59 protein-coding genes and 1 other annotated feature (2 of these 60 cut by a window edge) are annotated in these 56,255 nt (G+C 53.5%); of the genes, 27 read left to right on the top strand and 32 right to left on the bottom strand.

Translation table 11 applies throughout. From position 1 onward, the window contains the following. Window positions 1-147, bottom strand: partial view of a bifunctional acetaldehyde-CoA/alcohol dehydrogenase gene (gene adhE / locus ACMWKA_RS10710; RefSeq protein ID WP_013096268.1) — the start only. The gene continues 2,532 nt to the left of window position 1, outside the view; 147 of the gene's 2,679 nt are visible here — the first part of the coding sequence; it begins with the start codon at window positions 145-147; the stop codon falls past the left edge of the window. Between the two features lie 297 nt (window positions 148-444). Further along, window positions 445-720 (bottom strand): hypothetical protein, encoded by a 276-nt coding sequence (locus ACMWKA_RS10715; protein ID WP_162185062.1) that lies wholly within the window; start codon window positions 718-720, stop codon window positions 445-447. On the opposite strand from ACMWKA_RS10715, the gene ACMWKA_RS10720 reads away from it, so the two are divergent. From ACMWKA_RS10720 to ACMWKA_RS10750, 7 genes are all read left to right on the top strand, one after another. Further along, window positions 626-1,273: a YchE family NAAT transporter gene (locus ACMWKA_RS10720; protein ID WP_020690921.1), complete on the top strand. Its 648-nt coding sequence runs from the start codon at window positions 626-628 to the stop codon at window positions 1,271-1,273. The genes ACMWKA_RS10715 and ACMWKA_RS10720 overlap by 95 nt on opposite strands. 770 nt (window positions 1,274-2,043) lie before the next feature. Then, window positions 2,044-3,675 carry an oligopeptide ABC transporter substrate-binding protein OppA gene (oppA, locus tag ACMWKA_RS10725; RefSeq protein ID WP_020690922.1) on the top strand — a complete coding sequence of 544 codons (1,632 nt, stop codon included), beginning with the start codon at window positions 2,044-2,046 and terminating at the stop codon, window positions 3,673-3,675. Between the two features lie 83 nt (window positions 3,676-3,758). After that, window positions 3,759-4,679, top strand: coding sequence for an oligopeptide ABC transporter permease OppB (gene oppB / locus ACMWKA_RS10730; RefSeq protein ID WP_013096271.1), 921 nt, complete (start codon window positions 3,759-3,761; stop codon window positions 4,677-4,679). Window positions 4,680-4,691: 12 nt separating this feature from the next. Further along, window positions 4,692-5,600 (top strand): oligopeptide ABC transporter permease OppC, encoded by a 909-nt coding sequence (gene oppC, locus ACMWKA_RS10735; protein ID WP_013096272.1) that lies wholly within the window; start codon window positions 4,692-4,694, stop codon window positions 5,598-5,600. Window positions 5,601-5,611: 11 nt separating this feature from the next. Continuing rightward, the gene (locus ACMWKA_RS10740) at window positions 5,612-6,625 is read left to right on the top strand and encodes an ABC transporter ATP-binding protein (RefSeq protein WP_414760194.1); all 1,014 of its coding nucleotides are present in this window, start codon (window positions 5,612-5,614) and stop codon (window positions 6,623-6,625) included. Continuing rightward, window positions 6,622-7,626, top strand: a complete 1,005-nt coding sequence (gene oppF, locus ACMWKA_RS10745; protein ID WP_020690924.1) for a murein tripeptide/oligopeptide ABC transporter ATP-binding protein OppF — start codon at window positions 6,622-6,624, stop codon at window positions 7,624-7,626. The genes ACMWKA_RS10740 and oppF overlap by 4 nt, the downstream gene beginning before the upstream one ends. Before the next feature lie 14 nt (window positions 7,627-7,640). Continuing rightward, entirely contained in the window at window positions 7,641-8,510 is an 870-nt protein-coding gene (locus ACMWKA_RS10750; protein ID WP_013096275.1) for an ion transporter, read from the top strand. 29 nt (window positions 8,511-8,539) lie between these two features. Here the strand turns inward: ACMWKA_RS10750 and ACMWKA_RS10755 are convergent, their stop codons facing one another. Further along, window positions 8,540-8,869, bottom strand: a complete 330-nt coding sequence (locus ACMWKA_RS10755) for an HI1450 family dsDNA-mimic protein (protein ID WP_013096276.1) — start codon at window positions 8,867-8,869, stop codon at window positions 8,540-8,542. 33 nt (window positions 8,870-8,902) lie between these two features. Further along, window positions 8,903-10,363: a cardiolipin synthase gene (gene cls, locus ACMWKA_RS10760; RefSeq protein WP_020690926.1), complete on the bottom strand. Its 1,461-nt coding sequence runs from the start codon at window positions 10,361-10,363 to the stop codon at window positions 8,903-8,905. Window positions 10,364-10,507: 144 nt separating this feature from the next. Here cls and ACMWKA_RS10765 point away from each other — a divergent pair, with 144 nt between their 5' ends. Further along, window positions 10,508-10,681 carry a YciY family protein gene (locus ACMWKA_RS10765; protein ID WP_086528096.1) on the top strand — a complete coding sequence of 58 codons (174 nt, stop codon included), beginning with the start codon at window positions 10,508-10,510 and terminating at the stop codon, window positions 10,679-10,681. 107 nt (window positions 10,682-10,788) lie between these two features. Continuing rightward, window positions 10,789-11,424: a leucine efflux protein LeuE gene (gene leuE / locus ACMWKA_RS10770; protein ID WP_013096278.1), complete on the top strand. Its 636-nt coding sequence runs from the start codon at window positions 10,789-10,791 to the stop codon at window positions 11,422-11,424. Between the two features lie 35 nt (window positions 11,425-11,459). Here leuE and ACMWKA_RS10775 read toward each other — a convergent pair whose 3' ends face one another. After that, window positions 11,460-11,756, bottom strand: a complete 297-nt coding sequence (locus ACMWKA_RS10775) for a YciI family protein (protein ID WP_013096279.1) — start codon at window positions 11,754-11,756, stop codon at window positions 11,460-11,462. 220 nt (window positions 11,757-11,976) lie between these two features. On the opposite strand from ACMWKA_RS10775, the gene tonB reads away from it, so the two are divergent. Beyond that, a complete protein-coding gene (gene tonB / locus ACMWKA_RS10780; RefSeq protein WP_013096280.1) occupies window positions 11,977-12,702 on the top strand; it encodes a TonB system transport protein TonB in 726 nt (241 codons plus the stop codon). A 38-nt stretch (window positions 12,703-12,740) separates the two neighbouring features. On the opposite strand, the gene yciA is transcribed toward tonB, so the two are convergent. The 4 genes from yciA to ACMWKA_RS10800 form a co-directional block, all read right to left on the bottom strand. After that, window positions 12,741-13,136 (bottom strand): acyl-CoA thioester hydrolase YciA, encoded by a 396-nt coding sequence (yciA, locus tag ACMWKA_RS10785; protein ID WP_013096281.1) that lies wholly within the window; start codon window positions 13,134-13,136, stop codon window positions 12,741-12,743. 105 nt (window positions 13,137-13,241) lie between these two features. Further along, complete coding sequence (locus ACMWKA_RS10790) at window positions 13,242-13,781, bottom strand: septation protein A (RefSeq protein ID WP_013096282.1); 540 nt, start codon at window positions 13,779-13,781, stop codon at window positions 13,242-13,244. A gap of 56 nt (window positions 13,782-13,837) precedes the next feature. After that, entirely contained in the window at window positions 13,838-14,581 is a 744-nt protein-coding gene (locus tag ACMWKA_RS10795; protein WP_013096283.1) for a YciC family protein, read from the bottom strand. A gap of 25 nt (window positions 14,582-14,606) precedes the next feature. Then, on the bottom strand, window positions 14,607-15,011 hold the full coding sequence (locus tag ACMWKA_RS10800; RefSeq protein ID WP_414760195.1) for a YkgJ family cysteine cluster protein: 405 nt from the start codon (window positions 15,009-15,011) through the stop codon (window positions 14,607-14,609). 281 nt (window positions 15,012-15,292) lie between these two features. Between ACMWKA_RS10800 and ompW the strand changes: the two genes are divergently transcribed. Further along, the gene (ompW, locus tag ACMWKA_RS10805) at window positions 15,293-15,925 is read left to right on the top strand and encodes an outer membrane protein OmpW (RefSeq protein WP_013096285.1); all 633 of its coding nucleotides are present in this window, start codon (window positions 15,293-15,295) and stop codon (window positions 15,923-15,925) included. 53 nt (window positions 15,926-15,978) lie between these two features. On the opposite strand, the gene ACMWKA_RS10810 is transcribed toward ompW, so the two are convergent. The 10 genes from ACMWKA_RS10810 to trpL form a co-directional block, all read right to left on the bottom strand. Next, window positions 15,979-16,383: a cell envelope integrity TolA C-terminal domain-containing protein gene (locus ACMWKA_RS10810; protein WP_023620264.1), complete on the bottom strand. Its 405-nt coding sequence runs from the start codon at window positions 16,381-16,383 to the stop codon at window positions 15,979-15,981. 88 nt (window positions 16,384-16,471) lie between these two features. Next, window positions 16,472-16,906 carry a universal stress protein UspF gene (uspF, locus tag ACMWKA_RS10815; protein ID WP_013096287.1) on the bottom strand — a complete coding sequence of 145 codons (435 nt, stop codon included), beginning with the start codon at window positions 16,904-16,906 and terminating at the stop codon, window positions 16,472-16,474. 132 nt (window positions 16,907-17,038) lie between these two features. Next, the gene (yedF, locus tag ACMWKA_RS10820) at window positions 17,039-17,272 is read right to left on the bottom strand and encodes a sulfurtransferase-like selenium metabolism protein YedF (protein WP_013096288.1); all 234 of its coding nucleotides are present in this window, start codon (window positions 17,270-17,272) and stop codon (window positions 17,039-17,041) included. Then, window positions 17,269-18,480 (bottom strand): selenium metabolism membrane protein YedE/FdhT, encoded by a 1,212-nt coding sequence (gene yedE, locus ACMWKA_RS10825; RefSeq protein WP_029883576.1) that lies wholly within the window; start codon window positions 18,478-18,480, stop codon window positions 17,269-17,271. The genes yedF and yedE overlap by 4 nt, the downstream gene beginning before the upstream one ends. A 182-nt stretch (window positions 18,481-18,662) precedes the next feature. After that, window positions 18,663-19,472 (bottom strand): tryptophan synthase subunit alpha, encoded by an 810-nt coding sequence (gene trpA, locus ACMWKA_RS10830; RefSeq protein WP_335262405.1) that lies wholly within the window; start codon window positions 19,470-19,472, stop codon window positions 18,663-18,665. Further along, window positions 19,472-20,665, bottom strand: a complete 1,194-nt coding sequence (gene trpB, locus ACMWKA_RS10835) for a tryptophan synthase subunit beta (RefSeq protein WP_013096356.1) — start codon at window positions 20,663-20,665, stop codon at window positions 19,472-19,474. Before trpB ends, trpA begins: the two co-directional genes overlap by 1 nt. A 10-nt stretch (window positions 20,666-20,675) precedes the next feature. Beyond that, window positions 20,676-22,034, bottom strand: a complete 1,359-nt coding sequence (trpCF, locus tag ACMWKA_RS10840; protein ID WP_335262406.1) for a bifunctional indole-3-glycerol-phosphate synthase TrpC/phosphoribosylanthranilate isomerase TrpF — start codon at window positions 22,032-22,034, stop codon at window positions 20,676-20,678. A 3-nt stretch (window positions 22,035-22,037) separates the two neighbouring features. After that, window positions 22,038-23,633 carry a bifunctional anthranilate synthase glutamate amidotransferase component TrpG/anthranilate phosphoribosyltransferase TrpD gene (trpD, locus tag ACMWKA_RS10845; RefSeq protein ID WP_020690934.1) on the bottom strand — a complete coding sequence of 532 codons (1,596 nt, stop codon included), beginning with the start codon at window positions 23,631-23,633 and terminating at the stop codon, window positions 22,038-22,040. Next, window positions 23,633-25,195, bottom strand: a complete 1,563-nt coding sequence (locus ACMWKA_RS10850; protein WP_029883574.1) for an anthranilate synthase component 1 — start codon at window positions 25,193-25,195, stop codon at window positions 23,633-23,635. The genes trpD and ACMWKA_RS10850 overlap by 1 nt, the downstream gene beginning before the upstream one ends. Window positions 25,196-25,220: 25 nt before the next feature. Further along, window positions 25,221-25,314: a sequence feature (Trp leader region), on the bottom strand. After that, window positions 25,291-25,335: a trp operon leader peptide gene (gene trpL, locus ACMWKA_RS10855; RefSeq protein ID WP_106993556.1), complete on the bottom strand. Its 45-nt coding sequence runs from the start codon at window positions 25,333-25,335 to the stop codon at window positions 25,291-25,293. (Overlaps the previous feature by 24 nt.) A 139-nt stretch (window positions 25,336-25,474) precedes the next feature. Here trpL and rnm point away from each other — a divergent pair, with 139 nt between their 5' ends. The 3 genes from rnm (at window position 25,475) to rluB (ending at window position 27,945) form a co-directional block, all read left to right on the top strand. Further along, window positions 25,475-26,356 (top strand): RNase RNM, encoded by an 882-nt coding sequence (gene rnm, locus ACMWKA_RS10860; RefSeq protein ID WP_013096361.1) that lies wholly within the window; start codon window positions 25,475-25,477, stop codon window positions 26,354-26,356. Then, a complete protein-coding gene (locus ACMWKA_RS10865) occupies window positions 26,353-26,973 on the top strand; it encodes an L-threonylcarbamoyladenylate synthase (protein WP_013096362.1) in 621 nt (206 codons plus the stop codon). The genes rnm and ACMWKA_RS10865 overlap by 4 nt, the downstream gene beginning before the upstream one ends. A 96-nt stretch (window positions 26,974-27,069) precedes the next feature. Continuing rightward, complete coding sequence (gene rluB, locus ACMWKA_RS10870; RefSeq protein WP_414760196.1) at window positions 27,070-27,945, top strand: 23S rRNA pseudouridine(2605) synthase RluB; 876 nt, start codon at window positions 27,070-27,072, stop codon at window positions 27,943-27,945. Window positions 27,946-27,981: 36 nt separating this feature from the next. Here rluB and cobO read toward each other — a convergent pair whose 3' ends face one another. Both cobO and ACMWKA_RS10880 read right to left on the bottom strand, forming a co-directional pair. Then, entirely contained in the window at window positions 27,982-28,572 is a 591-nt protein-coding gene (cobO, locus tag ACMWKA_RS10875) for a cob(I)yrinic acid a,c-diamide adenosyltransferase (RefSeq protein WP_013096364.1), read from the bottom strand. After that, window positions 28,569-29,330: a YciK family oxidoreductase gene (locus tag ACMWKA_RS10880; RefSeq protein WP_023620279.1), complete on the bottom strand. Its 762-nt coding sequence runs from the start codon at window positions 29,328-29,330 to the stop codon at window positions 28,569-28,571. Before ACMWKA_RS10880 ends, cobO begins: the two co-directional genes overlap by 4 nt. A gap of 251 nt (window positions 29,331-29,581) precedes the next feature. Here ACMWKA_RS10880 and sohB point away from each other — a divergent pair, with 251 nt between their 5' ends. Beyond that, a complete protein-coding gene (gene sohB, locus ACMWKA_RS10885) occupies window positions 29,582-30,628 on the top strand; it encodes a protease SohB (protein WP_414760197.1) in 1,047 nt (348 codons plus the stop codon). Between the two features lie 34 nt (window positions 30,629-30,662). Here the strand turns inward: sohB and ACMWKA_RS10890 are convergent, their stop codons facing one another. Next, window positions 30,663-30,914 carry a YciN family protein gene (locus ACMWKA_RS10890; protein ID WP_003856804.1) on the bottom strand — a complete coding sequence of 84 codons (252 nt, stop codon included), beginning with the start codon at window positions 30,912-30,914 and terminating at the stop codon, window positions 30,663-30,665. A 399-nt stretch (window positions 30,915-31,313) separates the two neighbouring features. Here ACMWKA_RS10890 and topA point away from each other — a divergent pair, with 399 nt between their 5' ends. The 6 genes from topA to acnA all read left to right on the top strand — a co-directional run bounded on the left by topA (window position 31,314) and on the right by acnA (window position 38,802). Next, a complete protein-coding gene (gene topA / locus ACMWKA_RS10895) occupies window positions 31,314-33,911 on the top strand; it encodes a type I DNA topoisomerase (RefSeq protein ID WP_038419681.1) in 2,598 nt (865 codons plus the stop codon). A gap of 187 nt (window positions 33,912-34,098) precedes the next feature. Beyond that, window positions 34,099-35,073, top strand: coding sequence for an HTH-type transcriptional regulator CysB (gene cysB / locus ACMWKA_RS10900; RefSeq protein ID WP_006175683.1), 975 nt, complete (start codon window positions 34,099-34,101; stop codon window positions 35,071-35,073). A gap of 337 nt (window positions 35,074-35,410) precedes the next feature. After that, window positions 35,411-35,551, top strand: coding sequence for a YmiA family putative membrane protein (locus ACMWKA_RS10905; RefSeq protein WP_213382645.1), 141 nt, complete (start codon window positions 35,411-35,413; stop codon window positions 35,549-35,551). Window positions 35,552-35,553: 2 nt separating this feature from the next. Next, on the top strand, window positions 35,554-35,724 hold the full coding sequence (locus ACMWKA_RS10910) for a hypothetical protein (protein ID WP_023620287.1): 171 nt from the start codon (window positions 35,554-35,556) through the stop codon (window positions 35,722-35,724). A 138-nt stretch (window positions 35,725-35,862) separates the two neighbouring features. Then, window positions 35,863-35,961 carry a small membrane protein YmiC gene (gene ymiC, locus ACMWKA_RS10915; protein ID WP_044159376.1) on the top strand — a complete coding sequence of 33 codons (99 nt, stop codon included), beginning with the start codon at window positions 35,863-35,865 and terminating at the stop codon, window positions 35,959-35,961. A 165-nt stretch (window positions 35,962-36,126) separates the two neighbouring features. Next, window positions 36,127-38,802: an aconitate hydratase AcnA gene (acnA, locus tag ACMWKA_RS10920; protein ID WP_414760198.1), complete on the top strand. Its 2,676-nt coding sequence runs from the start codon at window positions 36,127-36,129 to the stop codon at window positions 38,800-38,802. A gap of 44 nt (window positions 38,803-38,846) precedes the next feature. Here acnA and ribA read toward each other — a convergent pair whose 3' ends face one another. After that, window positions 38,847-39,437, bottom strand: coding sequence for a GTP cyclohydrolase II (gene ribA / locus ACMWKA_RS10925; protein ID WP_013096372.1), 591 nt, complete (start codon window positions 39,435-39,437; stop codon window positions 38,847-38,849). 198 nt (window positions 39,438-39,635) lie between these two features. On the opposite strand from ribA, the gene pgpB reads away from it, so the two are divergent. From pgpB to yciH, 5 genes are all read left to right on the top strand, one after another. After that, a complete protein-coding gene (gene pgpB / locus ACMWKA_RS10930) occupies window positions 39,636-40,403 on the top strand; it encodes a phosphatidylglycerophosphatase B (RefSeq protein ID WP_028027956.1) in 768 nt (255 codons plus the stop codon). A gap of 148 nt (window positions 40,404-40,551) precedes the next feature. After that, a complete protein-coding gene (locus ACMWKA_RS10935) occupies window positions 40,552-40,860 on the top strand; it encodes a LapA family protein (protein ID WP_013096374.1) in 309 nt (102 codons plus the stop codon). Window positions 40,861-40,866: 6 nt separating this feature from the next. After that, window positions 40,867-42,036 (top strand): lipopolysaccharide assembly protein LapB, encoded by a 1,170-nt coding sequence (gene lapB / locus ACMWKA_RS10940; RefSeq protein WP_013096375.1) that lies wholly within the window; start codon window positions 40,867-40,869, stop codon window positions 42,034-42,036. Window positions 42,037-42,222: 186 nt separating this feature from the next. Further along, on the top strand, window positions 42,223-42,960 hold the full coding sequence (gene pyrF, locus ACMWKA_RS10945) for an orotidine-5'-phosphate decarboxylase (protein WP_414760199.1): 738 nt from the start codon (window positions 42,223-42,225) through the stop codon (window positions 42,958-42,960). Further along, complete coding sequence (yciH, locus tag ACMWKA_RS10950; protein WP_013096377.1) at window positions 42,960-43,286, top strand: stress response translation initiation inhibitor YciH; 327 nt, start codon at window positions 42,960-42,962, stop codon at window positions 43,284-43,286. The genes pyrF and yciH overlap by 1 nt, the downstream gene beginning before the upstream one ends. 102 nt (window positions 43,287-43,388) lie before the next feature. Here the strand turns inward: yciH and osmB are convergent, their stop codons facing one another. The 3 genes from osmB to ACMWKA_RS10965 all read right to left on the bottom strand — a co-directional run bounded on the left by osmB (window position 43,389) and on the right by ACMWKA_RS10965 (window position 44,847). Further along, window positions 43,389-43,607, bottom strand: coding sequence for an osmotically-inducible lipoprotein OsmB (gene osmB / locus ACMWKA_RS10955; protein WP_008501216.1), 219 nt, complete (start codon window positions 43,605-43,607; stop codon window positions 43,389-43,391). 261 nt (window positions 43,608-43,868) lie between these two features. Then, entirely contained in the window at window positions 43,869-44,621 is a 753-nt protein-coding gene (locus ACMWKA_RS10960) for a DNA-binding transcriptional regulator YciT (RefSeq protein WP_058660359.1), read from the bottom strand. Between the two features lie 43 nt (window positions 44,622-44,664). Next, complete coding sequence (locus ACMWKA_RS10965; RefSeq protein WP_013096379.1) at window positions 44,665-44,847, bottom strand: hypothetical protein; 183 nt, start codon at window positions 44,845-44,847, stop codon at window positions 44,665-44,667. Between the two features lie 193 nt (window positions 44,848-45,040). On the opposite strand from ACMWKA_RS10965, the gene ACMWKA_RS10970 reads away from it, so the two are divergent. Next, window positions 45,041-45,910 (top strand): crotonase/enoyl-CoA hydratase family protein, encoded by an 870-nt coding sequence (locus tag ACMWKA_RS10970; protein ID WP_414760200.1) that lies wholly within the window; start codon window positions 45,041-45,043, stop codon window positions 45,908-45,910. On the opposite strand, the gene pdeR is transcribed toward ACMWKA_RS10970, so the two are convergent. From pdeR to ACMWKA_RS11000, 6 genes are all read right to left on the bottom strand, one after another. Further along, window positions 45,907-47,898: a cyclic di-GMP phosphodiesterase gene (gene pdeR / locus ACMWKA_RS10975; RefSeq protein WP_045294290.1), complete on the bottom strand. Its 1,992-nt coding sequence runs from the start codon at window positions 47,896-47,898 to the stop codon at window positions 45,907-45,909. The two genes, ACMWKA_RS10970 and pdeR, sit on opposite strands and share 4 nt — an antisense overlap. A gap of 325 nt (window positions 47,899-48,223) precedes the next feature. After that, a complete protein-coding gene (locus ACMWKA_RS10980) occupies window positions 48,224-50,158 on the bottom strand; it encodes an exoribonuclease II (protein WP_414760201.1) in 1,935 nt (644 codons plus the stop codon). An 88-nt stretch (window positions 50,159-50,246) separates the two neighbouring features. Continuing rightward, window positions 50,247-51,233, bottom strand: coding sequence for a CMD domain-containing protein (locus ACMWKA_RS10985; RefSeq protein WP_038419675.1), 987 nt, complete (start codon window positions 51,231-51,233; stop codon window positions 50,247-50,249). A 154-nt stretch (window positions 51,234-51,387) separates the two neighbouring features. Next, window positions 51,388-52,176, bottom strand: a complete 789-nt coding sequence (gene fabI / locus ACMWKA_RS10990; RefSeq protein ID WP_013096384.1) for an enoyl-ACP reductase FabI — start codon at window positions 52,174-52,176, stop codon at window positions 51,388-51,390. 271 nt (window positions 52,177-52,447) lie between these two features. Beyond that, window positions 52,448-55,543: a multidrug efflux RND transporter permease subunit gene (locus tag ACMWKA_RS10995; protein ID WP_414760202.1), complete on the bottom strand. Its 3,096-nt coding sequence runs from the start codon at window positions 55,541-55,543 to the stop codon at window positions 52,448-52,450. A 35-nt stretch (window positions 55,544-55,578) separates the two neighbouring features. After that, window positions 55,579-56,255, bottom strand: partial view of an ABC transporter six-transmembrane domain-containing protein gene (locus ACMWKA_RS11000; RefSeq protein ID WP_040022219.1) — the 3' portion only. The gene runs 226 nt beyond the window's last position; 677 of the gene's 903 nt are visible here — the last part of the coding sequence; its start codon lies off the right edge, out of view — the gene reads right to left on this strand; its stop codon occupies window positions 55,579-55,581.

The raw sequence follows: 56,255 nt of genomic DNA on the forward strand, positions 1-56,255 counted from the left end.
GAGAGGGATTCGAGCATCTGCAGCAGCCAGAGCGGCCGCGCGGAAGATTTTATCAACCTGTTCTTGGGTGAAATTGGCATATTCACGCTGGGCTTTTTTAACGCGCTCGACGAGGGCGTTCAGTTCAGCGATATTAGTAACAGCCATAATGCTCTCCTGATAATGTTTAAACTCTTTTAGTAAACCAGCGCTCGATACGTCAGACAGTATAGACAGAGCCAATACGACTTGCGTAACACACAGTAAAACAATGGGTTACTTCCTGCACCAGCACACTAATTTACTAAAAGAGCCTTACCTTAGCATCATCCTTTTTTGGCAGGTCATCTCCCTGGGGGCGTAATCAAGATTACTCACTTCTGAGTACGAAAATCATGATCTGCGTCAATTTTCCCCCAAGCTGATACCTTTCAGCAGGGTTATTTCTTTGAGATTATTCCAGTGTTAAATAATTAAGTAACTATTGGAAGTGGCGCTATCATTGCTTATACAAATATTTAACATCATGAATTGATAACGTTTTGGCACAGATTTCTGGTGAAGTATGCTGATAAAAAGCGTATCTTCAGCGCGATTTTCACTGACAGTTGTCAGCCCCGGGGCATACGCATAAGCGGAGCAAAATGTGATCTTATCGCTCTTTGATTTTCCTACATATTTTAAGTTTTTTATTGGTTTGTTTGCATTGGTCAACCCGGTGGGGATCATTCCTGTCTTCATTAGTATGACCAGTTACCAGACGGCGGCGGCCAGAAACAAAACCAATCTTACCGCTAACCTGTCAGTGGCGATTATTCTCCTGACCTCCCTTTACCTTGGGGATGCCATTCTTCAGGTGTTCGGTATCTCGATTGATTCTTTCCGTATTGCGGGTGGGATCCTGGTGGTCACCATCGCTATGTCGATGATCAGCGGTAAGCTGGGGGAAGACAAACAGAACAAGCAGGAAAAATCAGAAACCGCCATTCGCGAGAGCATTGGCGTAGTGCCGCTGGCGTTACCGCTGATGGCCGGTCCCGGCGCTATCAGCTCGACGATTGTCTGGGGTACGCGCTACCACAACTGGATGCATCTGATTGGCTTTTCTGTCGCCATTGCCATTTTTGCGCTTTGTTGTTGGGGCGTTTTCCGCATGGCACCCTGGCTGGTGCGTCTGCTTGGGCAGACAGGCATCAACGTCATTACCCGTATTATGGGGTTGCTATTGATGGCCCTGGGCATCGAATTCATTGTGACCGGCATCAAAAGCATTTTCCCTGGCTTATTGCACTGACATTTCATACGAAAGAACGGAGCCAACGGCTCCGTTTTTTTACGTGAATATCAGCAAATCATATAAATAAAGTTGAAATGCTTACCTGCCATAATAAATTCTACTAATAATGTTCAATTCTTATATTTCAACAAGTTATTAATCCCACCGTTTCCTGCCTGCACAGAAAACCTGCGATCATTCTGTTATTTTACTCACACGATACTCTGGGGCTTGCTGAGTGATAACCGAAATGATATTAGTAAATTCAACGTTCCCTTAGAGGAATGTGCTAAATAATAATCAGTTGTTAAATTTTTGTACAAAATGACGTGATGGTAGCGCAGCGACGCGCGCAGAGAGACTGATTTTTTTATCTCTTTGAATGAAAAGATTTTTCTTGTCCTTTCATGTCAGGCAGGGCTGCCCTCAACGATTTAGTACACTTCGTAAAAGAGAATTGCTTAACAAATTTGCAAAATGTATTGGCGTGCGTTTACGCCTTTTGATACTTTCCGGCCTAATATTTTGCAGCATAAAACAAGAAGATGAGAATTATTTTCATATAGTCATCTTCGCGAATATCCAACACATGTCTCAGACAGGGGAGACGTGTAAAGAATCGACGCAAGACGGCCATACGAGCGGTCAGTAATAAAGAAGTCGGTGATAGCAAGAAGTAAAAAAAGAACCTGACAGCAGCAAAAAAAACTCCTGCGCTGTACAGGCCCCAACAGGGGATTACACAGCTGGCGAAGGCCAGTAATTATAATGAGTGGAGTACCAACACAATGTCCATCATCACAAAAAAAAATCTGGTAGCGGCGGGGATTTTAACTGCGCTAATCGCGGGCAACGCTGCAATGGCTGCGGACGTGCCGGCAGGGGTACAGCTGGCTGAGAAGCAGACGCTGGTACGTAACAACGGGGCGGAAGTACAGTCTCTCGATCCGCATAAAATTGAGGGCGTGCCAGAGTCAAACGTCAACCGCGACCTGTTTGAAGGGCTGCTGGTCACTGACGTAGAAGGCCACCCGGCGCCGGGTGTCGCCGAAAAGTGGGAAAACAAAGATTTTAAAGTCTGGACCTTCCATCTGCGCAAAGATGCTAAATGGTCCGACGGTACACCGGTTACCGCCGAAGATTTCGTTTACAGCTGGCAGCGCCTGGCGAATCCAAACACCGCCTCTCCGTATGCGAGCTATCTGCAATATGGCCATATCGCCAATATCGATGACATCATCGCCGGTAAAAAACCGGTCACCGATCTGGGTGTAAAAGCGATTGATGCCAACACGTTTGAAGTGACGTTGAGCGAACCTGTTCCGTACTTCTATAAGCTGCTGGTTCACCCGTCTGTCTCCCCGGTACCGAAATCCGCAGTGGAAAAATTCGGTGAAAAATGGACCCAGCCTGCCAATATTGTGACCAACGGTGCTTATAAACTGAAAGACTGGGTGGTCAATGAACGTATGGTTCTGGAGCGTAACCCGCAATACTGGGATAACGCCAAAACCGTGATTAACCAGGTGACCTACCTGCCAATCTCTTCTGAAGTGACTGACGTGAACCGCTACCGCAGCGGTGAAATCGACATGACCTATAACAACATGCCGATTGAACTGTTCCAGAAACTGAAGAAAGAAATCCCGAAAGAAGTTCATGTCGATCCATACCTGTGTACTTATTACTACGAAATTAACAACCAGAAAGCACCGTTCACCGACGTACGTGTCCGTACGGCGCTGAAGCTGGCACTGGATCGCGATATCATCGTGAACAAAGTGAAAAACCAGGGCGATCTGCCAGCCTACAGCTACACTCCACCGTACACCGATGGCATGAAACTGGTTGAACCTGAGTGGTTCAAGTGGTCACAGGAAAAACGTAACGAAGAAGCGAAAAAACTGTTGGCCGAAGCAGGATACACCGCAGATAAACCGCTGACGTTTAATCTGCTGTACAACACGTCCGATCTGCATAAAAAACTGGCGATTGCCGTTGCCTCTATCTGGAAGAAAAACCTGGGCGCGAACGTTAAGCTGGAAAACCAGGAGTGGAAAACCTTCCTGGATACCCGTCATCAGGGCACCTTTGACGTGGCGCGTGCAGGCTGGTGTGCGGACTATAATGAACCGACATCTTTCCTGAATACCATGCTCAGCGACAGCTCGAACAACACGGCGCACTATAAGAGCCCGGCATTCGATAAGCTTATCGCTGAAACGCTGCAGGTTACTGACGATGCAAAACGCGCAGACCTGTACGCCAAAGCAGAACAACAACTCGATAAAGACTCGGCAATTGTACCGGTTTACTACTACGTGAACGCCCGCCTGGTGAAACCATGGGTTGGCGGCTATACCGGTAAAGACCCGTTGGATAATATTTCCGTTAAGAATCTTTATATTATCAAGCATTAATGGCAATACGTGGGGCGGGCCTGGCTTGCCCCACTGTGTCTACTTTGTAACATTCATCAGGCACACGCCAGAAGGTACGGGCAATGTTGAAATTTATCCTGCGTCGCTGTTTAGAAGCGATACCAACGTTATTTATTCTAATTACAATTTCCTTCTTTATGATGCGTCTCGCGCCGGGAAGTCCATTCACGGGTGAACGTACGCTGCCACCTGAAGTGATGGCGAACATCGAAGCGAAATATCATTTAAACGATCCTATCTCCACGCAATACTTCAACTATCTGAAGCAACTGGCGCATGGCGATTTCGGGCCGTCATTCAAATATAAAGACTATTCCGTTAACGACCTGGTGGCGTCCAGCTTCCCGGTATCGGCAAAACTGGGTGCTGCGGCATTCTTGTTGGCCGTGGTTCTCGGGGTCACCGCAGGCGTTATCGCCGCGCTTAAACAAAATACCAAATGGGATTATACGGTAATGGGGGTCGCAATGACCGGGGTGGTTATCCCCAGCTTCGTTGTCGCGCCGTTACTGGTGATGATATTTGCCATCACGCTGAAATGGCTGCCCGGCGGCGGCTGGAACGGCGGGGCACTGAAATTCATGATCTTACCGATGGTGGCGCTTTCTCTGGCTTACATCGCCAGTATCGCGCGTATCACCCGTGGTTCGATGATTGAAGTGTTACATTCAAACTTCATCCGTACCGCGCGCGCGAAAGGGTTGCCGATGCGCCGGATTATCTTCCGCCATGCGCTCAAGCCAGCTCTGTTACCTGTGCTCTCGTACATGGGACCGGCGTTCGTCGGTATTATTACCGGTTCAATGGTTATTGAAACCATCTACGGTCTGCCAGGTATTGGCCAGCTGTTTGTTAACGGTGCCCTCAACCGCGACTATTCTCTGGTGCTGAGCCTGACGATCCTTGTGGGTGCGTTGACCATTCTCTTTAACGCTGTTGTCGATGTGCTGTATGCCGTTATCGACCCGAAAATCCGTTACTAACTGGAGCACGCCATGATGTTGAGTAAGAAAAACAGCGAGGCGCTGGAAAACTTCAGTGAAAAACTGGAAGTCGAAGGTCGTAGCCTCTGGCAGGACGCCCGCCGTCGCTTTATGCATAACCGCGCAGCGGTCGCCAGTCTGGTTGTTCTGGTGCTGATCGCGCTGTTTGTGACCCTGGCGCCGATGCTGTCGCAATTCACCTATTTCGATACGGACTGGGGCATGATGTCCAGCGCGCCGGATATGGAGTCCGGCCACTACTTTGGTACGGACTCGTCCGGCCGTGACCTGCTGGTCCGCGTCGCCATTGGGGGCCGTATTTCATTGATGGTGGGGATTGCAGCAGCGCTGGTGGCCGTGATCGTCGGCACGCTCTATGGCTCGCTCTCCGGCTATCTCGGCGGGAAAGTGGACTCGGTTATGATGCGTCTGCTGGAGATTTTAAACTCCTTCCCGTTCATGTTCTTCGTGATCCTGCTGGTGACCTTCTTCGGCCAGAACATCCTGTTGATCTTCGTGGCCATCGGCATGGTTTCCTGGCTGGATATGGCGCGTATCGTACGTGGCCAGACGCTGAGCCTTAAACGCAAAGAGTTTATCGAAGCGGCGCAGGTGGGGGGGGTATCGACAGGGAATATCGTTGTCCGCCACATTGTTCCTAACGTGCTGGGCGTGGTGGTGGTGTATGCCTCACTGCTGGTACCAAGCATGATCCTGTTTGAATCCTTCCTGAGCTTCCTGGGGCTGGGCACGCAAGAGCCGCTGAGCAGCTGGGGCGCGCTGTTGAGCGACGGCGCAAACTCAATGGAAGTTTCACCGTGGCTGCTGTTATACCCGGCGGGTTTCCTGGTCGTGACCCTGTTCTGTTTCAACTTTATCGGCGATGGCCTGCGTGATGCCCTCGACCCGAAAGACCGTTAAGGAGCGCCGTCATGACAATTATTGAAACGGCAACTGCGCCACAGGCGCAACAGCGGAGTGACCTTCTGCTGGATGTAAACGATCTCCGCGTCACCTTTAAGACGCCGGACGGGGATGTCACCGCCGTAAACGATCTCAACTTCAACCTGCGCGCGGGTGAAACGCTGGGTATCGTGGGCGAATCCGGCTCCGGGAAATCTCAGACGGCGTTCGCGCTGATGGGGCTGCTGGCCGCAAACGGTGTGATTGGCGGATCCGCCAAATTCAACGGACGTGAGATCCTCAACCTGCCTGAACACGAGCTGAACAAGCTGCGTGCTGAGCAGATTTCGATGATTTTCCAGGATCCGATGACCTCGTTGAACCCGTACATGCGCGTCGGTGAGCAACTGATGGAAGTCCTGATGCTGCACAAAGGGTTGAGCAAAGCTGAAGCCTTTGAAGAGTCCGTTAAAATGCTCGATGCGGTAAAAATGCCGGAGGCGCGTAAGCGCATGCGCATGTTCCCGCATGAGTTCTCTGGCGGTATGCGTCAGCGTGTGATGATTGCCATGGCGCTGCTGTGTCGTCCAAAACTGCTGATTGCCGATGAACCGACCACCGCGCTGGATGTGACCGTCCAGGCGCAAATCATGACCCTGCTGAACGAGCTTAAGCGTGAGTTCAACACGGCGATTATCATGATCACCCACGATTTGGGCGTGGTTGCCGGTATCTGTGACAAAGTGCTGGTGATGTATGCTGGTCGTACGATGGAATATGGCAAAGCGCGCGATGTTTTCTATCAGCCTGCGCATCCGTACTCGATCGGCCTGTTGAATGCGGTGCCACGTCTTGATGCGGAAGGGGAATCCCTGTTGACCATTCCGGGCAACCCGCCAAACCTGCTGCGCCTGCCGAAAGGCTGCCCGTTCCAGCCGCGCTGCCCGCACGCGATGGAGATTTGTAACAGCGCTCCGCCGCTGAAAGAGTTTGCACCAGGCCGTCTGCGCGCCTGCTTTAAGCCGCAGGAGGAGCTGGTATGAACGCATTAGATGAAAAAAGAAATGTGCTGCTCGAAATTGCCGATCTTAAAGTGCATTTCGACATCAAAGACGGTAAACAGTGGTTCTGGCAGCCGCCCAAGACCCTGAAAGCTGTGGATGGCGTAACGCTTCGTCTGTATGAAGGGGAAACGCTGGGCGTGGTGGGTGAGTCCGGATGCGGTAAATCGACCTTTGCGCGTGCCATTATCGGGCTGGTGAAAGCGACCGGCGGTAAAGTGGCATGGCTGGGTAAAGATCTGCTGGGGATGAAGCCCGAAGAGTGGCGCGACGTACGCAGCGATATTCAGATGATATTCCAGGATCCGCTGGCGTCCTTAAACCCGCGTATGACCATTGGTGAAATCATTGCCGAGCCGCTGCGGACCTATCATCCGAAGATGCCACGTCAGGAAGTACGCGATCGTGTTAAGGCGATGATGATGAAAGTGGGGCTGCTGCCAAACCTCATCAACCGCTATCCGCACGAATTCTCCGGCGGCCAGTGTCAGCGTATCGGTATTGCCCGCGCGTTAATCCTTGAGCCGAAGCTGATCATCTGCGATGAGCCTGTCTCCGCGCTGGATGTGTCGATTCAGGCGCAGGTGGTTAACCTGCTGCAGAAGCTGCAGCGTGAGATGGGGCTATCGCTGATTTTCATTGCGCACGACCTGGCGGTGGTGAAGCACATTTCTGACCGCGTACTGGTCATGTACCTGGGCCATGCCGTGGAGCTGGGCACCTATGATGAGGTGTACCACAATCCACTGCACCCCTACACCAAAGCGCTGATGTCCGCGGTGCCAATTCCCGATCCCGATCTGGAAAAAAATAAAACCATCCAGCTGCTGGAAGGCGAATTGCCGTCGCCGATTAATCCGCCATCAGGCTGCGTGTTCCGTACGCGATGCCCTCTGGCCGGGCCGGAGTGTGCGAAAACACGACCGGTTCTGGAAGGCAGTTTCCGACATGCGGTTTCCTGCCTGAAAGTAGACCCGTTATAATCGCAAGGGCTGACATGATGTCAGCCCTTATTTTTTGCGAGGTTACCGTGTCGAGTCTATTCACCTCAGCCCGTCGGCGGCTTTATCATTTTTTATTCGATCCTAAAACGATATCCGGACGCCGCTTCGAAGGGATCTGCGGGCTGTTTGCACTCATCAGCGTGGTGGTTATTTTCTTTGAATCGGGAGCCGGGACGCAGTATCACCTGACCTATGATGAATGGCATATATTTGTCTGGATCGAACTGATTATTACCCTGGTCTTTACTGCCGAATATCTGCTGCGGGTCGTCTGCTGGCCCAACCCGGCGAGATATGTTTTCAGTTTCTGGGGATTTATCGATTTAGCCACCGTCCTGCCGCTCTACGTCATGTGGTTGTGGCCGGAGATTAGCCTGAGCTATGTCTTTGCATGGCGGGCGATGCGCGTTATTCGTGTATTACGTATTCTGAAATTGCTGCGTTTTATGCCGTCTCTGCGGGTCTTCTGGAGCGCAATAGTCAGTGCCCGGCATCAACTCATTCTGTTTTACTCGTTTATCGCGATCGTCATGATTGTTTTCGGTGCGTTGATGTACCTGATAGAAGGGCCAAAATATGGCTTCACAACGCTGAATGCCTCTGTGTATTGGGCCATTGTCACCGTCACGACCGTTGGCTACGGGGATATCACGCCGCATACGCCTCTTGGACGTATCGTCGCATCGGTGCTGATTCTGATTGGGTATTCGGTGATTGCCATTCCGACAGGTCTTATCACAACCCATATGAGCAGCGCATTTCAGAGCCGCAAACAGCAGCGAAAATGTCCGGGTTGTCACCAGGCTGAACATGAGCTTAACGCCCGCTTCTGTAACCGTTGCGGGAGTGCGCTACCGGATTAAACAAAAAAGGCTGCATCCGCAGCCTTTTACTATTCGCGCCAGATGATATGGCACAGCTTATGGTCTTTCTCGCGGCAGAGCAGCACGCGGGCGAAGATGTCATTAATTTCGCCACCATCTTCATCTGCCAGCCCAATCACCACTTCGGCAAAGAAGTCAGGATTGAGATCGTAATCCACGTGCTCAGCCCAGTCTTCTGCAGGGTCGAATAACTCCGCGCCGCCGCGCTCTTCGAACTGCAGATTAAAGAGGATCACATCTGCGGGATCGAGGTTATCAACCGCCAGTTCGAGAAAAATGTCATAGGCCTGCTCGAGCGTTTCGTCTTCGGTCAGGCGATTGTTCAGATCCATTTCCATGATGACTACCTGTTAAACATCGTTGGGCACGTTTTACAGCAACGGACTAAAGAAGTAAAACAGTCGTTCAGCAATTCTCTGCCACAGCGGACGTTTTACCCACAGCCGGGCATCCAGCAGACGCGAACGGGAGATATAATCGTCCTGTACCGCCGCCAGATCACCCCCGAATCCGGCATCATCAATGACCAGCGTGATTTCAAAGTTTAACCACAGGCTGCGCATATCCAGGTTTACCGTGCCCACCAGACTTAACTCACCGTCCACGAGGACGCTTTTGGTATGCAGGAGCCCGCCTTCAAACTGGTAGATTTTTACCCCGGCGGCAAGCAGTTCGCTAAAGAACGCGCGGCTGGCCCAGCCCACCAGAAGCGAGTCATTTTTGCGTGGCAGAATGATGCTGACATCGACACCGCGCTGTGCTGCGGTGCAGATTGCGTGCAGCAGGTCATCGCTCGGAACGAAGTAGGGCGTGGTCATGATCAGATATTCACGCGCCGCGTAAGTGGCGGTCAGTAGCGCCTGATGGATTAAATCCTCCGGGAAACCCGGCCCGGAGGCAATGGTATGGATGGTATGTCCGCTGGCCTCTTCAAAGGGCATGATATTGCCATCCGGTGGCGGCGGGAGAATACGTTTGCCGGTTTCTATCTCCCAGTCACAGGAGTAGACAATCCCCATGGAGGTGGCGATAGGTCCTTCCATCCTTGCCATCAGGTCAATCCACTGGCCGACCCCCGAGTCCTGCTTGAAGAAGCGGGGGTCAACCATGTTCATGCTGCCGGTATAGGCAATATAGTTGTCGATCATGATCATCTTGCGATGCTGGCGAAGATCCATCCGGCGCAGAAAAACGCGCAGTAAATTGACCTTTAACGCCTCCACCACTTCGATGCCGGCATTACGCATCATCCCTGCCCAGGGGCTACGGAAAAAGGCGACGCTACCTGCGGAGTCGAGCATCAAACGGCAGTGAATGCCACGACGTGCGGCAGCCATCAGCGATTCCGCCACCTGGTCTGCCATCCCGCCGGGCTGCCAGATATAGAACACCATCTCGATATTGTGACGAGCCAGTTGAATATCGCGGATCAAGGCCTGCATGACGTCATCAGAAGAGGTCAGCAACTGGAGCTGATTGCCTTTTACCCCACCAATACCTTGTCTGAGTTCGCACAGTTTAAATAATGAGGAGGCAACGCTGCTGTTTTCTTCTGCGAAGATGTGTTTACAGGCTTTGAGATCGCTCAGCCATTTGGCGGTGGAAGGCCACATGGCCCGGGCACGCTCGGCACGACGCTTGCCCAGATGAAGTTCACCGAAAGAGAGATAGGCGATAATTCCTACCAGCGGCAGGATATAAATTATAAGAAGCCAGGCCATGGCAGAGGGTACGGCTCTGCGCTTCATCAGGATGCGCAATGTCACACCCGCGATTAACAGCCAGTATCCCAGAATGACCAGCCAACTCACCACGGTGTAGAAGGTTGTCATAGGTAAAAAAATCCTTTTGAAAGCGTATTGTTATGAGTGTACGCATCAGGAATCATCTGGCAAATAAAAACGCCAGGTAAAAGCGCTGGTTTGCTGCAGGGTTGGGTTTATAATGGCCTCTCTTTTAAAGAAAGAGTTGTAGACATGAAGCGCAGTAGAACTGAAGTAGGGCGCTGGCGCATGTTGCGACAGGTGAACCGTCGTAAGGCTCGTTGGCTGGAAGCACAATCCCGCCGCAATATGCGTATACACGCCATCAGGAAATGTGGAATGACCCGGCACCGCAACGCGTTGCTGTTCGCAGTCCAGGATTTCTGAGAACCATCAGGGCACCGCAAGGTGCCCAATGATTTTATGGCGTCTGGTTGTTGGGAATAGCGTCTTTGCAGCGCTATTCCTGTTGTGTTGAGCAAAAGGAGGGAGAAGTGTTTGCGGAGTTTGGCGTACTGAATTTCTGGACATACGTTGTCGGCGCATTTTTTATCGTGCTGGTGCCAGGGCCGAATACTTTATTTGTGCTGAAAACCGGGATTGGTCACGGCGTTAAAAAAGGGTATCTCGCCGCCACCGGCGTGTTTATCGGCGATGCCGTACTGATGTTCCTGGCCTGGGCGGGCGTTGCCGCGTTAATTCAGACCACACCGGTACTGTTTAATATCGTACGTTATTTAGGTGCTTTTTATCTGCTGTGGCTGGGCGGTAAAATGCTCTGGTCGGTTATTACCCGTCAGAATAATACACATGAAAGCGGTACCGAGCCTGCCAGCATGATCATGAAACGCTCGCTGGTATTGAGCCTGACGAACCCGAAAGCGATTCTGTTCTACGTCTCGTTCTTTGTTCAGTTTATCGATGTGAATGCGAAGAATACCGGTACCTCTTTCCTGATCCTCGCGACCACGCTTGAGCTAATAAGCTTTATGTATATGAGCTTCCTGATCTTCTCAGGCGCTTTTGTCACACGTTATCTGAAAACGAAAAAGAAACTGGCAAAGCTGGGGAACGGCCTGATAGGACTGTTGTTTGTCGGGTTTGCGGCGCGGTTAGCATCGCTGCATTGATTGCAAGAAAGGCTCCTGAGGGAGCCTTTTTGGTATCAGAACACTTTTTTGTACGGTCGAACCGTCACTTTCGCATACACACCCGCAGCAACGTACGGATCGGCATCGGCCCAGGCCTGAGCGGCCTCCAGGGATTCAAACTCGGCAATCACCGTGGAGCCAGAAAAACCGGCAGCACCCGGATCGTTGCTGTCGACGGCTGGCATAGGGCCCGCAGTCAGTAAACGCCCTTCATCCTGTAGCAACTGTAAGCGTGCGAGGTGAGCAGGGCGTACAGACTGGCGTTTTTCCAGGGAATCAGCGACATCTTCAGAGTAAATCACGTAAAACACGGTGAAGCTCCTTAACCATTAAAAGTGTCAGTTACGTTATGTGAAAGGACAACTGACTGCAATGTAAAATAAAAACAATGTTAATACCCTGATCTGAATGCCTCTTTTTTGGCCTCTCCCGCGCCTAAATTGCGCCAGAACAAAGTGTCTTATTGAATATGATTGCTATTTGCATTTAAAATCAGGATTCGGTTTTTTAACGTTGATGATTATGACTTCGATGACCCTTGATTTACCTCGCCGCTTTCCCTGGCCGACGCTGCTTTCTGTCGTGATTCACGGTGCTGTCGTGGCGGGTTTGCTCTATACCTCGGTTCATCAGGTTATTGAAATGCCAGCGCCTTCGCAGCCCATTTCAGTGACGATGGTCTCGCCTGCGGATCTTGAGCCGCCGCAGGTTGCACCACCGCCGCAGCCGGTTGCTGAGCCAGAACCAGAACCAGAACCTGAGCCGGTTCCGGAGCCACCAAAGGAAGCGCCGGTGGTGATCCATAAGCCAGAACCCAAACCGAAGCCTAAGCCGAAACCAAAACCGGTGAAAAAGGTGGAGGAGCGCCCTAAACGGGAAGAACGTCCGGTTGAACCACGCGCTACGCAGAGGGTCGAAAACACAGCGCCTTCGCGTCCGTTGATGAATAACACGCCCGCGACCGCAAAACCGACGCCAACCGCGCCCGCTGGCCCGCGCGCCGTGAGCCGCAACCAGCCGCAATATCCTCCTCGTGCTCAGGCGTTGCGCATTGAAGGTCGCGTGCGGGTCAAATTTGACGTCACCCCGGACGGGCGTGTTGATAACGTGGAAATCTTGTCTGCTCAGCCTTCAAATATGTTTGAGCGTGAAGTGAAATCGGCGATGCGCAGATGGCGTTACGAGCCAGGCAAACCAGGTAGTGGGTTGATCGTTAATATTGTTTTCCGCCTGAACGGCGGGGCGCAGATGGAATAAGAAAAGCCTCCGCAAGGAGGCTTTTTTATGCCTGAAGATCAGGCCTGAGGCAACTGGCGGGGTTTGCCCTCGCTATCGACTGCCACATAAATAAACAGCGCTTCTGTTGCTTTATAACGCTGTCCAATCGGTTCAGATGAGACCTTCTTCACCCAGACTTCAATGTTAATGGAAATGGAAGTATTACCGCGCTTGACGCAGCGTGCATAGCAGCAGACCACATCACCCACCGCGACCGGGCGCAGGAAGGTCATCCCGTCCACCCGGACGGTCACAACGCGACCATGCGCGATCTCTTTTGCCAGAATTGCGCCGCCCATATCCATTTGCGACATCAGCCAGCCGCCAAAAATATCGCCATTGGCATTCGTGTCCGCAGGCATTGCCAGTGTGCGTAAAACCAGTTCGCCCTGAGGGGCGTCATTTGTTGTCATTGTTTTAAACTCGTAACTGAAGACTTCAGGCGGGATGCTACTATGATTTTTGGCAGGAGAGAATAGACCAGAACGCCTGTTGTGCACGTTCTGGTCGGGGATTCATCAGTGTTTATCATCCTGCGGCATGTGCCGGTAGATATAGACACCGCTTAACAGAGTGAAGATGAGCGTCAACGCCGTCAGGCCAAAGACCTTGAAGTTGACCCAGATATTCTGCGGCAGCCAGAAGGCGATGTAGATATTCGCCAGGCCGCAAAGAATAAAGAACAGCGCCCAGGCGATATTCAGACGGGACCATACTTCCTGTGGCAGCGTCAGCTCTTTACCCAGCATGCGCTGGATCAGTGGCTTTTTCATTACCCACTGGCTGATCAGCAACGCACCGGCAAACAGCGCGTAAATCACGGTGACTTTCCATTTAATGAATTCATCGTTGTGGAAGAACAGCGTCAGCCCACCGAACACGGCCACCAGTGCGAACGTAATCAGAGCCATTTTTTCGACTTTACGATAGCGAACCCAGCTGTAGATCAGCACGATAGCGGTAGCAACGATCAGTGCCATCGTGGCTGCATAAATGTCATACAGCTTATAAAACGCGAAAAACACGACCAGCGGTAAAAAATCAAGAAACTGCTTCATTCTGTGATTCCATCTTCTGTGTGGGGCCGGGTTTTGCGATGCACCCGGCCACAGGATTACTGACGAATTAACATATACAGGCGGAACAGATAAACCAGCAGTATCGCTGAAATCAGGTTACTCAGCGTGTTGGCTACCACCGCACCGACGTTCGGCGTTAAGACTGCAAAGTTTGGGGCAAACAGCAGCAGGAGCGTTTTGGCCAGCAGCCAGCTAATTACGGCCGGTGCCACCAGGCGCATATTGGCCCATGCCAGTTTGATGCTGCTGCGCATGGCGGTAAAGATCCCCATTTTGTCCTGCACCACCATCACCGGCGCGAACGCGAGGACGATAGCCAGCAGCACGCCTGGAACCACAACGAGCATGATCCCCATCTGCACCAGCAGGGTGGTTAAAAAGATGAGGATAAACAGCTTAGGCAATACCGGCGCGCTGGCACCGATCGCCCGTAAGGCGCTGACGCGGTGGCCTGCAGAAACCAGCTGGATCATCAGCAGAACACCGCCCGCGAGAATGGCATTGCCGATCAGTCCAGAGAAGGTCGATGCCGCAGAGGCCCGCAGCAGGATTTGCTGCTGCTCTGGCGTCATGTTTTGCACCAGCTCAAACAACCCCACGCTACCTGCAAGATGGTCGCCCTGGCTCAGGCTGGCGATCTGTTCGTCGCTCGGAGAGAACGCGTGACCCAGCACCACCGTAATAAAGGCGCATAACAACGCGATCAGTAAAAAGGTTACGAACTGATTGCGGAAAAAGTTTCCCGTGTCACGGTAGACAGACTTCGCCGTGATAGACATGCACTCTCCTTGAGTATTGCAGGTGTTAATTAGCCGGCAATTGTACACCGGATAACGCGGTCGTGGCAGCATCAAGGCTTGTATGGAAAAGCATATCTTTGTAAAGCGGCGGTAATCCGAAGCGCGCGCGGGCGCGATTACAGGCTTCGTTGACCTGACCCTCTTCGCCAGACATCGTAAAGTCCCGACACGGGCTGGGGCGATCCTCATAGATGGAGCAGCGGGTCGACACGCCTGGCTCGCCTTGTAACGCCATACAGCGGGCCTGCTTTTGATTCGTACCGCTCATGCAGCGCAGAAAACGGGATAACGGTTCAGTGAGATGAACCGGAACGGTGCCGCCGCCATCGCTGGCTTCGGCCCAGTAGAAAGAGACTCGAAAATACGCACAACAGGCTCCGCACGTCATGCACGGGTTCATATCACTCATGGCACACCTGCAAAAAAGAACGCATCAAATCACATTGTGAGAGCGCTAAATTATCCAGCCGCCATTCGAAGAGCAAGAGGGGGGAAACAGAAAATTTTGTAACCGGGAAATGCCAAAAATTGACGTAAGAACAACTTTTGGCCTTACGGTGTGTCACCAAAAATTAACCCAGATCAATGAATGTTAAGTTACTGGTTTTAATGTGATCTGTGACAGATCACTTATTACTCATTTGTGAGTATATTCTCATCCGCAGCTAAAACCACAACGATGGAGCGGATATGAAAAAATTAGCGGTGGCAGCCCTTATCTTAAGCAGTCTCTCTGGCGGCGCGTATGCGCATGAAGCAGGTGAATTCTTTATTCGTGCCGGTTCGGCAACGGTACGTCCAACTGAAGGTTCTGATAACGTGCTGGGAATGGGCGGCTTTAACGTCAGCAACAACACCCAGTTAGGTTTAACATTCACGTATATGGCGACGGATAACATTGGCGTTGAGCTTCTGGCAGCAACGCCATTCCGTCATCGCGTAGGTTTAGGCCCAACCGGTGATATCGCCACGGTGCACCATCTGCCGCCAACGTTGATGGCGCAGTGGTACTTTGGTGACTCAAGCAGCAAACTGCGCCCCTATATCGGCGCGGGCGTGAACTACACCACCTTCTTCGATGAGAAATTCAACGATACCGGTAAAGAGGCCGGACTGACCGATCTCAGTCTGAAAGATTCATGGGGCGTGGCAGGACAGGTGGGGATGGACTATCTCATTAACCGCGACTGGTTAATTAACGCCTCAGTCTGGTATATGGATATCGATACCGATGTCCGCTTCAAGGCAGGCGGACAGCAACAAAGCATCAGTACCCGTCTGGATCCATGGGTATTTATGTTCTCTGCAGGTTATCGTTTCTGATTCTACTTTCCGGGACTGGCCAGAACATGGCCAGTCTTTCTAGCGGCTTACCTCTACGGTTGCCCCTCCATGTTCCAGCGGGCAGAACCCATATCCTGAAATACACGCTCGTCTGTGAAGGGCGGGAAGGTGGCCCGTGTTGCCGCGTCGGCTAAAGCCTGGCAATACGCTTTGTCTCCGCCTTTTATCTCCAGGTTCTGCAATAGCCCGTCGATGGTAAAGTCGAGATGCATGTTGCATCGCTTACCATTCCAGGCGTGCGGATCGGCCAGCGCCGAGTCCAGCGCTTTCTTTATCGCGGCAGCCTGTTGACCATAGATATCCTTATCGGAGACTTTACCTGACTGCTTATAGGAGCACGAGTCGAGAGCGGTTTTCTTCTGACAACCTTCAGGCGCGAGAGGAGCACAGCCCGTTATTGCTGTGGCAAGGCATACCAGCATCACTACTTTTTTCATTGTTAAGTCCGTTTATCGAAATTATTTTATTGTACAACGTCTTAAATAAGCCCCGGAATTCCGGGGCTTAAGTTTCTCAGCAGCCTCGCTAGCGTACAACCAGCACCGGGCATTTTGCATGGCGTACCACAACCGCCGCGTTTGAACCTAAAAGGTAGGTTGTGATATCCGGTCGATGGGACGCAATGATAATAAGGTCTGCGTTGATACTGTCAGCCAGCTTCAGGATCTGATCTTTAGGCGCACCTGAGATGGCGTGTGTCTCCACACGATCGGCAGGTAAATTGAACTGCTTAACCATCTCTTTGAGCTTCGTAAGGGCTTCCTCCTGAATCTCCGCAAGCTTTGGCATTTCAACCGAATACGCCAGCCCAAGCGATGAATAGTAAGGGAAAGAAGGCACTACCGTCAGAAAATGGATTTTACCGTTACCGATTGCTGCGTTTGCCTGAACATAGGGAATCACCTGTTCGGTCAGACGACTTTCAGAGATATCGACAGGGACTAAAATTGAATTAAACATACCTCACCTCCTGTTTGTTTTTTATCCATTTTAAGTGTAGTGCTACCATTTTCAGTGGCGCTGTATTCGCCATCAAAATGGGAGGTGAGGCAGCTTTTTTGACGGGGGGGACGCCCCCCGTCACCTGGCGGTTTACTTCTGGATAAGATAGCGAATGGTCGGGCCATCCTGCTGAATATCCAGTACGGTGTAACCGTGGTTTTTGGCATCCAGAGGAATGTTGTTGATGGACTGCGGGCAGTCGCTCACCACTTCCAGAATTTCCCCTTTTTGAAGCTGCGGGAGCGCTTCAAGCGTGGCGACAGCCGGGTAAGGACACGGTTCACCGACCATATCAAGGCGGTAGTCAGGCACAATCTCTTTCATGCTGCATTCTCCTGGGGTTCAGGTTTAACCGTGGCACGGCGGAAGAAACGTTTCTCTTGCGCGACAACCAGTAAAAAAGCGACCAGCAGCAGGGCGTAGGTCACCAGCAGTCCACCGAGCGGGCCAAACGTGCTGAGCAGATTCACCTTGTCCCAGTTCGTGGCCAGCACCGGAGACAAATCGTCCCAGTACCAGGCCAGCAGGGTGGAGCCGATGACGTTCCCCAGACCTACCCACCAGTAATGCACCTGACCTTCAACTGCGCGGTACATCCAGCCGGTTTCACACCCGCCAGCCAGTACAATTCCGAAGCCAAACAGCAGGCCGCCAATCACCGCGTTCGGGCCAGCCCACATGATTTTCGGCTCAACACCCAGTTGCACATAGCTGAAGATGCCAATGGCGCTTACCGCCATACCCGCAATAATCGCTTTGGCCATCATTGTACGGCCGGTGATCCACATATCGCGAAACGCCGAGGTGAAACAGATCTGCGCACGTTCTATCAGCAGGCCGAAACCGACACCGAACAACATGGCCAGACCCAGCTTAGGCTGGTTGAGCGCCGTACAGAGCGCCCAGGCGACCATGGCGAAAAAGACCAGCATGCCGAGACGAAAACGACGACGCGCCTGAGAAGGCTTTTGCGTCAGCGGCGAGGCAGCGCTGACCTTCACCATTTTGACCGGAATGCGGAACAGCGGCAGGAGGGTAAACTTCGCGCCAAAGTAAGAGCCAATCGCCGTGGCGACAGCAAAAAACCAGGCGTGCAGCGAAAACTGTGGAATGCCGGTAAAGAAAGCGGCCAGGTTACACCCCATCGCCAGGCGGGCGCCGAATCCGGCAATCATGCCGCCGACAATCGCCTGCATAACGCGTATCCGGCTTTTAGGCATTCGCAACTTAACGTTGTTAGCCCACAGCGCGGCGGCAAAACAGCCCCCGAACATGCCGATAATCATCATACCGTCGATGCGGGTCAGCGGCGTGCCGTCCAGATGAATAAGCTTAAAGTAACCCCACTCCTCGGTATGTACGCCAGCGAGCTGCAGCAGTTGCCCACCCCAGCGGGTGAATTCGCCGGTTACGGCCCAGAAGGTGCCGGTAATGCCGAAATAGTAGGTGGAAAGGATCCCCGCCGCGATGACGGCCGGTACGGGTGACCAGAACTTAACCAGGTAAGTCTGTTTGAAGTATTGCCATGACATGAGTAAGCCTCTGAACTCAGAAGGTTTAAAGCCGAAAAGAGACCAAATCATACGCTTACGGCAAGGTTTGAAAAGCCATTCACGCCGAAAATATCGATGGGATCAATTTTGGCGTAACGCTTAAGTGATAGCGGGAATATAAGAGGAAGACCGTCTGGCTGAGTCGCCAGACGGTGGAAGGATCAGGCTTTACGCGTTGCGGCTTTCATCGCCGTAACAAATGCTTTGAGTTCAGCCAGCATCTGATCGGGTTTGTCCACGTTCTTCTCAATGATTTTGACGATAGCAGAGCCGGAGATCGCGCCTGCCGCTTTTGCGTCAATTGCCGCCGTAACCTGATCCGGGGATGAAATGCCGAATCCCTGCAGCGGAGGTGCTGCGTGGTATTCAGCCAGTTTTTCTACCAGGTGATGCAGCGGCAGCACGGCTTTGTTTTCAGCACCCGTCACGCCCGCGCGGGAGAGCAGGTAGGTGTAACCACGGCCGTAAGAGGCAATCTGGCGCAGCAGTTCGTCATCGGCGTTTGGCGGGCAGATGAAAATCGGCGCCACGTTATGACGCATAGCCGCCTGGCGGAACGGTGCAGATTCTTCAACCGGGACGTCGGCCACCAGCACGGAGTCAACGCCGACCCGCGCGCACTCGGCATAAAATTCGTCGATTCCGCGGTTAAAGACCAGGTTGGCATACATCAGCAGGCCAATCGGAATGGTCGGGTGCTTCTGACGGATCGCGGCCAGCATCTCAAAACATTGCGTTGGGGTGACGCCCGCGGCAAAGGCACGCAGGGTGGCGTTCTGAATGGTCGGGCCATCCGCCAGCGGGTCAGAGAACGGGATCCCCAACTCCAGCGCATCGGCACCGGCTTCAATCAGAGTGTCGATAATTTTTAGCGACTGCTCCGGGCCCGGATCGCCCAGCGTGACGAAGGGAACGAACGCGCCTTCCTGGCGGGATTTCAGTTGTGCAAATGCGTTATCGTAGCGTTCCATCAGATTTCCCCTCGTGCTTTCAGAATATCGTGAACGGTGAAGATATCTTTATCACCGCGACCGGAAAGGTTAACGACCAGCAGTTGCTCTTTTTCCGGGTTTTCTTTCATCATTTTCAGCGCATGCGCCAGAGCATGCGAGGACTCCAGTGCCGGGATGATCCCTTCGCTGCGGCACAGCGTCTTAAACGCTTCCAGCGCTTCGTCATCGGTGATGGAGACGTAGTCCGCACGTCCGGTGCTGTTCAGGAACGCATGCTGTGGCCCGACGGACGGGAAATCCAGACCGGCAGAGATGGAGTACGACTCTTCAATCTGACCTTCATCGGTCTGCATCATCGGCGCTTTCATGCCGAAGTAGATCCCCACGCGGCCATGTTTCAGCGGTGCGCCGTGCTCACCGGTTTCAATCCCGTGACCAGCTGGCTCCACGCCGATCAGGCCAACACGGGTTTCGTCGATAAAATCAGCGAACATTCCGATGGCGTTTGATCCCCCGCCCACGCAGGCAATCACCGCGTCCGGCAGACGGCCTTCTTTTTCAAGGATCTGCGCTTTGGTCTCTTCGCCAATCATGCGCTGGAATTCACGCACGATAGTTGGGAACGGGTGCGGGCCAGCGGCCGTGCCGAGCATGTAGTGCGCGGTTTCATAGCTACCAGACCAGTCGCGCAGCGCTTCGTTACAGGCATCTTTCAGCGTGGCAGAACCACTGTGAACCGGGATCACTTCTGCGCCCATCAGACGCATACGGAATACGTTCGGAGACTGACGCTCAACGTCTTTCGCCCCCATATAGATACGGCATTTCAGGCCAAGCAGGGCGCTGGCCAGTGCTGATGCCACGCCGTGCTGACCCGCGCCGGTTTCGGCGATGATCTCGGTTTTGCCCATCCGTTTTGCCAGCAGCGCCTGTCCTAACACCTGGTTGGTTTTATGCGCGCCGCCGTGCAGCAGGTCTTCACGCTTGAGGTACAGCGTGGTTTTGGTGCCGGCAGTCAGGTTACGGCATTTGGTCAGCGCTGTTGGACGGCCCGCGTAGTTTTTCAGCAGGTCGGTAAATTCAGCCTGAAAAGCAGGATCTTTCTGTGCGCTCACAAACGCTTCTTCCAGCTGGCGCAGTGCGGGCATCAGGATCTGCGGAACGTACATCCCGCCGAACTCACCAAAATACGGGTTTAGTAATGTCGTCATTTTTTCTTCCTTAATATGCACGCAGAGTTTTAAATACCGAGGCCAGCTTACTGGCATCTTTGATGCCCGGTTGCGACTCTACGCCTGAATTGAAATCGAGGCCCGCGCAGCCGGTTTTGGCTGCTTCCACACAGTTATCCGGGCTAAGTCCACCCGCCAGCAGGACATTGTCCAGCGCTTCGCCGTTCAGTAGTGACCAGTCAAAACGCTGGCCTGTACCGCCCTGGCCGTTATCGAGCACGTATTTATCAACATGATTCAGGTTACGTGCTGGCAGGGTGCTGCCCACGCTCTGCGCTTTCCAGATCTGAACCTGAGGAGCCAGCCCGGCACGCAGGGCATCGATGTATGCCTGATCTTCATCACCGTGCAGTTGTACTGCACTAAGGGATAACGCTTCGGCTTTTGCCGTAACGTCCGCAATATCAGCGTTACGGAAGACGCCCACATAGCTGAGGGGGGCTGCCGCTATCACCTTGCGTGCCTGCTCATCGCTCACCGCACGCGGTGAGGAGTCCACAAAGATCAACCCGCCGTAAATAGCCCCCGCCTCATAGGCGGCCTGGGCATCCTGTTCGCGGGTTAAGCCGCACACTTTGTTTTCACCCAACAGCACCCGACGCACTGCGGCATTGAGATCGTCATGTGCCATCATCGCAGAGCCAATCAGGAAACCGTTGGCAAAGTGGCTCAGCTCACGCACCTGGGCGTAGCTGTTGATCCCGGATTCACTGATAACAGTCACGCCAGAGCCCAGACGCGGTGCCAGCTGACGCGTACGATTCAGGTCAATTGACAGATCGCGCAGATCGCGGTTGTTAATCCCGACCACTTTCGCCTGCAGTGCAATGGCTCGCTCCAGCTCTTCTTCGTTGCTCACCTCGGTCAGCACGCCCATGTTGAGGCTGTGCGCCACCGCAGCCAGCTGGCGATACTGCTCGTCGTCGAGCACCGAGAGCATCAGCAGGCAGGCGTCAGCCTGGTAAAAACGCGCCAGCCAGATCTGATACGGGTCGATAATAAAGTCTTTGCACAGAATCGGTTGCGGCGCGATGCTGCTGACAACAGGCAGAAAATCGAAGCTGCCCTGGAAATATTTCTCATCCGTCAGCACGGAGATCGCCGACGCATGATGCTTATAAATGCTGGCAATACGCGCCGGATCGAAATCATCACGGATAACGCCTTTCGACGGGGAGGCTTTTTTGCACTCAAGAATAAATGCGGTGCGCGCGCCCTGCAGGGCATCATAGAAACGACGGCTGCTTGGGACGACATCGTTCTGAAAACTGGCAAGCGGCTGCTGCGCTTTGCGGGCTTCCACCCAGATGGCCTTATCGGCAACGATTTTCGCTAAAACGGTCTGCATTCTTTACCCTCTTGCCGCAAGTGCGGTAACGCGATCGTAAGCTGCACCAGAGCGCAGTACGTCCAGAACTTTTTGTGCGTTGGCTTTGAGATCCTCTTCGCCGTGCAATCGCATCAGCATGGCCACGTTGGCTGCCACGGCTGCCTCATGGGCGACCTCTCCCTTACCTTGTAATAAGCGCGTGAGAATGTCACGGTTTTCTTCCGGCGTGCCGCCTGCCAGCGCCTCCTGATGATACGGCGTTAAACCAAAGTCGGCGGCTTCCAGCTGATAGCTCAGGATTTCGCCATTGCGCAGTTCCGCAACGAGAGTTGGCGCGTGAAGGGACACTTCATCCATTCCCCCGCTGTGAACTACTGCCGCGCGCTGATAACCGAGCACGCGCAGGGTTTCGGCAATTGGCAGAACCAGTTCCGGGCTGTAAACACCAATCAGCGCCAGCGGCGGGTGCGCCGGGTTGATCAGCGGCCCCAGTACGTTAAACAGCGTGCGTGTTTTGAGCTGCTGACGAACCGGCATCGCATGGCGGAAACCGGTGTGATACTTCGGCGCAAACAGGAAGCAGACGCCCAGATCGTCCAGCGCTTCACGGGAGCGTTCGGCGTTCATATCCAGGTTAATGCCGAAGGCAGCCAGCAAATCGGACGAGCCCGAGCGGCTGGAGACGCTGCGGTTACCGTGTTTCGCCACTTTCAGGCCACACGCCGCGGCCACGAAGGCGCTGGCGGTGGAGATATTGATGCTATTGCTGCCATCACCCCCGGTGCCGACGATATCCGCAAACTGATAATCCGGGCGCGGGAAGGGGGCGGCATTTTCCAGCAGGGCCGTGGCGGCACCGGCGATTTCTTGCGGGCTTTCGCCGCGCACTTTCATGCTTACCAGTGCGGCCGCCAGCTGTTCAGGTTTCAGCTCACCGCGAACCACGGCAGAGAAGAGCTGGTGGCTCTCCTGCTGACTCAGGGTCTGTGCCTGATACAGCTTTTCCAGAATCGGTTGCAGCGTGTTGGTCTGCTCCAGTTTCTGCAACGCCCAGTCCAGCGTCTGCTCCAGCAGTCGCGCGCCATGGGTCGTGAGAATCGACTCCGGATGGAACTGCATGCCGCAGACGCGATCCGCATCGTGACGCACGGCCATTACCATCCCTTCAAACGACGCGTTAATGGTCAGCCCGGCCGGGATGTTGCTGCCCACCAGGGAGTGATAGCGCGCAACCGGCAGAGGATTTGGCAGGCCGGCAAACATCGCCTGGCCGTCATGTTCAATGCTGGAGGCTTTGCCGTGCAGGATCTCACCTGCCTGACCCACGTAGCCGCCATAGGCTTCCACAATCGCCTGGTGACCCAGGCAGATACCGATAATCGGCAGTTTACCGCGCATACGGGTCAGCAGCTCCGGCATACAGCCCGCTTCACTGGGGGCACCTGGGCCAGGAGAGAGCATCAGCACCGGGTTTTGCATGGTTGCCAGACGGTCTATCAGCGTCTGTGCCGGAACATGGTTACGATAGATAACGACGTTGTGACCATTCGCACGCAGCTGATCTGCCAGGTTATAGGTAAAAGAGTCGATGTTATCGAGCAGCAGAATGTCAGCCATCAGAAAATCTCCTGTGCGTGATGTGCGGTAGCAATGGCGCGCAATACCGCGCGGGCTTTACTGCGGGTTTCGTCAGCTTCAGACTGCGGAACAGAATCCAGAACAATCCCTGCGCCTGCCTGCACGGTAGCGATACCGTCCTCAACGTAGGCGGAGCGGATCACAATGCAGGTATCCAGATCGCCATGGGCGGTGAAGTAGCCCACTGCACCACCGTAACTGCCGCGACGGCGCCCTTCAGCCGCCGCGATCAGCTGCATGGCGCGGACTTTCGGCGCGCCGCTCAGCGTGCCCATGTTCATACAGGCGCGGTAGGCGTGAAGCACGTCGAGGTCGCTGCGCAGTTCGCCCACCACGCGGGATACCAGATGCATAACAAACGAGTAGCGGTCGACCTTGGTCAAGTCCGCCACGTAGCGGCTGCCAGGGGTACAAATGCGCGCCAGGTCGTTACGGGCCAGATCAACCAGCATCAGATGCTCGGAGAGCTCTTTATGGTCGGTACGCATTTCCAGCTCAATGCGGCTGTCGAGATCGCGATCCAGCGAGCCATCGGCTCGACGGCCGCGTGGACGGGTTCCGGCAATCGGGTAGATCTCAATCTGGCGGCTGGTGGCGTCATATTTCAGTGAACTTTCAGGGGATGCGCCAAACAGGGTGAAATCGTTGTCCTGCATAAAGAACATGTACGGGCTTGGGTTGCTCTTTTTCAGCACGTCATAGGCCGCGAGCGGCGACGGGCAGGGCAGAGAGAAACGACGGGAAGGAACAACCTGGAAAATTTCTCCGGCGCGAATCGCTTTTTGCATCTGGCGAACCACGGCACCGTACTGATCGTCGCTCTGATTAACCTCACAGGTCATTTTCTCGACACGATGTACAGGCAGCGCAGGCGGCGCTTCGGTCATTTGTTGCTGCAACTGCTCAATACGCTGCTCAAGGCGTTTTTTCTCTGTCGCGGATGGCGTGAAGAGGCTTGCCTGAATACGGGTGTTTTTTTTCTGGTGGTCGATCACCAGTAAGGTTTCGGCCAGGTAGAAGCAGTAGTCGGGGCAGCGGTTACCCTGTTCAATGTCCGGTAAATCTTCGAACCCGGCCACCAGGTCGTAAGCAAACAGCCCGCCAAAGAACATTGCTTCGCGTTCATCTTCCGGCACGGTGACCAGATTTTGCAGCAGACGGAAGGCATCAAAAACGGAAAGAGAGCACAGGCGCGCGTCTTCGTCCAGCAGTTGGCTCACCGGCGGGAAGTGCAGAACGCGCATTTCAGGATGGTGTTCATTTTCGATACCAGCAGGCAGGCTCGCATCCAGTAACGGCAGCAGAGCCGCACCGTTATCCGATAACGCTTTGATAGTGACAGTGTCACCTAGCGCCGTAATGCGCAGCGCGCTGTCCACCAACAGCAGGCTCTTGAGATCGTCTTTGCTGTCAATATCGGCGGATTCCAGTAACAACGTGGCTGGACGCGCACCGCAGACCTGATGAAACAGCGCGGTTGGGTTGTGGCGATAGGCCGCCTCGCTGGTCAGCAATTCGAGGTGTGGTTTGGCTGTTTGCATTATGTTGTTCTCATTTATTCTGTTCAAAAAAAAGCCCGCTGATGAGCGGGCGGGTATCTGTTTGCTGTACGCAGACGTGTGACACTGCCCGGGAATCAGGAAGTGCGCCACCAACCGTGCAGAGTGAAATGTGCAGTCATTTTCAGATACCTTTCTCGTGTGAACTTGCGTACTAGTTAACTAGTTCGATGGCGTGTTGTCAACCCTTGATTTCAGAATTTCGTGGCAAGTCGGTATCATGGGCTTTTAAGATGTCTCTAACCTGTGACGGGAAGTGCTTTGAGCGATACCACCTACGCCGTAATTTATGATTTACACAGCCATACCCAGGCCTCCGATGGTCTGCTAACGCCCGAAGCGTTGGTGCATCGTGCCGTTGAAATGCGGGTTGGCACGCTGGCCATAACCGATCACGATACAACCGATGCCATTCCAGCCGCGCGCGCCGAGATTGCCCGCAGTGGTCTGGCACTCAAACTGGTTCCTGGCGTCGAGATATCGACCGTCTGGGAGAATCACGAAATCCATATTGTTGGCCTGAACATTGATATAGACCATCCGGTAATGTGTGCGTTTTTGCAAGAACAAAAAACGCGCCGCAACCAGCGCGCAGAAATGATCGCTGAACGTCTGGAAAAGGCGCATATTCCGGGCGCACTGGAGGGGGCACAAAGGCTGGCAAATGGGGGCGCGGTAACGCGCGGTCATTTTGCCCGTTTTCTGGTTGAGGCGGGCAAGGCCACAACGATAGCGGATGTCTTTAAACGCTATCTGGCTCGCGGGAAAACCGGATATGTTCCGCCACAGTGGTGTACAATAAAACAAGCTATTGATGTGATTCATCATTCTGGCGGTAAGGCCGTGCTGGCCCATCCGGGGCGGTATAATCTTTCTGCTAAATGGCTGAAAAGACTGCTGGCGCATTTTGCCGAATGCGGTGGCGAGGCGATGGAAGTCGCCCAGTGTCAGCAGGCGCCCAACGAGCGTTCGCAGCTTGCGACCTACGCCCGCCAGTTTGGTTTGCTGGCGTCGCAAGGCTCAGATTTTCATCAGCCCTGTGCGTGGATAGAACTGGGACGCAAGCTTTGGTTACCCGCAGGCGTTGAGCCTGTCTGGCAGCTCTGGGAACAGCCACAGCAACTTGAAGAGAGGGAAGTATGAGTCAGTTTTTCTATATTCATCCGGATAATCCGCAGCCGCGCCTGATCAATCAGGCCGTGGAGATCGTGCGTAAAGGGGGCGTTATCGTCTACCCGACGGATTCGGGTTATGCGCTGGGCTGTAAGATTGAAGATAAAGCGGCGATGGAGCGTATTTGCCGTATTCGCCAGTTGCCGGACGGTCACAACTTTACCCTGATGTGCCGGGATCTCTCTGAGCTATCGACCTATGCTTATGTCGATAACGTGGCATTTCGTCTGATTAAAAATAACACGCCGGGCAACTACACCTTCATCCTGAAAGGGACGAAAGAAGTTCCGCGCCGTCTGTTACAGGAAAAGCGCAAAACCATCGGGATGCGTGTGCCGTCTAACCCGATTGCCCAGGCCTTGCTGGAAACGCTGGGTGAGCCGATGCTCTCAACCTCGCTGATGCTGCCCGGCAGTGAATTCACCGAGTCCGATCCGGAAGAGATCAAAGACCGTCTGGAAAAGGTAGTTGAGTTGATTATTCATGGCGGTTACCTCGGTCAGCAGCCGACCACGGTTGTCGATTTAACGGAAGATGCACCGGAAGTGATTCGCGAAGGCGTAGGCGATGTTAAGCCTTTCTTGTAAAGGTGTAAGCAGCTATACTACGCGGCCATCAAATCAGGGCATAGCCCTGGTTTGACCTGATTCGACGCCTGTGAAGGCGACACCTGAGGAAGCTCAATGAGCGAGAAGTTACAGAAAGTGCTGGCGCGTGCCGGCCACGGCTCACGCCGTGAAATCGAAGCCATTATTGAAGCCGGACGCGTGAGTGTGGACGGTAAAATCGCCACGCTCGGTGACCGCGTAGAAATCGTGCCGGGGCTTAAAATCCGTATCGACGGTCATCTTATCTCGGTTAAAGAATCTGCTGAGCAGATCTGCCGCGTGCTGGCGTACTACAAGCCGGAAGGCGAACTGTGTACGCGCAACGACCCGGAAGGTCGCCCGACGGTATTTGAGCGTCTGCCTAAACTGCGTGGCGCACGCTGGATTGCCGTGGGGCGTCTGGATGTGAACACCTGCGGTCTGCTGCTGTTCACAACGGATGGTGAACTGGCAAACCGTCTGATGCACCCAAGCCGTGAAGTGGAACGCGAATACGCCGTACGCGTGTTCGGCCAGGTTGATGAGAACAAACTGCGCGATCTGTCGCGTGGCGTTCAGCTGGAAGACGGTCCTGCAGCGTTCAAAACCATCAAATTTACCGGTGGTGAAGGGATCAACCAGTGGTACAACGTTACCCTGACCGAAGGCCGTAACCGTGAAGTTCGTCGTCTGTGGGAAGCGGTGGGCGTGCAGGTTAGCCGCCTGATCCGTGTCCGCTACGGCGATATTCTGCTGCCAAAAGGTCTGCCACGTGGTGGCTATACCGAACTGGACCTGACGCAGACCAACTACCTGCGTGAACTGGTGGGCCTGGCGCCAGAAACCACTTCCAAAGTGGCGGTGGAGAAAGATCGTCGTCGCATGAAGGCGAACCAGATCCGTCGTGCGGTGAAACGCCACAGTCAGGTGAACAATAATCGCCGCGCTGGCAGCCGTAATAACAACGGTTAAAAATAGAAGCCCGGTTAATATCACCGGGCTTTTTTATCAGTAATCAATGCCGATTTGCGCTTTGATACCGGCATCAAAAGCATGTTTAACCGGACGCAATTCGCTGACGGTATCCGCTAATTCCAGAATATCCCGATGACAGCCGCGGCCTGTGACGATCACCGTCTGATGTGCCGGGCGATTCCTGAGTGCCTCCAGTACGGCGTCCAGCGGCAGATAGTCGTAGGCGACCATGTAGGTGATCTCATCCAGTAACACCATGTTCAGGGCCGGGTCTGCCAGCATTCGTTTTGCATGCTCCCAGACCGCGAGGCAGGCCGCGGTGTCGGTTTCCCGGTTTTGGGTATCCCACGTAAAGCCTGTCGCCATCACCTGGAATTCAACCCCATGCGGCTCAAGTAAGTTACGTTCACCGTTGGGCCATTCCCCTTTAATAAACTGAATGACACCCACTTTCTGCCCGTGACCAACGGCGCGCGTGGCGGTACCAAAGGCAGCGGTGGTTTTGCCTTTGCCGTTGCCGGTAAACACGATGATGATCCCGCGTTCATCCTGCGCAGCGGCGACACGGGCATCAACCTGTTCTTTCAGGCGCTGCTGACGTTGCTGGTGACGTTCTTCACTCATTGCGAAATCCCGGGTTTACGGCCTGGCTGGGCATCAAAGGTCATCCCTGTTTTACGGCGGCTGTCATCGCCCATCAGCCAGAGATAGAGCGGCATAATATCTGCCGGGGTTTTAAGCTTCTGTGGATCTTCCGTCGGGAAGGCGCTGGCGCGCATTTTGGTGCGCGTTCCGCCTGGGTTAATGCAGTTCACGCGCAGATGACGGCTCTGATATTCCTCCGCCAGCACCTGCATCATCCCTTCGGTCGCGAATTTTGAGACCGCATACGCCCCCCAGTTTGCGCGGCCTTCGCGCCCTACGCTGGAGGAGGTGAACACCAGCGAACCGGAATCAGATTTGAGTAATAAAGGAAGAAGTGCCTGGGTCAGGAAAAAGGTGCCGTTGATATTGACCTGCATGACCTGCTGCCAGATCTCAGGATCCTGTTCATCCATCGGGCGAACCTCCCCAAGCAAGCCGGCATTGTGCAGTACGCCATCCAGCCGTGGGTAGTGGGTGCTGATGCGGTGGGCAAGCTCCTGGCACGTTTCAGGGGTACAGGTGAGCAGATCCAGCGTGTACCAGCGGGCAGGAATGCCACCGGCGGCGTCAATCTCCTGAGCCACTCCTTTGAGTTTTTCTTCGTTACGGCCAATGAGAATTACGCTCGCGCCATAGTCAGCGTAGGTCAGTGCCGCTTCGCGGCCAATACCATCGCTGGCACCAGTGACCAGAATGATGCGGTTCTGCAGCAGATTTTTTTGCGGTTGATAATGCACGGTGACTCCTCGGCGCACAGTGATGCAAAGACGCCTTATTGTGTGACTTTTCGGCTTTATGCCCGAATTAGCATGAGAATTCAATCAGTCTACAGGACGCATCGCTGTAAAATTAACAATTTGCAAATATTTAAACCAGAATCGGGGGATTCCTGAAGACGGCTCGCAGAGGTAATGTCACGAGCGAGACGCATGGGCAGGGCTGTTGTACACTGCCGTGAAAGATTCGTGGTTAAATCAAGGTGGAACGCGTGGAATTACTTTCTCAATATGGGTTGTTTTTGGCAAAGATCGCGACGGTGGTGATTGCCATTGCGGTAGTGGCCGTTCTGATTGTTAACCTGACGCAGCGCAAACGTCAGCGTGGTGAGTTACGCATTACCCGCCTGAGCGAGCAGTATAAAGAGATGCAGGAAGAGATGTCGCTGGCCCTGCTTGACAGCCATCAACAGAAACTGTGGCACAAGGCGCAGAAGAAAAAGCATAAGCAGGACGCCAAAGCGGCAAAAGCCAAAGCGAAGCTTAACGCGCCGGAGGAAACGTTAACCCCGCGTGTCTATGTGCTCGATTTTAAAGGCAGCATGGATGCCCATGAAGTCTCTTCTCTGCGTGAAGAAGTCACCGCCGTGCTTGCCGTGGCTAAACCGCAGGATCAGGTGGTTGTCCGTCTTGAGAGTCCGGGTGGGGTCGTTCATGGTTATGGGCTGGCGGCTTCGCAGCTACAGCGTCTGCGTGAAAAACAGATCCCGCTGACGGTTGCCGTGGATAAAGTCGCGGCGAGCGGTGGCTATATGATGGCCTGCGTGGCGGATAAAATTGTTGCGGCGCCGTTTTCTATTATTGGCTCCATCGGGGTGGTTGCGCAAATCCCGAACTTTAACCGCTTCCTGAAAAACAAAGAGATCGACATTGAATTGCATACGGCGGGTCAGTACAAACGTACCCTGACGCTGCTGGGGGAGAACACGGAAGAAGGACGGCAGAAATTCCGCGAAGATCTCAATGAAACCCATCACCTCTTTAAAGACTTTGTGCACCGTATGCGCCCGGCGCTTGATATTGACCAGGTGGCAACAGGGGAGCACTGGTACGGTACGCAGGCGCAGGAAAAAGGACTGGTGGATGAAGTGGGCACCAGTGACGACCTGCTGTTGAATCTGATGGAAGGGCGCGAACTGGTTGGCGTGCGCTTTACCCAGCGTAAGCGACTGCTTGACCGCTTTACGAACAGCGCGGCCGAAAGCGCGGATCGCCTGCTGCTCCGCTGGTTGCAACGCGGACAAAAACCGCTGCTGTAAACAAAAACGCGAGGCCAGAGCCTCGCGTTTTGCGTTAATCGACCAGGTGATATTTCTCTGAAAGCGTGTGCGCCAGGTATTTAAACATATTGAATACGGCGGTGCTTTTCGGGGTGGGTAACCCTTGTTCGTCAAGGAAGTATTCGCCGCTGAATACCAGCACGCCGTTACGTTGTTCCACGCCGGTCGCTTCAATGCCCGCCAGGGTGTCTTCATGGTCACGAATCAGCTTATTTGCTTCGATAAGCAGAGAGGCTCGATCAATGGGTTGGGTTGTATTCTGCATAATCCACTCCTTAAACAGTGACAATAGTCTACGCCGGGGGCGCTTTGGGGGCAAATTTTCCCTGTAATGTGAGGGGGTAAGGTGCCGTGACCTGGCTGGCAGGATTTGCTTTTGCATGCTAATAAAGTTGCGTAACGAATTTTATCAGGTAGAGTGTGCGCTTTCGTCATTCTGGCAACAGAATTGCTTGACATTCGACCGGGAATTCGTCACGAATTACATCCGATGTGAGAAAAATACCCGATAACTCAATCACCTGGGCGTTAATGCTTTGACGTTCAGTAAGACAAAGGGGTTGATATCCCCTGACGCAGTCGCAATATCAATGGCTCGTCGTCAGTGGAAGGGAAATCAACATGCGGCGTATTCCTGGAAGAATTAAATTAGGTAAAGGTGAATATGGGTAAAGCTCTCGTCATCGTTGAGTCCCCGGCAAAAGCCAAAACGATCAATAAGTATCTGGGTAATGACTACGTGGTTAAGTCCAGCGTCGGTCACATCCGCGATTTGCCGACCAGTGGCTCAGCCAGCAAAAAGAGCGCAGACTCTACCTCCACCAAAGGGGCTAAAAAGCCTAAAAAGGATGAACGTAGCGCGCTTGTCAACCGTATGGGTGTTAACCCATGGCATAACTGGGATGCACACTATGAAGTGCTGCCCGGCAAAGAAAAAGTCGTTAACGAGCTGAAGCAGCTTGCTGAAAAAGCAGACCACATTTATCTCGCAACCGACCTTGACCGCGAAGGGGAAGCCATTGCCTGGCACCTGCGGGAAGTGATCGGGGGTGACGACAAACGCTACAGCCGTGTAGTGTTTAACGAAATTACGAAGAATGCGATTCGTCAGGCGTTTGAGAAGCCGGGTGAACTGAATATCGACCGCGTAAACGCGCAGCAGGCACGCCGTTTTATGGACCGTGTCGTGGGTTACATGGTCTCTCCACTGCTGTGGAAAAAGATTGCCCGCGGTCTGTCCGCAGGGCGTGTACAGTCCGTTGCTGTGCGTCTGGTTGTTGAACGCGAGCGTGAGATCAAAGCCTTCGTCCCGGAAGAGTTCTGGGAAGTGGATGCCAATGTCACCACGCCGGGTGGAGATGCGCTGCCGCTGCAGGTGAGTCATCAGAATGACAAACCGTTCCGTCCTGAAAACCGTGAGCAGACCATGGCTGCCGTGGCGCTGCTGGAAAAAGCGCGCTACCAGGTTCTGGAGCGTGAAGACAAACCGACCAGCAGCAAACCTGGCGCACCGTTTATTACGTCTACGCTGCAACAGGCTGCGAGCACGCGCCTGGGTTATGGCGTGAAGAAAACCATGATGATGGCCCAGCGTCTGTATGAAGCGGGTTATATCACCTATATGCGTACTGACTCGACAAACCTGAGCCAGGATGCCGTCAACATGGTGCGCGGCTACATCAGTGACAACTTCGGTAAGAAATACCTGCCAGCGAGTGAAAACCAGTACGCCAGCAAGGAGAACTCACAGGAAGCGCACGAAGCCATTCGTCCTTCTGACGTCTCCGTGTTAGCCGAATCGCTGAAAGATATGGAAGCCGATGCCCAGAAACTGTATCAGCTTATCTGGCGTCAGTTCGTGGCGTGTCAGATGACACCAGCACAGTATGACTCCACTACTCTGACCGTTGGTGCGGGTGATTTCCGCCTGAAAGCGCGTGGCCGTATCCTGCGCTTCGATGGCTGGACAAAAGTGATGCCTGCGCTGCGTAAGGGTGATGAAGACAGAACCCTGCCTGCGGTAAACAAAGGGGATGAGCTCTCTCTGGTTGATCTCGTGCCTGCCCAGCACTTCACCAAGCCGCCAGCGCGTTTCAGCGAAGCGTCTCTGGTTAAAGAGCTGGAAAAACGCGGTATTGGCCGTCCGTCCACCTATGCGTCGATTATTTCGACCATTCAGGACCGCGGTTACGTTCGTGTTGAAAACCGTCGTTTCTATGCGGAAAAAATGGGTGAGATCGTCACTGACCGCCTGGAAGCCAACTTCCGCGAACTGATGAACTACGACTTCACCGCGCAAATGGAAGACAGCCTCGATCAGGTTGCCAGCCATCAGGCCGAGTGGAAAAAGGTTCTCGACAGCTTCTTCAGCGACTTTACCAACCAGCTTGAAAAAGCGGAAAAAGATCCTGAAGAGGGGGGCATGCTGCCGAATCAGATGGTCCTGACCAGCATCGACTGCCCAACCTGCGGCCGTAAAATGGGGATCCGTACTGCCACTACCGGCGTTTTCCTCGGCTGTTCTGGCTATGCGCTGCCGCCGAAAGAACGCTGCAAAACCACCATTAACCTGGTACCTGAGAACGAAGTGCTCAACGTGCTGGAAGGTGATGATGCGGAAACCAACGCCCTGCGTGCAAAACGTCGCTGTAAGAAATGCGGCACCGCGATGGACAGCTACCTCATCGATCCAAAACGTAAATTGCACGTCTGCGGTAATAACCCGACCTGCGATGGATATGAGATCGAAGAGGGTGAGTTCCGCATTAAAGGTTACGACGGTCCTATCGTTGAGTGTGAGAAGTGTGGTTCTGAGATGCACCTGAAAATGGGGCGCTTCGGTAAATACATGGCATGTACCAACGACGAGTGTAAGAACACGCGTAAAATCCTGCGTAACGGTGAAGTCGCGCCGCCGAAGGAAGATCCGGTTCCGCTGCCAGAGTTGCCGTGCGAGAAGTCCGACGCTTACTTCGTGCTGCGTGATGGTGCTGCCGGCGTGTTCCTTGCGGCAAACACCTTCCCTAAATCGCGCGAAACCCGCGCGCCACTGGTGGAAGAGTTGTACCGTTTCCGCGACCGCCTGCCTGAGAAACTGCGCTATCTGGCCGATGCGCCACAGCAGGATCCGGAAGGCAATAAAACCGTTGTGCGTTTTAGCCGTAAAACGAAGCAGCAGTATGTTGCGGCGGAGAAAGACGGCAAGGCAACCGGCTGGTCAGCATTCTTTGTTGATGGCAAATGGGTTGAAGGCAAGAAATAATCTTTCCTTACCGTAACTTACCTGTGAAAGGGCCGGACTTCCGGCCCTTTTTTATTACCTTGTTATTATTTTTTGTTCCGTACTATACAGTCAGGCTATAAATGATATAGTGGTTATAGTTAACCCTTTTCTTATTATCAAATCGTCTTAAGCGATTGACCGCATGCGCTAAATCGGATGGTCTGGCATGAAATTACAGCAGCTTCGTTATATTGTTGAGGTGGTAAACCACAACCTTAACGTCTCTTCTACCGCTGAGGGGCTATATACCTCTCAGCCGGGTATCAGCAAGCAGGTCCGCATGCTGGAAGATGAGTTAGGTATTCAGATTTTTGCTCGTAGCGGTAAACACCTCACCCAGGTGACGCCAGCAGGGCAGGAGATTATCCGCATCGCGCGGGAGGTTCTCTCTAAAGTCGACGCCATTAAATCGGTGGCGGGAGAGCATACCTGGCCGGATAAAGGGTCGCTGTATATTGCCACCACCCATACCCAGGCACGCTATGCGCTGCCGGGCGTTATTAAGGGCTTTATTGAGCGCTATCCACGTGTTTCTCTCCATATGCATCAGGGCTCGCCGACGCAAATCGCTGAGGCGGTTTCGAAGGGTAATGCGGACTTTGCTATCGCAACCGAAGCGCTGCATCTGTATGACGATCTGGTTATGCTGCCGTGTTATCACTGGAACCGTTCTATTGTCGTCACGCCCGATCACCCGTTAGCCGGTAAAGGGTCGGTCACTATTGAAGAGCTGGCGCAATATCCCTTAGTGACGTATACCTTCGGCTTCACCGGGCGCTCCGAGCTTGATACTGCATTCAATCGTGCAGGATTAACGCCGCGTATCGTTTTCACCGCAACCGATGCTGACGTGATTAAGACCTACGTGCGGCTTGGACTGGGGGTAGGGGTGATTGCCAGCATGGCGGTTGATCCCGTATCCGACCCTGACCTCGTGCGTCTTGATGCGCATGATATTTTCAGCCATAGCACCACTAAGATTGGTTTCCGTCGCAGTACCTTCCTGCGTAGCTATATGTATGATTTTATTCAGCGCTTTGCCCCACATTTAACGCGCGACGTGGTCGATACGGCCGTGGCATTACGTTCAAATGAAGATATCGAAGAGATGTTTAAAGACATCAAACTTCCGGCAAAATAATCACTCCCGGTATCTTTCCGCCCAGGAAAGATACCGAAATAACCTCTCAAAGCTAAATTAGAATTATCATCATCTGCACTTAACTGCCGTATAATGTCATTAACCATTTATTTAGTGTGGTTATAATGTCGTGAATTGGCGACAAAAGTAGAACTAATTTTTGGCTTCGCAAATATTTCCTTTCAAATATTTATTTCTGGTCAAAAGAATGAATATTTCCCATCAATAGATACGTAAATTCACTGGCTTTTCGGCTAAAGTTTCTTTAGGATTTATCTCAACAGATGATTAATTGTACCAATTGTTTGGTCTCTAAATGATAAGCGATATCGATTGTATGAGGTTAGCAATGCCTTCAGGAAGTGAAGAACCGCAAAGGGATCCTGCGCTCAAGCGTAAAGCCTGGTTGGCGGTCTTTCTCGTCTCCGCCTTGTTTTGGGTGGTGGTTGCTTTCCTGGCCTGGAACTATTGGGGTTGAATATGGCAGTGACGGTACGTACAGAAACAGTTAAACAGATGTGTCAGCTTCGTGACAGGGGCCACAAAGTGCGCAAAGCACCTGCCACTGCCGTACCCGCGTCCTGGAAACTGACGCCGCAACAGCAAGCGTTTATTGATGTGTTCGCAGAAGACGAACCCAAAAAACAATAATTTACTTAATTGCGTAATGATGCAAATAGTCTGAATAAAGGCTCAATGCATTTGTACTCTTTAATAAATACACATCAGCAATATTGAACTGAGGGCAGACCTCGGAACCTTTAATAAATAATGCCTGGTGTCCCTATGATGAATAACATGATGTCTATGAAATACTGGTCATGGCTCGGCGTTTTTTCCGCGTCGATTCTGTTCTGGTCACAGCTTATCTGGCTGGCCCTCCACTAAATCGTAAAACCTCGCTACGGCGGGGTTTTTTGTTTTCTCCCCCGCACTGGAACATTCCTGGATTTATCATTTCGGGTTGTTATCAAAACGTTACGACATCTTTGTGTTATCTTTAATTACAGCCCTGATGATTGTCAGGACATCTCTGTAATTAAGGAGGAGCTTATGTCGGTAACCCTACGCGAAGCCAGTAAGGACACATTACAGGCAGAAAATAAAACCTGGCACTACTACAGCCTGCCGCTGGCAGCCAGGACGCTTGGGGACATTTCGCGTTTACCCAAGTCCTTGAAAGTTTTACTGGAAAACCTCTTACGCTGGCAGGATGGTGATTCCGTCACCCTTGAAGATATCCAGGCACTGGCAGGGTGGCTTAAGCATGCCCATGCTGACAGAGAAATTGCCTATCGACCGGCAAGGGTCCTGATGCAGGACTTTACCGGGGTCCCTGCTGTGGTTGACCTTGCGGCAATGCGCGAAGCGGTGAAGCGCCTTGGCGGCGATACCGCTAAAGTAAATCCGCTCTCTCCCGTTGATCTCGTTATCGACCACTCTGTCACCGTGGACCACTTTGGTGACGACGATGCCTTTGGCGAAAACGTACGTCTGGAAATGGAGCGTAACCACGAACGTTACGTCTTTCTGAAGTGGGGGCAGCAGGCCTTTAGCCGCTTTAGCGTCGTTCCGCCCGGTACGGGTATCTGCCACCAGGTGAATCTTGAATACCTGGGCAAAGCGGTCTGGAGTGAATTGCAGGATAAAGAGTGGGTGGCCTATCCGGATACTCTGGTGGGCACCGATTCGCACACCACCATGATTAACGGCCTGGGCGTTCTGGGCTGGGGCGTTGGCGGAATTGAAGCCGAAGCGGCCATGCTTGGCCAGCCGGTATCGATGCTGATCCCTGATGTGGTGGGCTTTAAGCTTACCGGCAAACTGTCGGAAGGCATTACCGCCACCGACCTGGTACTTACCGTTACGCAGATGCTGCGTAAGCATGGTGTGGTGGGTAAATTTGTCGAATTCTACGGTGACGGGCTGGATTCATTACCGCTTGCCGACCGTGCCACCATCGCCAACATGGCGCCGGAGTATGGCGCAACCTGCGGCTTTTTCCCCATCGATACTGTCACGCTGGAATATATGCGCCTGAGTGGCCGTAGCGAAGAGCAGGTGGCGCTGGTTGAAGCGTATACCAAAGCGCAGGGGATGTGGCGTAACCCGGGCGATGAACCGGTATTTACCAGCACACTTGAACTGGATATGGGAACCGTCGAGGCGAGCCTGGCGGGGCCAAAACGTCCACAGGATCGGGTGGCGTTGAGTGACGTACCGAAAGCCTTTGCCGCCAGTAATGAACTGGAGGTTAACACGGCGAAAAAAGACCACCGCCCAATCGACTATGTCCTGAACGGACATCAGTATCAGCTTCCGGATGGTGCGGTTGTCATTGCAGCCATAACCTCCTGTACAAACACGTCGAACCCCAGCGTGCTGATGGCCGCCGGTCTGCTGGCGAAGAAAGCGGTAGAGCTGGGGCTTAAGCCACAGCCGTGGGTAAAAGCCTCTCTGGCACCGGGCTCCAAAGTGGTTTCAGATTACCTTGCACGGGCCAGATTAACGCCGTATCTGGATGAGCTGGGCTTTAACCTGGTGGGGTACGGTTGCACCACCTGTATCGGGAACTCGGGTCCGTTACCTGAACCGATTGAGATGGCGATCAAGCAGGGCGATCTCACCGTCGGGGCCGTTCTCTCCGGTAACCGAAACTTTGAAGGCCGTATTCATCCGCTGGTCAAGACCAACTGGCTGGCGTCTCCACCGCTGGTTGTGGCATACGCTCTGGCCGGGAATATGAATATCAACCTGGTCACCGATCCGATTGGCCACGATCGCAAGAATGATCCGGTCTATCTGAAGGATATCTGGCCATCTGCCCGGGAAATTGCATTGGCCGTAGAGAAAGTTTCTACCGAAATGTTCCGCAAAGAGTATGCGGAGGTATTTGAAGGTACGCCGGAATGGAAGGCCATCGACGTCGTGGGTTCAGATACCTATGACTGGCAGGATGATTCGACCTATATCCGCCTGTCGCCGTTCTTCGATGAGATGCTGGCTGAACCTGCACCGCTGCAGGATATCCACGGCGCGCGCATACTGGCGATGCTGGGAGACTCTGTCACCACGGACCACATTTCGCCAGCGGGAAGCATCAAAGCCGACAGTCCAGCAGGCCGTTACCTGCAGAGCCGGGGCGTGGAGCGCCGGGATTTCAACTCCTACGGCTCGCGTCGTGGTAACCATGAAGTGATGATGCGCGGCACGTTTGCCAATATCCGTATCCGCAATGAAATGGTGCCGGGCGTGGAAGGGGGCATGACGCGACATTTGCCGGGGAGCGACGTGATCTCAATTTATGACGCCGCCGTCAAATACCAGCAGGAAGGCACGCCGCTGGCGGTTATCGCCGGGAAAGAGTACGGCTCTGGCTCCAGCCGTGACTGGGCGGCGAAAGGCCCGCGTCTGCTTGGGGTTCGGGTGGTGATTGCCGAATCGTTTGAACGTATCCACCGTTCAAACCTGATAGGGATGGGGATCCTGCCACTCGAATTCCCGCAGGGCGTCACCCGTAAAACGCTGGGACTCACCGGGGAAGAGCTGATTGACATCAGCGGCCTGCAAAATCTGCAGCCGGGTAAAACGGTGCCGGTGAAATTAACGCGCGCAGACGGTAAAACAGAGGTGCTCGACTGCCGGTGTCGTATCGATACGGCAACAGAACTCACCTATTACCAGAACGACGGCATTCTACATTACGTGATTCGTAAGATGCTGGACTGATGGAGCCAGCCCGGCACGCGAGGGCGTTGCCGGGCACTTTGCGATCACTCGCTCAGCAGATGCCCCATTTTGGCGGCTTTGGTATCGAGGTAGTGCGCGTTTTTTGGGTTACGTCCCACAATGAGCGGTACGCGCTCAACGATATTGATCCCCGCTTCGGTCAGAATTTCGACTTTTTTCGGGTTGTTAGTCAGCAGGCGTACTTCATCCACGCCCAGCAGCTTAAACATATCCGCACACAGCGTGAAATCGCGCTCATCGGCAGCGAAGCCGAGCTGGTGGTTTGCTTCTACCGTGTCGTACCCCTGGTCCTGCAGCGCGTAGGCGCGGATTTTATTCAGCAGGCCAATATTGCGCCCTTCCTGGCGGTGATAAAGCAGCACACCGCGACCCTCTTCGGCAATATGAGAGAGCGCTGCCTCCAGCTGGAAACCGCAATCACAGCGCAGGCTGAACAACGCATCGCCGGTCAGACACTCCGAATGAACGCGAGAAAGTACCGGGGTTTGTCCTGAAATGTCGCCGTACACCAGCGCGACGTGATCCTGTCCGGTCGCCAGTTCTTCAAATCCCACCATCAGGAAATCGCCCCATGGGGTTGGCAGTTTGGCTTCTGCCACACGTTTAAGCTGCATGTGATTCTCCAGAGTAGGCTGACACGTTTCGTGTCTTCCGCCTGTTTTTGCTTTCTGTATCCGTTCATTTTGCCACAAGCTCAGCAGGTTCGCCTAATGGCTGCCATGCTATACGAACGTTAAACGCACGATCCGACATATCCACCCGTCGGATGAATTTCAGTTATGATTGTGACGCTTAGCGAAAAAGGAGAAGACATGCTTTCAATCGCCAGACGAACGGCAGCAGGTGCGGCCATATTGTTGATAATGCCATTAGCCGTTTGGGTATCAGGCTGGATGTGGCAGCCCGGGCACAATACCCTGTGGCTGAAAACGTTATACTGGATAACAGAGACGGTCACCCAGCCATGGGGCATTATTACTCATGTAGTGCTTTGCGCCTGGTTTTTGTGGTGCCTGCGCTTTCGTCTCCGCGCAGCGCTGGTGCTCTTTGCTATCCTCGGTGGGGCGATTCTTGTTGGCCAGGGGGTAAAATCCTGGGTGAAAGGCCATGTGCAGGAGCCGCGGCCTTTTGTGGTCTGGCTGGAAAAAACGCATCATGTTCCGGTGAATGAGTTCTACAATTTAAAACGTAAAGATCGCGGTGCGCTGGTGAAAGAACAGCTTGCGGAACAGCAGGATATCCCGACGTTTTTACGTAAACACTGGCAAAAAGAGACCGGCTTTGCGTTTCCATCCGGGCACACCATGTTCGCCGCCAGTTGGGCACTTCTTGCCGTCGGCCTTTTATGGCCGCGGCGTCGGACTGTCACTATCGCCATTTTACTGGTCTGGGCGACGGGGGTGATGGGGAGCCGTCTACTGCTGGGCATGCACTGGCCACGCGATTTAGTGGTGGCGACGCTCATTTCATGGCTGCTTGTTACCCTTGCCACCTGGCTGGCTGAACGGCTCTGCGGTCCGTTAACGCCGCCGCCGGAAGAGAAAGAAGAGATCGCCGAAAGGGAGCACAGTGGCGTCTGAAGGTTGATTTTGCGCATTCAGCCCATAAATCCATGACGGGCGCGTCACTTTTTCCGTTTCGCGCCCGTCGCTAAAATGGTAGTTTATAAGGCTGATTGCGGTAAGTTGAACACACTTTATTCGCTTGAACCACATAACGGGAAGTAATGTGAAATATTTACTCATTTTCTTACTGGTATTGGCGATTTTTGTCATTTCAGTCACATTGGGTGCACAAAACGATCAACAGGTGACGTTTAACTATCTGCTGGCGCAGGGCGAGTATCGGGTTTCGAGCCTGCTGGCGGTCTTGTTCGCAGCGGGTTTCGCTATCGGCTGGCTGGTTTGCGGTCTGTTCTGGTTAAAAGTACGTGTTTCGCTTGCGCGCGCTGAACGTAAAATTAAACGCCTCGAACATCAAATTGCGCCTGCGTCCGACATCCCGGAAAGCTCTGGTGTGCCGGTCGTCAAGGAATAATCGAATATGCTGGAGTTGTTGTTTCTGCTTTTGCCTGTAGCCGCTGCCTATGGCTGGTATATGGGCCGCAGAAGTGCGCAACAAACAAAACAGGATGAGGCGAACCGACTCTCCCGCGACTACGTTGCAGGGGTGAACTTCCTCCTGAGCAATCAACAGGACAAAGCGGTCGACCTGTTCCTCGACATGTTAAAAGAGGACACAGGGACCGTTGAAGCACACCTGACCCTGGGCAACCTGTTCCGCTCGCGCGGCGAGGTTGACCGTGCCATTCGTATTCACCAGACCCTCATGGAAAGCGCCTCGTTAACTTACGATCAGCGTCTGCTGGCAGTACAACAGCTGGGCCGCGATTACATGGCGGCGGGGTTGTATGACCGTGCGGAAGACATGTTCTCGCAACTGGTGGATGAAACAGATTTCCGCATAGGCGCGCTGCAGCAGCTGCTGCAGATTTACCAGGCCACCAGTGACTGGCAGAAAGCCATTGATACCGCTGAACGTCTGGTCAAGCTGGGTAAAGACAAACAGCGCGTCGAGATAGCCCATTTTTACTGCGAACTGGCCCTGCAGCAGATGGGGAACGACGACATGGACAAAGCCATGGCGTTGCTGAAAAAAGGGGCCGCCGCAGACCGCAACAGCGCGCGTATTTCCATCATGATGGGGCGCGTGTTTATGGCGAGTGGCGACTATGCCAAAGCCGTTGAAAGCCTGCTGCGCGTCATTGATCAGGACAAAGAGCTGGTCAGTGAAACCCTTGAAATGCTGCAGACCTGTTATCAACAGCTGGGTAAACAGGATGAGTGGGTAGCGTTCCTGCGCCGCTGCGTGGAAGAGAACACCGGAGCCACTGCGGAGCTGATGCTTTCCGACGTAGTGGAGCAGCATGAGGGCAGCGACACGGCGCAGGTTTATATTACGCGTCAGCTGCAGCGTCATCCTACCATGCGGGTTTTCCATAAGCTGATGGATTACCACCTGAACGATGCAGAAGAAGGGCGTGCTAAAGAGAGCCTGATGGTGCTGCGTGACATGGTGGGCGAACAGGTGCGTAGCAAGCCGCGCTACCGCTGTCAGAAGTGTGGTTTTACCGCGTATACGCTGTACTGGCACTGTCCTTCGTGCCGGGCCTGGTCAACCATCAAGCCCATTCGCGGTCTCGATGGACAGTAATTTTTTTAAAACACCTCACTTTAGTTACAACATACTTATCACTTTTATAATCCCGTTCAGCATCGTGCGGTTTGCCAGCCTGACAGGGAATAAAACGATCCTGTCAATTTGTGGCGCTGGCAGGTAGAATGCACGCCGTTTATCTGTTCCGCGCCGCTGCGCGCCCATAGACGAAAAGGGCTGGTCATGACGTCTGTTACTTCCTCCACTTACCGCGTAGTTACTGATTCTCCTGTTGTTGTTGCTCTTGATTACAATAAACGTGACGCTGCTCTGGCTTTTGTCGACGGTATTGATCCTCGCGACTGTCGCCTTAAAGTGGGCAAAGAGATGTTTACGTTATTTGGACCACAAATCGTACGCGATCTGCAACAGCGCGGTTTTGACGTTTTCCTCGACCTCAAATTCCATGATATTCCAAACACCACGGCGCACGCCGTTGCCGCGGCTGCCGAGTTGGGTGTATGGATGGTTAACGTGCATGCATCGGGTGGGGCGAGAATGATGACAGCCGCGCGTGAAGCGCTTCTGCCGTTTGGCAGCGACGCCCCCTTGTTGATTGCGGTAACGGTGCTGACCAGCATGGACGAAAATGACCTGCGTGACCTCGGTGTGATGTTGTCACCGGCTGAACATGCAGAACGTCTTGCGCGGCTGACGCAGAATTGCGGCCTGGACGGTGTTGTCTGTTCCGCGCAGGAAGCGGTGCGTTTCAAAACGGAGCTGGGCCAGAATTTCAAACTGGTCACGCCGGGTATTCGCCCAGCGGGCAGCGAGGCTGGCGATCAGCGCCGTATTATGACCCCTGAGCAGGCGCTGGCGGCAGGCGTGGATTACATGGTCATCGGCCGTCCGGTGACACAATCTGCCAATCCGGCAGAGACGCTTAAGGCGATCAACGCATCACTGAAAAAGGGGGCGTAATGACCGACTCAAACAGCCGTCTGGTCTATTCAACCGAAACCGGGCGCATTGATGAACCGAAAGCGAAAGCAGAGCGCCCGAAAGGCGACGGTATTGTCCGTATCCAGCGCCAGACCAGCGGGCGTAAAGGTAAGGGTGTTTGCCTTATCACGGGTATCGATCTGGATGATGCAGAACTGGCGAAACTGGCGGCTGAACTGAAAAAGAAATGTGGCTGCGGCGGTGCCGTCAAAGACGGGATAATCGAAATCCAGGGTGATAAACGCGATGTCATTAAATCGCATCTCGAAGCCAAAGGGATGAAAGTAAAACTGGCGGGCGGCTAAAATAAATGAGCCACGGTATTTACCGTGGCTCTTGTTTTATACGTGCGTAAGTCAGACCTGAAATGCGATAAATATCGCGATGCCCATCAGGGCGTATAATAATTATTTGCCGACCTGGTGACCGATAATACCACCAACAGCAGCACCACCTAATGTACCCAGCGTACTACCGTCTGTTAATACTGCACCACCCAGTGCACCAGCACCGGCACCAATAGCGGTGTTACGGTCACGTTTAGACCAGTTAGAGCATGCGCTCAGGGACATTGCTACAGTGATTGCCAGAACAGCGGCGGCTAATTTTTTGCTGGTTAAGGTCATAATACTTTCTCCTGAATTATCGATTCACGGAAAGATGCACGCTTTAAGTATAGACTAAACGAATACTTAAATTCTGTTCTCCGTGAAAGCTGGTCGCGCAGGTGTTACGTCATCACGCAGGTGATAGTCACTTCCTGTTATATCGCTAACATTAATTTTACGTCTTCAGGGTCAGTTAAACAGGTAAAAACTCTTAAAGGGGGGTTAGGATTCCTCTCAGAGAGAGGTTAAGAGGCGCCTGAAATTCAGGCGCTCGCGGACTCAGGCGGGTTTTTTAATAATGTCGACGATAAGTCCGTCTTCCTGGAGTTTATTCCGATGTGCTTCGCTCAGACGGTCATCGGTAATTACGCGGCTGAACCGGGATATTGGCCCCATTGTATAAGGATGGACCGCGCCAAATTTTGAACTGTCGGTCAGCACGATTGCCTCACACTCTTTTTCCAGTACCGCGTTCACAACGTCTGAACGCATCATATCCCTGCCGGTAAAGCCGGTTTCAGGCTGCCAGCCGTCAATACCGATGAAGGCCTTGCTGAAATGCACCTGCTGAACGTACTGACGCGTCAGCGGGCCGACCATACTCTCACTTTTTTTCTGATAGATACCGCCCAGCAGGATGACCTCGCAGCGTGTCTCCTTCAACAAGTGAGCGATATAGCTACTGACGGTAATGATGGTGATGTCTTTTTGCTCGGCCAGGGTGCGGGCCAGAAGGGCGTTGCTACTGCCGTTCTCAATAAAGACCGTTTCGCCATTGTTCACTAAGGACGCGGCAAACTCAGCCAGCTCACGTTTGAGGGCATAGTTATTCATCATGCGGGTTTCTACGTCCTCGCTGTCCAGCGGGACCGCATACCCATGCGCACGACGCAGGTAGCTCTGTTTTTCGAGTAGATTCAGATCCTGACGGATGGTGACTTCAGAAACGCCTGTCGTTTTAGCGAGATCGACGACGCTCACGCGCCCCTGATCGATGACCATCTGCAAAATGATTTGTTGTCGGGAATTCATAGCATCCATTTAATAAAGCGAAACGAGGGCGGATAGGGCGTGGTTAAACTTCCCACGGGGCTTTTGGCTGTCTGTTTTCTGACGCGGTTTCGGCGCCAGTCTGAGCCAGAAGTTCAGACTTCAGGATCTCAAGGTTACGGATCGCAGAGTGATAATCGCCCGCCACCAGTATATCCAGCACGGTATCAATTCGTTGGGCTACGGCCTGCGCATCAATGTTAGACATAATCTCATCCTGGGTACGAAAAGTTAATATTTTCAATGATGCAGAAAATAGATTCAAAAGAGAAGGGAAAAAATGCAATAACTAAATTACATAAATGAAAGTAATAAATTTATTCCCCCGCATGCAGCGTGATGAATGAGTGGATTAGTCTAAAACTGCGCGCAAGGCGCTTTTTTATATGAGGAATTAGACTATGACAGTTATCAATCAGGCTACCTGCACACTGTTTACCGATACTGAACGTTTCACTCAGTTGTCCGGGTATTATGAGGAGGAGCGCCGCACAGTCTGGATGATGTTGCGGGCGCAGCCACGACCTTGCTTCAACCATGCGTTAATCGAAGAGATCATGAACCTCTCCTGGCTCGTTCGCCAGTCCGGGTTTGCGGTCGATTTTTGGGTTACCGGTTCGCTGGTGCCCGAGATGTACAGTGCGGGAGGTGATTTACAGTTCTTTGTCGAATGTATCCAAAACGGACGCCGCGAAGCGTTAAGAGCCTATGCCCGTGCCTGCGTGGACTGCGTTCATGCGGCGTCACGGGGGTTTGATACGGGGGCTATTACCCTGGCGATGGTCGAAGGCAGTGCGTTAGGGGGCGGATTCGAAGCCGCGCTGGCGCACCACTTTGTGCTGTCCCAGCGCGATGCCCGCTTAGGCTTCCCTGAGATCGCCTTCAACCTTTTCCCCGGCATGGGGGGGTACTCGCTGGTTGCTCGCCGCTCAGGCATGAAGCTGGCGGAGGAGCTCATCTACAAAGGGGAGTCTCATACGGCAGAATGGTATGAACAGCATGGGTTAGTGGATGTCCTGTTCGAACCTGGACAAAGTTACGTCTCCGTCAGAACGTTCATTGACACGCTGCGGCCGAAGATGAACGGCGTAAAGGCGATGTTACGCGCCCGTACCCGCGTGCTGCAGCTGCCTCGCAGCGAGCTGATGGATATCACGGAAGATTGGGTTGACGCTGCGTTCTGCCTTGAACCAAAAGATATCGCCTATATGGAGCGTCTGGTCATGCTGCAAAACCGCCACCAGGCGGCGGGTTTACGCAAAGCCAGTTAGTGCTGTTTACGCGCCTGATATCGCTTTAGCCATCGCTCGAATGCGGCAGCGGGCATGGGCTTAGCAAAGAGAAAACCCTGCCGTTCGTTGACGCCGTTCTTAGTCAGAAAGGCGTCTTCTTTTGCGTTCTCCACACCTTCGGCAATGACCTGCAAATTAAGCGCCTGTGCCACCGCGACGATGGCCCGCACCAGCGACTGGGAAATAGACTGTTTATGAATATCCCGGACAAATGACTGATCGAGTTTTATCGCATCGATGGGGAAGCGTGCCAGCTGCGACAAAGACGAGTAGCCGGTACCAAAATCGTCCAGATGGATTTGCGCACCAAGCTGGCTGAACTGCTGGATCACCGACAGCGCCAGCTCTTCGTTTTCAATGAGGCAGCTTTCCGTTAACTCAACGTCGATAGGGCAGTATTCAAAATCCAGATCCTTCAGGGCCTGTTTTAAGTCGCTGAAAATGGTTTGATCTGCCAGCTGACGGGCCGAGACGTTCACCGCCACGCGCAGGTTAATGCCTTTGTCGCGCCATTTCGCCACCTGGCGAACCACATCAAGCATGACCCAGCGGCCAAGCGGCACAATCAGCCCTGACTCCTCAGCATACGAGATAAACTCCAGCGGAGGAATTAACCCGCGTTCTGGTGATTGCCAGCGCACCAGCGCTTCAAGGCTTCTGACTTCACCGCGCCAGGTGACTTTAGGCTGGTAGTGGATCAGCAGTTGATCGTTATCCAGCGCTTTGCGCAGGTTGGTATCCAGCCAGAGATACTCAAACACGCGCTGGTTCATTTCCGGCGAGAAGACGCAGAACTTACCCCGGCCGTTCTCTTTTGCGGTGTACATGGCGGTATCGGCATTGCGGATGACGCTTTCCCGATCGTTACCGTGCTGCGGGGCGAGGGCGATACCTAACGAGCAACCGGTGTAAATTTCAATCAAACCAATTCTGAACGGCTGGCGCAGACGGGTCAGAATGCGTGATGCCATCGCTTCCAGAGAACCCTGAGAGGTATTGGTGGCCATGACAATAAATTCATCGCCGCCGAGTCGCGCCAGCACCTGGCCTTCTTCCAGACAGCTCAGAATGGCCAGCGCGACCGCCTGTAATAACTGATCGCCAAACATGTGCCCGTAGGCGTCGTTCACCTTTTTGAAGTTATCGAGATCGAGATACACCACGCCAACCTGCGTCTCACCGCGGCTGTCGATGGCATCTGAAATCAGTTCGTGGATCGCGTTGCGGTTCGGCAACCCGGTGATGGTGTCGGTATTGGCCAGCACCCGCAGACGCTCCTGGGCGCGGCGCTCCTCCGTAATATCGGTGCCGGAACAGATAAGAAAAATTTCATTTTTACCGCTGCCGCTGTGGACAAATTTGTTTCTGAACAGAAACAACCGTTGTCCTTTTCGCGTTTTGATCCAGCGCTCGACTTCGTAAGAGCTGCCGTTGCGAAAGAAGCCGGTGATGTTGCGCTTAGAGGCTGCCGCTTCACTGCGGCTCATAAACAGCTTGAACACGTTCTGGCCGATAACTTCTTGTTCTTTCAGGCCGGTGTACTCCTCGCTCAGGCGGTTAAACCGCTGAATATTGCCGTTCTGATCGAGGATTACGATAACGGAGTTGGCTTCTGAAACCACTTGTTCCGCAAAGGACAGTCCCTGAGCAAGGTCCCGGGCTACGGAAGGCGTATCGTTCCACGCAGAGGCTGTTCCGGCCCACTCATCACGGGTTATTTTACGTCCGACAAGGTGAACAGGAACATCTTCGCCGTACAACGAGAGTGTCATAGAGATACTGGACGTAATAACGGTTAACTGGCGAATAAGTTCGGCCTGTTCATCATCCAGCGCCACCACCTGAGTGACATCGGCATTTTCGCTGGTAGAAAGGTGCAGAGCATTGCTGTCTGCTGTCAGTCGCCACCAGGGGCTGTGAGTTCCCATGTAACGAAACAGCAAATTCTGCTCCAGATCGTCCATCATGTTTTCTCCTGCAGCTACCTGTTAGCGCACAATTTATTCAGTTGTAATCGGCTTTTTCGAGGTAAGACCACGGCCAGACCGATGTGAACTTATTGTTTTTTCCCGGGTTTCTTATAATAAAACGAGTCAGGTAAAAAAGGATACTTAGCAAATAAAAATTCACGTAACCGAATATAACGGCACTCTTTTACTGTAGATAATTCTGGCGAATTTGGGCGGGGGAAGTCTGAAAATAGTAAGAAAAAATGAAGAATTTGCAGCGTGGCGTAAAAGAAAAAATTGTCGGCCCGTCCGGCAAGGAAAGGGCCGACAATTGAACAGCTTATCAGGCGGCAGGGCGCGCGATGATGCTGCGGGTTTCCATGCGGACTTCGGCGATAGTTACGTCAATCACGTCGGTGACCTTGTAAACCGTTTCACCTTTGATTTGCACAGTCCCGTTTTCCTGGCTACAGACCAGTTCATCGCGAACGGCATGCAGGAACGGCGCAGGGATAAAGGCCACCGCCCCGTTATCCACCAGACGTACGCGCATCCCCCCACGGCTGATATCAATGATTTCTGCAGCGAAGCGAGTGTCTGTGCCGGCTTTGTCCTGCAGGAAGCGGGCGTACAGCCAGTCACCTACGTCACGTTCCGCCATGCGGTTCAGGCGCCGACGATCTGCCATCTGCAGGGTAGTGTCATCCTGAGGACGCGCAATTGATTCGCCCTTAATGATCGCTTTCAGCAGGCGATGGTTAACCATATCGCCATACTTACGAATTGGAGATGTCCAGGTGGCGTAGGCTTCAAGACCGAGGCCGAAGTGTGGGCCAGGCTCAGTGCTGATCTCGGCAAAGGACTGGAAGCGACGAATACGGCTGTCGAGGAAACCAGAAGGCTGTGCGTCCAGCTCGCGGCGCAGCTTGCAGAAGCCCTGCAAGGTCAGCACTTCTTCCGGGTCAACATGCACATCATGGTTCTTCAGTAAGGCGGCCAGCGCTTCGGTGTTCGCCGGATCAAACCCGGTATGAACGTTATAAATGCCGAAGCCGAGCTTGTCGCGCAGCACACGTGCGGCACAAATATTGGCGGAAATCATCGCTTCTTCGACGATGCGGTTCGCAATGCGTCGTGGTTCGGCCACGATATCCAGCACTTCGCCTTTTTCGCCCAGAACGAAGCGATAGTCCGGACGATCCTTAAACACCAGCGCATGGGTTTGACGCCACTCGCTGCGGCTCAGACAGATGCGGTGCAGCAGACGAATCTGTGCGGCAACGGCCTCAGAGGCCGGTTCCCAGCTGCCCGTGTTCTCCAGCCAGTCAGAGACGTCGTCGTAAGCCAGCTTGGCTTTAGATTCAATGGTGGCGGCGAAGAATTCGATATCATCTTCAATTGTGCCGTCCGCAGCAATGGTCATGCGGCAGGCGAGCACCGGACGCACTTCGTTCGGCCGCAGCGAACAGAGATCGTCGGAGAGTTCACGAGGCAACATCGGGATGTTAAAGCCCGGCAGATAGTTGGTGAACGCACGGATTTTCGCGATATCGTCCAGCTTGCTGCCTTCGGCAATCCAGGCGGTAGGATCGGCAATGGCCACGGTTAACAGCAGTTTGCCGTCGGCATGTTCTTCAGCGTACAGCGCATCATCCATATCTTGCGTACTGGCGCTGTCGATAGTAACAAACTCCAGGGCAGTCAGATCGCGACGCTCAAGACCTTCGTCCTGCATCTCGGTGGCGACGCCGTTCGGGGCTTCTTTCTCAAGGTTATGGCGCGCAAGCGTAACCCACCACGGTACAAAATGGTCATCACCGAACGTGATGAACTGGGTCAGTTCCGCATAGAAACCGCGTTCGCCTTTCAGTGGATGACGGCGCATTTCCGCAACGGCCCAGTCACCTTCTTTAAAATCATGCTCAACGCCGCGAGCGGCACGGCAGGGGATGGCGTCTTTCAGCAGAGGATGATCCGGCACGATGGAGAGACGATCGTCTTTTCTCTGTACCTTGCCCACAAAACGGGTCAGGAACGGCTCGATCAGTTCTTCCGGCTCGGCAGATTCACGCTCTTTTTCGGTATGAATAACCGCCATGACGCGGTCGCCGTGCATCACTTTCTTCATCTGCGGTGGCGGAATGAAGTAGCTTTTCTGCGCGTCGACTTCAAGGAAACCAAAGCCTTTTTCCGTGGCTTTTACGACCCCTTCTGCACGCGGCGTCTGGGAATGCAGTTGCTGTTTAAGCTGCGCTAGCAGCGGGTTGTCCTGAAACATAATGTTCTATTTTCGTAGCCATTGAGCGGCTGACAGTTTTACGCGATTCTCACTGCCACAGCAAGCGCTCTTTGGGTAAATAGTATGGTTATTCCGCTTTGCCAAGCGCCACTTTCAGGCGCTCCAGCCAGCCGTCTAACGCGCTTCGCGTAAGCAGTGCAATCGCCCGGCCAGCGGGAAGTCCTTCTTCCGTGAGCGGGTTAAACTGTGCTGCACTGAAACGGTCCGGTGAACGTGTCAACAACTCCACGGCCGCTAAGAGCGCCGGCGACGCGGCCCGGTCTTCTACGCGGCAATGGTTCAGGATTTCTCCCGTCAGATCGAGCAACGTGGGTTCGTGGCAGAGCACAGGCGTCAGCGCCTGAAGGGCGGGCTCGGCTTGCCAGCGTGAAAGCGACTCAAGTTGATGCGCACTGGCATAGCGCAGTTCCACGACAGGCAGTAGAGCGATCCAGGCGCCGGGCCTGGCGGGCAGCGTGTGCGGTTGAATATGGTGTCCCGGCAGCCAGCGTACGGGGTGGCCCAGCAGCGCCTGAAATACCGCTACCACGCGGGCCTGAAAACCGATGAAGCCAATAATCTGGCTGATGAGCACGATGTCATACGTTGTCAGACCCACCTCATCAAGCTGGTTCTGCGCTTTATCATCAATGACATCCGGTGAGCTGGCAAGCTGGCGGGCATACTGCGTGATCTGGGCCAGACGGCGGTTACTTTCGCGAGAGGAGTCCGGGCCGGGAAGGGGGGCGAGAAGGGCGGCGTAGTGGTTACAGAGCCTTTGAACGCCGCAGGCCTGCGCCACCGTCAGCGCGGTACTCAGCCTGTCGTAGGCACTCAGCGTATACAGACGGTTGACGGCGATATCGAGTGGAAACAGCCGGTGACATAACGCCCGGGCAGGAGTAAGCCAGCCAGCACAGGCAGTAACAATCTCATCCGGTAAGGCTAAATCGAGCAAAAAACGATCGTCGACGTTAGCGGCTTCGGGCACCAGAGGCAGGACATCCGTCTGCGCGTGGTTTGACTGGGTTTCGTGGTACCAGTGGCCTTTGCCGGAAAAACGGCGTTGTTCCATGGGCGTTCCTTGATCTCAAAATGGCGATCAATATCCTGGCGTAAGGCGGATGAGGGGAAAAATATTGTTAGGTGATAACAAATAGCAGAACGGAATAACGAGAGAGGGCGGGGCGGGAAAAACTCTCTTCCCGGGCGGGAAGAGAGTCACAAACTTATTTAATTTCCAGCTCGTTCATTGCAGCGATGTTGAAGCCGCCGTCAACGTGAACCACTTCGCCGGAGATACCCGCGGAAAGGTCAGAGCACAGGAATGCTGCAGAGTTACCCACATCTTCAATGGTAACGGTACGACGAATCGGGGTAACCGCTTCGCAGTGTGCCAGCATTTTACGGAAATCTTTGATACCGGAAGCCGCCAGGGTACGGATTGGACCTGCAGAGATGGCGTTAACGCGCACGCCTTCAGGGCCCATTGCGTTCGCCATGTAGCGGACGTTTGCTTCCAGAGACGCTTTAGCCAGACCCATCACGTTGTAGTTAGGGATTGCGCGCTCTGCGCCCAGGTAGGACAGGGTCAGCAGGGCGGAGCCCGGGTTCAGCATGGCACGACAAGATTTCGCCATCGCAACAAAGCTGTAAGAGCTAATGTCGTGAGCGATTTTAAAGCCATCGCGGGTTACCGCGTTCACGTAGTCACCGTCCAGCTGGTCGCCAGGTGCGAAGCCGATGGAGTGAACGAAACCGTCAAATTTATCCCACGATTTTGCCAGTTCAGCAAACATGCCATCGATGCTTTCATCTTGTGCAACGTCACATTCCAGAACAATGCTGGAACCCAGCTGCGCGGCAAATTCTTCAACACGGCCTTTCAGCTTGTCGTTCTGGTAGGTGAACGCCAGCTCAGCGCCTTCGCGATGCATTGCCTGTGCGATGCCGTATGCGATGGACAGTTTGCTGGCAACGCCGGTTACCAGAATGCGCTTACCGGAAAGAAAACCCATAGCTTTAATCCTTATATTCATTGCTTATTTTGCCTTGTAATTCATAGCGTTACAGGCAGTATTTCAAAATTATTCGAAATCAGCTCGAAATTATAGCCCACTCACTGCCCCTTGTGTCACGCTATTTCTCGCGAATCTCCCGGGAATGAACGCGCGTAAGGGGCTGATATGGGAAACGCGGCTGTGAAAATTTCGGCATTCGTCCAGTATATCACCCGGCGTCAGGTTCACCTCATCCAACCAGCATCGAAGCGTGATCCCGTAAAGCGTTTCACCTTTTTCTGGCGTGCTCGATGAAACGCGCGACGACAATAAAGAAAACCGGGACGAAGAAAATGGCGAGAAATGTACCGCTAATCATACCGCCGAAAACCCCGGTGCCAATGGCATGCTGCGTGCTGTCACTTGCGCCACGGGCCAGCATTAACGGGACAACCCCTAGCGTAAAGGCCAGTGAGGTCATCAGAATGGGGCGCAAGCGTTGCCGGGCAGCCTGTAGCGTTGCTGCCACGATTGTTTCCCCCTCCCGCTGCAGCTGCCTGGCAAACTCGACAATCAGAATGGCGTTTTTTGCAGACAGCCCGATCAGGGTGATCATCCCCACCTTGAAGAAAACATCATTTGTCATGCCGGCAATGTGTACGGCCGCTACCGCGCCAATAAGACCCAATGGCACGACCAGCATAACCGCGAAGGGTATAGACCAGCTCTCATAGAGCGCGGCAAGAACCATAAACACAACGAGGATCGACAGCACAATAAGGCCGGGAAGCTGTGACTCAGACGCTTTCTCCTGCAATGAACTCCCGGCCCATTCCCCTGCGATACCCGCAGGCATCTCTCTTGCCAGCGCTTCCATGGCTTTCATTGCCGTACCGCTGGATTCACCCGAGGCGGCACTTCCTGTAATGCGTATCGCAGGATAACCCTGATAGCGGTTCAACTGCTGGGGCGCAACGTTCCATGAAAGGGTGGCAAACGTAGAGACCGGCACCATCTGTCCCGTCCGATTTTTTACCGATAAGGCTAACAATTGTTCGGGCTGCATGCGGTAGGGCGCATCGGCCTGAACAATCACCTGTTGAACGCGGCCGTTATTGGTATAGTCATTAACGTAACTGGAGCCCGTGGTCACAGACAAGGTTTGATTAATTTCGTCAAACGAGACGCCCATGGACTCGGCTTTTTCCCGGTCGATCTGAATCGCCAGGCTGGTGCCATCCGGCAGGCCATCTATGTAGACATCATTCAGTTCAGGCCGTTGATTTGCCTGCTGAACAAGGTCATCCGCAGCCTTTTTTAGAGCCTGATATCCCAGTCCTGCCCGGTCCTGCAGATAGTAAGTAAATCCGGATGAGGTCCCCATATCCGAAATCGCCGGAGGGAGCAGGCTCATCGTCACGGCATCAGAAACGCTCTCCATGCGCGACTGGATAGCGTTTGCTTCATCCTGGGCGGTGATCCCTTGTCGGTTTTTCCAGTCCTTAAGCGTGGTAAAGGCCATGGCCGAGTTGGGGCCAGAACCTGAAAAGCCAAAGCCCAGGATCATAATGTTGCTCTCAATCGCCGGTCGCGATGCAATTTCCTCTTCAAATTTTTCAACCACTTTAAGGGTACGCTGCATGGTCGCATCAGACGGCAGTTGCAGGGATGACATAAAGTAGCCCTGATCTTCATCCGGCAGAAACGAGGAGGGCAAAGACGACAGGCCAGCAAACAGGGCAGCGCAAAGGGCAACATACAGCAGCAGCATGCGGCCCGTTCGTTTTAATACGGCGCCCAGGCTGGAGGCATATACCGCCGTGAGGGCGTGAAAATGCGCGTTAAACCAGGTCGCAAATTTCCCGGCCCCTCTCTTGTTCGCCTCATGGGGCTTGAGTAACGTGGCACAAAGCGCGGGTGTCAGCGTCAGCGCCAGAAAGGCCGATAACAAAATGGAAATGGCCATTGAAATACAGAATTGTCGATAGATGATCCCCACCGATCCCTCAGCAAAGCCCATCGGGATAAACACCGCTGTGAGCACAAGCGTGATACCCGCGATGGCAGGGGTGATTTCCTGCATGGCCTGCCGCGTGGCTTCGCGCGGTGAAAGCGCTTTTTCTTCCATCAGTCTTTCGACGTTTTCAACCACGACGATGGCATCATCAACGATAATACCGATTGCCAGCACCATGCCGAACATGGTCAGGATGTTGATGGAATAACCGCTGAGCAGCATGATCGTAAAGGTGCCCAGGAGCGCCACCGGGGCGACAATCGCCGGAATAAGCGTGCAGCGTATCTTGTGCAGAAAAAGCAGCATGACCAGAAACACCAGCACCATCGCTTCAACAAACGTCTGTACCACCTTCATAATTGAAAGCTTTACGAAGGGTGCCGTATCAAAAGGGACGGTGAAGGTCATTCCCTCCGGAAGCACGTGAGAGAGCTCATCAATGCGCGCCCGCACGCCTGAGGCGGTACTGATGGCATTCGCTCCCGGCGACAGCTGGATTGCGGCTGCCGTCGCCGGGACGCCGTTTTCGCGAATACCGTACGCATAGCTTTGCAGGCCGGACTCAATGCGGGCAACGTCCGACAGCTGCAGGCGGGCCCCTGTGGTATCGGATTTAAGGGTAATATGGCGAAATGCCTCGACCGAAGAAAGTTGTCCTTTAACCGTAATCGGATAAGTCACTCCCTGGCCTTCTGTTGCCGGTTCATCGCCCGTTCTGCCGGGGGAAACAATGGTATTCTGCTGGCTGACTGCCGTAAGCACATCGCTCACCGACAGCCCATAGCTGTGAAGCTTCATCGGATCGAGCCAGATACGTAGCGCTTTCTCACCACCAAAAAGCTGGACTTTGCCAACCCCCGGCACGCGGCGAAGCTCATCGCTAATATTTCTGGCAAAATAATCGCTCAAATCCGCTTCCTGAAATTTCCCGGAGGTGGATTTTAACCCCACCATCATCAGAAAACCGGCGTTCGCCGCCTCGACGTTAATGCCGTTTTGCCGGACCGACTGAGGCAGACGCGGCTCGACAATTTTTATCTGATTCTGAAGATCCATCTGCGCCAGTTTAATATCTGTGCCTGGCTTAAACGTCACCGTAATTGAGGCTGAACCCGTGGTGTCACTCGAGGATTCAAAATAGAGCAAATTATCCACGCCGGATATTTCACGTTCGATAAGAGAGACGACCGATGTATTCATTACATCAGGGCTGGCACCGGGATACGAGACAGTAATGATAATACCCGGCGGTGCAACGGACGGATATTGCGCAACCGGCAGCCGGGGAATGGACAACACGCCCGTCAAAACAATAAAAAGCGCGACGACCCAGGCGAAAACAGGACGATCAATAAAAAATTGCGGCATGAGGGTTACTTCCAGTCAACTAACAGTGAAACGCATTACGGGTGCAGTGCCTCGTCATCGGTCGATACTCGTTTACCGATGTCTCTGAGCTGTGAAAATTTCTCAAGGAGTTGCGGGGCGTCATCCAGGCTTGTCGCAAACATCCACATATAGGTCATCACGGAGTAGATATGACCCGCCGTAATACCCGTCGAGTGGGTCATCAGGATAATGGTCAGCGTAAAAAGCAGGGCGATCAGCGAACCAATCAGTAAATATCCCCACGCTTCGCGGTCAGAGAGCGCAATACGCAAGTGTGCAAGCGTAGAATAATGACGTTTGAGGGTCGCAGAGCCCGCTTTATGTACATAATCCACCTCTTTCTCGAGGCGGTTATTGAGGCGTCTGAACAGCAATTCATTCTTATGGGTGAAACCGGAAACAAATCCCATCAGGATTAAGACGATGATGGCGCAGACGATGCCAGCCCAGAATTCAATGATCAGCAGCATAATGGCTGCACCAAAAAGCGAACTCATTGAGGTAATGAGCATGGGCAGATGCATTTCAAAGAAATCCACGAACTCACGCGATAAGGTAACTCTCGCCGCGATTGTCGAATGATTAAGCTGATATTTTCGCTGAGCCAGCACCACAGAGACCGCAAGCCCGGCGTAAATCCGTGCGAAGGTGCGCGTGTCCACGCTGCGCCTGGCGGCACCAATGCACCAGA

Source organism: Enterobacter sp. 03-F-07-AD-ECC (assembly GCF_047530935.1).
Classification (GTDB): domain Bacteria; phylum Pseudomonadota; class Gammaproteobacteria; order Enterobacterales; family Enterobacteriaceae; genus Enterobacter; species Enterobacter cloacae.

Coding starts and splice junctions, on each gene's coding strand:
- ACMWKA_RS10715 (WP_162185062.1), bottom strand. CDS start 720: ATGAAGACAGGAATGATCCCCACCGGGTTGACCAATGCAAACAAACCA.
- oppA (WP_020690922.1), top strand. CDS start 2,044: ATGTCCATCATCACAAAAAAAAATCTGGTAGCGGCGGGGATTTTAACT.
- oppB (WP_013096271.1), top strand. CDS start 3,759: ATGTTGAAATTTATCCTGCGTCGCTGTTTAGAAGCGATACCAACGTTA.
- oppC (WP_013096272.1), top strand. CDS start 4,692: ATGATGTTGAGTAAGAAAAACAGCGAGGCGCTGGAAAACTTCAGTGAA.
- ACMWKA_RS10740 (WP_414760194.1), top strand. CDS start 5,612: ATGACAATTATTGAAACGGCAACTGCGCCACAGGCGCAACAGCGGAGT.
- oppF (WP_020690924.1), top strand. CDS start 6,622: ATGAACGCATTAGATGAAAAAAGAAATGTGCTGCTCGAAATTGCCGAT.
- ACMWKA_RS10750 (WP_013096275.1), top strand. CDS start 7,641: ATGATGTCAGCCCTTATTTTTTGCGAGGTTACCGTGTCGAGTCTATTC.
- ACMWKA_RS10755 (WP_013096276.1), bottom strand. CDS start 8,869: ATGGAAATGGATCTGAACAATCGCCTGACCGAAGACGAAACGCTCGAG.
- cls (WP_020690926.1), bottom strand. CDS start 10,363: ATGACAACCTTCTACACCGTGGTGAGTTGGCTGGTCATTCTGGGATAC.
- ACMWKA_RS10765 (WP_086528096.1), top strand. CDS start 10,508: ATGAAGCGCAGTAGAACTGAAGTAGGGCGCTGGCGCATGTTGCGACAG.
- tonB (WP_013096280.1), top strand. CDS start 11,977: ATGACCCTTGATTTACCTCGCCGCTTTCCCTGGCCGACGCTGCTTTCT.
- yciA (WP_013096281.1), bottom strand. CDS start 13,136: ATGACAACAAATGACGCCCCTCAGGGCGAACTGGTTTTACGCACACTG.
- ACMWKA_RS10790 (WP_013096282.1), bottom strand. CDS start 13,781: ATGAAGCAGTTTCTTGATTTTTTACCGCTGGTCGTGTTTTTCGCGTTT.
- ACMWKA_RS10795 (WP_013096283.1), bottom strand. CDS start 14,581: ATGTCTATCACGGCGAAGTCTGTCTACCGTGACACGGGAAACTTTTTC.
- ACMWKA_RS10800 (WP_414760195.1), bottom strand. CDS start 15,011: ATGAGTGATATGAACCCGTGCATGACGTGCGGAGCCTGTTGTGCGTAT.
- ompW (WP_013096285.1), top strand. CDS start 15,293: ATGAAAAAATTAGCGGTGGCAGCCCTTATCTTAAGCAGTCTCTCTGGC.
- ACMWKA_RS10810 (WP_023620264.1), bottom strand. CDS start 16,383: ATGAAAAAAGTAGTGATGCTGGTATGCCTTGCCACAGCAATAACGGGC.
- uspF (WP_013096287.1), bottom strand. CDS start 16,906: ATGTTTAATTCAATTTTAGTCCCTGTCGATATCTCTGAAAGTCGTCTG.
- yedF (WP_013096288.1), bottom strand. CDS start 17,272: ATGAAAGAGATTGTGCCTGACTACCGCCTTGATATGGTCGGTGAACCG.
- yedE (WP_029883576.1), bottom strand. CDS start 18,480: ATGTCATGGCAATACTTCAAACAGACTTACCTGGTTAAGTTCTGGTCA.
- trpA (WP_335262405.1), bottom strand. CDS start 19,472: ATGGAACGCTACGATAACGCATTTGCACAACTGAAATCCCGCCAGGAA.
- trpB (WP_013096356.1), bottom strand. CDS start 20,665: ATGACGACATTACTAAACCCGTATTTTGGTGAGTTCGGCGGGATGTAC.
- trpCF (WP_335262406.1), bottom strand. CDS start 22,034: ATGCAGACCGTTTTAGCGAAAATCGTTGCCGATAAGGCCATCTGGGTG.
- trpD (WP_020690934.1), bottom strand. CDS start 23,633: ATGGCTGACATTCTGCTGCTCGATAACATCGACTCTTTTACCTATAAC.
- ACMWKA_RS10850 (WP_029883574.1), bottom strand. CDS start 25,195: ATGCAAACAGCCAAACCACACCTCGAATTGCTGACCAGCGAGGCGGCC.
- ACMWKA_RS10865 (WP_013096362.1), top strand. CDS start 26,353: ATGAGTCAGTTTTTCTATATTCATCCGGATAATCCGCAGCCGCGCCTG.
- rluB (WP_414760196.1), top strand. CDS start 27,070: ATGAGCGAGAAGTTACAGAAAGTGCTGGCGCGTGCCGGCCACGGCTCA.
- cobO (WP_013096364.1), bottom strand. CDS start 28,572: ATGAGTGAAGAACGTCACCAGCAACGTCAGCAGCGCCTGAAAGAACAG.
- ACMWKA_RS10890 (WP_003856804.1), bottom strand. CDS start 30,914: ATGCAGAATACAACCCAACCCATTGATCGAGCCTCTCTGCTTATCGAA.
- topA (WP_038419681.1), top strand. CDS start 31,314: ATGGGTAAAGCTCTCGTCATCGTTGAGTCCCCGGCAAAAGCCAAAACG.
- cysB (WP_006175683.1), top strand. CDS start 34,099: ATGAAATTACAGCAGCTTCGTTATATTGTTGAGGTGGTAAACCACAAC.
- ACMWKA_RS10905 (WP_213382645.1), top strand. CDS start 35,411: ATGAGGTTAGCAATGCCTTCAGGAAGTGAAGAACCGCAAAGGGATCCT.
- ACMWKA_RS10910 (WP_023620287.1), top strand. CDS start 35,554: ATGGCAGTGACGGTACGTACAGAAACAGTTAAACAGATGTGTCAGCTT.
- ymiC (WP_044159376.1), top strand. CDS start 35,863: ATGAATAACATGATGTCTATGAAATACTGGTCATGGCTCGGCGTTTTT.
- acnA (WP_414760198.1), top strand. CDS start 36,127: ATGTCGGTAACCCTACGCGAAGCCAGTAAGGACACATTACAGGCAGAA.
- ribA (WP_013096372.1), bottom strand. CDS start 39,437: ATGCAGCTTAAACGTGTGGCAGAAGCCAAACTGCCAACCCCATGGGGC.
- pgpB (WP_028027956.1), top strand. CDS start 39,636: ATGCTTTCAATCGCCAGACGAACGGCAGCAGGTGCGGCCATATTGTTG.
- lapB (WP_013096375.1), top strand. CDS start 40,867: ATGCTGGAGTTGTTGTTTCTGCTTTTGCCTGTAGCCGCTGCCTATGGC.
- pyrF (WP_414760199.1), top strand. CDS start 42,223: ATGACGTCTGTTACTTCCTCCACTTACCGCGTAGTTACTGATTCTCCT.
- yciH (WP_013096377.1), top strand. CDS start 42,960: ATGACCGACTCAAACAGCCGTCTGGTCTATTCAACCGAAACCGGGCGC.
- osmB (WP_008501216.1), bottom strand. CDS start 43,607: ATGACCTTAACCAGCAAAAAATTAGCCGCCGCTGTTCTGGCAATCACT.
- ACMWKA_RS10960 (WP_058660359.1), bottom strand. CDS start 44,621: ATGAATTCCCGACAACAAATCATTTTGCAGATGGTCATCGATCAGGGG.
- ACMWKA_RS10965 (WP_013096379.1), bottom strand. CDS start 44,847: ATGTCTAACATTGATGCGCAGGCCGTAGCCCAACGAATTGATACCGTG.
- ACMWKA_RS10970 (WP_414760200.1), top strand. CDS start 45,041: ATGACAGTTATCAATCAGGCTACCTGCACACTGTTTACCGATACTGAA.
- pdeR (WP_045294290.1), bottom strand. CDS start 47,898: ATGATGGACGATCTGGAGCAGAATTTGCTGTTTCGTTACATGGGAACT.
- ACMWKA_RS10980 (WP_414760201.1), bottom strand. CDS start 50,158: ATGTTTCAGGACAACCCGCTGCTAGCGCAGCTTAAACAGCAACTGCAT.
- ACMWKA_RS10985 (WP_038419675.1), bottom strand. CDS start 51,233: ATGGAACAACGCCGTTTTTCCGGCAAAGGCCACTGGTACCACGAAACC.
- fabI (WP_013096384.1), bottom strand. CDS start 52,176: ATGGGTTTTCTTTCCGGTAAGCGCATTCTGGTAACCGGCGTTGCCAGC.
- ACMWKA_RS10995 (WP_414760202.1), bottom strand. CDS start 55,543: ATGCCGCAATTTTTTATTGATCGTCCTGTTTTCGCCTGGGTCGTCGCG.